Here is a 48,514-nt window from a genome sequence, read left to right as displayed (position 1 = left end):
CGCTCCGGACGGCCGCCGCGACCTTCTGCAACCCCTCGGCGCTGGTGCCCAGCGTCCACTCCGCGATCGGCAGCCGCTCCGCCTCGTAGGTGTCGAGCAGCGCGTCGCCGGCCTCGCCGTTGATCACCGCCGCCAGCTTCCAGCCCAGGTTGTAGGCGTCCTGGATGCCCGTGTTCATGCCGAGACCGCCGGTCGGCGGATGCACGTGCGCCGCGTCACCGGCCAGGAAGACGTTGCCCACACGGAACTTCCGCACCATGCGGACGTTCACGCGGTAGGTCGACAGCCAGGTCGGATTGCTCAGCGTCACGCCCGACCAGCCGGTCATCTCGTCGAACAGGCGCTGGAACACCTCCAGCGACGGCTGCTCGCCGAGCGGCTCGGGCGGCACGATCTGCACCTGCCACTGCGGAACCGTGCGAAACGGGGCCAGCGCGTAGTAGCCGTTCCCAATCCACATGTGCCAGTAGTCGGGGTCCAGGCCGCTGACCTCGACGTCGCCGAGCATCATCAGCTGGTCGCCGTCGGCGGTCACGCCCTCAAACGGCACGCCCAGCAGCTTGCGGACCGTGCTCCGGCCGCCGTCGCAGCCCACCAGGTAGTCGTGGTCGATCCGGCCGTGGTTCGTGGCGCCGTCGAGGTCGAGCAGCTCGGTGTCCAGCTCCACCTTGACGCCGTGCTCGGCCAGCCGGTCCCGCAGCGCCTCCTCGACCTTCCACTGAGGAAGGATCAACGCGCTCCCGGCGGCGTCGCGGGTGTGCTCGCCGTTGACGTACATCCGCATCGTCATGTGTCGGCCGGCGGCCAGGATCTCGTCCCGGATCCCGAGGTCCGCGAACACCTCCAGGGTGCGGTCCTGCACCCCCTTGCCCCGCGAGCCGGCGAAGTAGGCCGGCGCCTTGTCGATCACCCGCACCGGCACGCCGCGCCGGGCCAGGTCCAGAGCCATGGTCAGGCCCGTCGGGCCCGCCCCCACCACCAGCACCGTCATCGTCTTCCCCCTGTCAGTCCGTCCAACAGCAGCGCCACCATCTGGTCGCGCAGTTGCGTCATGTCCCGCTCGGCCAGCACCGCCGGGAACCGCCCGGCCATCGCCGGTGTCCCCATCAGCGTCATGACGGCCGTCGCGTACAGCACCTCGAACGCCACGTCGGCCCGAAAAGTGCCGGCCTCGACGCCACGTTCATGCAGGTCGCGCAGTTCGGCCGGGAGCGCGTCGGCCGGCAGTGGCGGACGGACACCCCAGCCGCCCAGCCCCTCCTGCATGGCCAGCGGGACCAGCAGCGGCCGGCTGTGCACGAGGTCGAACAGCGTGCAGAACGCCAGCCGCACCCCTTCGTACGGCTCCAGCTCGGCGGCCTCGGCCATCGCCTGGCGCCAGGCCTGCCCCATGCCTCCGAACTCACGCTCGACGACCGCCCGGAACAGCCCTTCCTTGCTGCCGAAATGGTGGTAGATCATCCGTTCGTTCACGCCCGAGCGCTCGACGATCTCCCGCACCCGCGTCCCCTTCAGCCCGCTGCGCGCGAACTCCTCGGCGGCGGCCTGCAGCAACGCGTCCCGGCTGTCCATGCAGTAAATGTTTACTGCATGAGGCCGGGGTGTCAAGCAACAGGTTTCTGACAACTGCTCGGTACGGTCGCCGGACATGAAGGCACTCTGGGCGGTCGTGGCTGTTGCGCTGGGGATCACCGCCGCTCCGGCGCAGGCCGAGACCTACGACGTGGGCTCGGTCACGTACAACCTCGGCGACCAGGCGTTCACGCCGCCGGCGTCGATCGGCTACGACGGCCGCAACGAGCTGGACGGGGTGGTGTTCTACCCGCGGGACCTGGCCCACGGCACGCATCCGCTGATCATGATCGAGCACGGGCTGTGGGACACCTGCGCCGTCGGCACGGGAACCCAGGACTGGCCGTGCCCGAGCGGCGTCGGCCAGATCCCGAGCTACCGTGGCTACGACTACCTGGCGAAACAGCTGGCCAGCCAGGGGTTCGTGGTGGTCTCCATCGGCGCGAACGGCATCAACGCCACCTCCTTCGGGCAGGCGCCGACGGTGTACTACACCCGGGCGGCGCTGATCAACGCCCAGCTGGCGATGTGGCAGCAGCTCTCGGCGACGGGCGGTGGACCGCTCAAAGGCCAGTTCACCGACGCCCAGGGCCACAAGTCCACAGTGGACTTCAAGGGACATGTGGACCTGACCGACGTGGGCACGATCGGGCATTCCATGGGCGGCGGCGGTGTCATGCAACAGATCGCCGACATCCGCCACGACGAATGGCCGCCCGGTGTGAACGTCCGGGCGACGTTCGCCTTCGCCCCGACCGACAACTGGAACGGCGAGATCGTGACCAAGGTGCCGTTCGCCACCATGTGGGGCACCTGCGACCAGGTCAACACCGGCTCCTATTTCCAGCAGTCAAAGGGAAAGAACGCCGTCCCGATCTACCGGTACACGCTGACCGGCGGCAACCACGACTTCTACAACACCCAGTGGTCGCCCAGCAGCGGGCAGGTCGCGGGGCACGACGACGCCGTCCCGGGCACCAGGCCCGGCTACTGCCAGGCGTGGATCCCGGGCCAGACAACGCATCCGGACCAGAAGGAGCTGACCGAGCAGCAGCAGCGGACGATCGCCTCGACCTACGTCACGGCCTTCTTCCAACGGCACCTCAAGGGCAACAAGGCCGTCGACCCGCTGCTGGACGGCAAGGTCAACCCCTTCGACGCCGTGAAGACCGACTTCAGTCCGTGAGACGGTCGGCGCGGGCGTTGAGATACCGCTGCTGGGGCAAGCTCATGGCCAGGCGAGCCGCCTCCCGGTACGACGCCCGCGCCGCCGTGCGGGAACCCGCCATCTCCAACAGATGGGCGCGCACGGAATGCAGACGGTGGTCGTCGCCGAGGCGATCATCCAACAGCGCCAAGCCTTTCAGCGGGCCCGTCGACCATCGCGAACGATGAGCGGGCGCGCCAGCGGTTTCACTTTCTTAAGTGATAGCACGTCTGGGCGCCCGCTTAGCACCTCCGACGATTAGAATAACTTCGACCTATATTCCATTCGTAGAGTTGCATAGTAAACGAATGGCCGATCTTCTAACGGAGTTCGGCACTCCCAAAGAATTAGACCCAAGCAAATGCGGTCCACCTTGAAAGGCGAATTTCACGGATCAAGTTCCTGGCCCTTGATACCGCGCAGCTGGACCCTGGCACCCGGACGCGTGACAAATGGCAGCGGCGCTGGGCCTGGTGCCGTAACCCCTTGTTTCCTGAAAGGGAAACTCACGTGTCCACGCGGCAGTGACCAGGTCGATGCCCTCGGCGATGTCCTTGGCATGCCACAGGTTCCGGTCCTGATCGGCCATCGCCACCAGCTCGCCGTAAGGGCCCGTGCGGGCCGGCCGCCGGGCGTCGGTGAGCAGCATCAACGCCAGCAGCCCGGCGACTTCCGCGTCATCGGGCCGCAGCCGGCGCACCATGCGGGCCAGCCGGATCGCCTCCGCCGTCAGCTCGACCCGACCCGGGCCGGCATAACCCTCGTTGAAGATCAGGTACAGCACGTGCAGCACCACCGGCAGCCGGTCGTCGGCCGGCAGGCCGAACGGCACGCCGCTGGCCTTCACGGTCTGCTTGGCCCGGCCGATCCGCCGGGTCATCGTGGCCTCGGGCACCAGGAACGCCCGGGCGATCTCGGCGGTGGTGAGGCCGCCGACCGCCCGCAGCGTCAAGGCGATCTGCGACGACGGCGACAGACTCGGGTGGCAGCACAGGAAAAGCAGCACCAGCGAGTCGTCGGTCGACGGCGCGTGCTGCGAAGGCGGGAGCCAGGCGCTTTCCCGGCGCTGGCGGGCACTTTCGCTGCGCAGCAGGTCGGTCAGCCGCCGGGACGCCACGGTGATCAGCCACGCCTTGGGGTCGTCCGGCACGCCGGCCGGCCACTGCTGGGCGGCGGCGAGCAGCGCTTCCTGCACCGCGTCCTCGGCGATGTCGAAGTGCCCGTAGCGGCGGACGAGGGCAGCGAGGACCTGCGGCGTCAGCTCCCGCAGCAGGTCCCCGTGGCCGGTCACAGCTCGTGGCGGCTTTCGGCGACGGGCCGGATGTCGATCACCACGTCGGCCCCGGCACCGACCGGACCGGGCACGTGGAACAGCCGGGTGGCGATCTCCGTGGCCCGGTCGTAGCTGTCGCACTCGACCACCCAGTAGCCGGCCAGGACCTCCTCGGCCTCGGCGTACGGGCCGTCGGTGACGACCATGGCGCCGTCCTGTTGCCGCAGGCGGCGGGCGTGCACCGGGGCGGTCAGGCCGCGGGTCTCCACCAGCTCGCCGGACTCGGCCAGGTCGTTGTTCAGCTTCTCCATGTACGTGCCCATGGCCTCGAAGTCCTGGGGCGTCCAGCTCGGGCCGCCGTCGGTGGGCCGACCGGCCATCGCGTCGTAGTCGCGCTGCGAGCCGTAGGCCAGGATCAGGTATTTCACGGTGCCGCTCCTCTTGTCGGGACTGTCACCGGGAACGTCGGCGCGGCGCGCCACTTCCGGACATCGTCCCTCGAAAACTGCCCCGATGAGTCCGTCCGACCCACTCACATGCACCCGATCGGGGGCGTCGCCTAGGAGTTTCCCCAGTTCCAGGCGCTTTTAAACGTACGTTCTATACAAGCGTACGGAACGTGTGTATGTTTTGAGCCATGACACACGCCACGCAAACACCCCGCCTCGCCGGACGGCGCGAATGGATCGGCCTCGCCGTCCTGGTGCTCCCGCTGCTCCTGGTGTCCATGGACATGACCGTCCTCTACTTCGCGATCCCGTCGATCTCCTCGGCCCTGGCCCCCAGCGGCACCGAGCAGTTGTGGATCATCGACATGTACGGCTTCGTGCTCGCCGGCCTGCTCATCACGATGGGCAACATCGGCGACCGGATCGGCCGCCGCAAGCTCCTGATCATCGGCTCGGTCATCTTCGGCCTCGCCTCCGTGGCGGCCGCCTTCGCCACCGACCCGACCACCCTGATCGTCGAACGAGCCATCCAGGGCATCGGCGGCGCCACCCTCATGCCGTCCACGCTTGCCTTGGTGCGCAACATGTTCCACGACGAGAAGCAGCGCCGCTCGGCCATCGCCGTGTGGTCGGCCGGCCTGTCCGCCGGCGCCGCGCTGGGCCCGATCGTCTCCGGCCTGCTGCTGAACTGGTTCTCCTGGGGCTCGGTCTTCCTGATCAACGCCCCCTTCGTCGTGCTGCTGCTGATCCTGGTCCCGACGCTGGTCCCCGAGTACCGCCTGCCCAAGGGCCAGGCCGGCAAGTTCGACTTCGCCTCCGGCCTGCTGTCGCTGGCCGGCGTGCTCTCGATCATCTGGGGCCTCAAGGAGACCGCGGTCAACGGCTTCTCCACCCTGCCGGCCGTCGCGATCGTCGTCGGCGCCGTCCTCGGCTACGTGTTCGTCCGCCGTCAGAAGACGCTCCAGCACCCGATGATCGACCCGCAGCTGTTCCGCAACCGCGACTTCGGCGCCTCCATGACCGTCAGCATCGCCTGCGCGTTCTGCCTGATCGGGTTCGGCATCTTCACCACCCAGTACATGATGGAAGTCCTGCGGATGAGCCCCTTCGAGGCGGCGCTGTGGACGATGGCCTCCCCGGTCGTGGTCACGCTGGTCGTGCCGTTCGTGACGATCGTGGCCCGCACCGTCCGCCCCGCCTACATCATCGCCACCGGCTTCCTCATCGCCGCCGTCGGCTTCGTGGTCATGACCCAGCTTTCCGTCGAGCGCAACATGTTCACGCTGATGGGCGGCGCGATCGGCATCGGCCTGGGCATCGCGATCATCCTGACCTGCATCACCGACCTGGTCGTGGCGGCCGCCCCGGCCGAGCGGGCCGGCGCCGCCTCCGCACTGCTGGAGACCGGCCAGGAGCTCGGCGGCGCCCTGGGCATCGCCATCCTCGGCTCCGTCGGCGCCGCGGTCTACGGCAGCTACTTCACCGCCCACACCCCGCAGAACGTTCCGGCCAACGCGGTCGAGGCGTCCAACCAGACCCTGGCCACCGCTTCGACCGTGGCTCACGGCCTGCCCCAGGCCCAGGCCGACTCCCTGCTGGCCGTGGCCCGCGAGGCCTTCACCAGCTCCCTGCACTACTCGGCGATCGCCGGCGGCATCGTGGCGGTCGGCGCGGCGATCTTCACCATCGCCCTGCTGCGCCGGATCAAGCCCACCCCGCCGGCCCCCAAGGACGAGAACAAGACCGAGGACAAGGAGGCCAGGACCGAGGTGTTCGAGGCAGTGACCGTCTGATGACGAAGTGAGGAACCGAATCGACAAGGCGAGCGCAGGCCGGCCGTCCCCGCCCCCCGGACGGACCGGCCTTCCTCGCACCTGACCTTCCGTCGCCGGCGCATCGACACGTTTGCGTGGCGCAACGACAACGACCGCCGGCGACGGATCACCACCCGGCAGAAGGCCCCGCACCCCCTGGTGCGGGGCCTTTTCCTGTCACCAGCCGCGGCGTGACAGCGACCGCCCGAGCGAACCCAGCATGAGGAACACCAGTCCGACGCCGAGCACGATGCCGCCCGGCGAGAGGTCGTCGATCCCCGGGAACTGCGGGCGGCCGAACTCGTCCTCCATCGTCGACATCACGATGACCGCCTTCACCACGAGCAGCCCGAAGCCGCCCGCGAAGGCCACGGCGCCGATCGCCGTCACCACCTTGACCCAGGCCGGCGCGCCGGACAGATTTTCGTGCCGCTCGGCCCCGCGCCAGGTATTGCTCACGTAGTCGCGGCCGACCGCCATGCCGCTGCCGAAGTTCTGCACGTTCGCGTGCGCCTGGACCTGGTTGAGGAACTGCCGCCCGCCCGCTCGGTCGAGGCGGTCGACCAGCGCGGTCAGCTGCTCCGCGAAGCGGGGGTCGACCGTCGCGGTGTTCTCCACCGCCCGGGCCAGCCGCTGCTGGGCCTGCTGGTTCTTCGGATCGGCGCGAAGATCGCTGACGATGCCGCCGAACTTGCGGGCCACGGCGTTGTAGAGGCCGTTCATGGCCGCCTCCGCGCGCCCTTCCATGAAGCGTTTGGCCGCCCCGCCGAGCAGCGCGACCAGATACGCGACCACCACGCCACCCTCGATCATCAGCCGCTCCCTCGACAGTCGGCCCCACTGATCCCTGTCGGCAGCACGGAGCCCGAAGTAACCGTGCTGATCGGGCGATCCGGCGGAATCACCCGAACGGCCGGAGGGGGTCGATCCGGACCGCGTTCGGCCGGGCACGGTCGGCGACCGGTGCCGTGACTGGGGCGTCGCGGACAAATCGGTAAACTCGGCCAGGTGTCCGAGGAGAACCACGACAGTCCGACCATCCGCATCGGCGGCACCGCGAGCTTCGCGCCGGTCGCGGGCAGCCTGGAGCCGGAACCGCCCACCGAGGACGGGCCGGCGCCGCGCAAGGGGCTGCGGCGGGGCCTGATCGCCGCGGGCGGGGTCGTCGGCGTGCTGGTGGTGCTGTACGGCCTGGACCTGTTGCTTTCCTCGGGATCGCTGCCTCGCGGCACCACCGTGGCCGGCGTGGACGTCGGCGGCCTCAGCCGGGCCGACGCGGGAGCAGCGCCTGCACTCGGCGCTGGACGGCCGGATCGCGCAGCCGGTGAAGCTACGGGCCGGCGACGTGGACGCCTCCCTCGACGCCAAGTCGGCCGGCCTCGGCGCGAACTGGTCGGGCACCTTGGACCAGGCCTCGTCCCAGCCGCTGAACCCGTTCGCGCGGCTGACCTCCTTCTTCGGTCAGCACGAGTCGCCATTTGTGTCCACTGTGGACGAGACGGCGCTCGGCAAGGCGCTGGACGGCCTGCGGCCCAAGATCGATCGTGACCCGGTCGAGGGCACCATCCGCTTCGAGGGCACCACGCCCACGGCCGTCAACCCGCAGTCCGGCCGGAAGCTGGACGCCGCCGCGGCCAAGAAGTCCATTGTGGACAACTGGATCGACGGTGCGGCGGTGGCGCTGCCGGTGTCCAGCACCCCGGCCAAGGTCAGCGCCGATGCCGTGCGCGCGGCCGTGGAGAACTATGCCAAGCCGGCGGTGGCCGGGCCCGTCACCGTGAAGGGCGAGGGCAAGGAGGCCACCCTTCAGCCCGCCGCCATCGCCGCCGCGCTGGGCTTCGCGCCCGGTGACGACGGCAAGCTGGCCCCTAAGCTCGACCACGGCAAGGTCGTCGAGGCGCTCAAGCCGCAGCTGGCCAGCACCGAACAGGCCGGCAAGGACGCCGAGGTCGTGATCGAGGGCGACAGGCCCGTTGTGAAGCCATCGGTCGACGGCCGCGGCGTCGACTGGGACAAGAGCCTGGCCGGCCTGGCGGATCTGTTGCCGCACAAGGACAATCGCGTCGTCACCGCGCAGTACGCCAAGCAGCCGGCCAAGCTCACCACCGAGCAGGCCAACCAGCTCGGCATCAAAGAGGTCGTCGGCGAGTTCACCACCGGCGGCTTCGTCGCCGACTCCGGCGTCAACATCCGGGTGGTGGCCGAGAAGGTCAACGGCGCCGTGGTGAAGCCGGGGGAGACCTTCTCCCTCAACGGCTACACCGGTCCGCGCACGGCCCGGCAGGGCTACGTCGAGGCCGGCATCATCGAGAACGGCGCCCCCGGCAAGGCCGTCGGCGGCGGCATCTCGCAGTTCGCCACCACGCTGTACAACGCCTCCTACTTCGCCGGCATGGCCGACGCCGGGCACACCGAGCACAGCTACTACATCAGCCGCTATCCCGCCGCCCGTGAGGCCACCGTCTTCCAGAACCCCGACGGCAGCAGCGTCATCGACCTGAAGTTCTCCAACGACGGGCCCACCGGCCTCGCCATCCAGACCATCTGGACGCCGCAGAACATCACCGTGCGGCTCTGGGGCACCAAGCGCTACCAGGTCGAATCCGTCCCCGGCGAGCGCACCAACTTCGTCGACCCCCAGCCCCGCCCCGGCCCCGCCGCCAACTGCCACGCCTCCGCCGGCGGCCCCGGCTTCACCGCCACCGACACCCGCGTGATCAAGGACCTCGCCGGCCGCGAGGTCTCCCGCCACACCCGCAAGAAGGTCTACGACCCCGCCCCCAAGATCACCTGCGGCTGACCGGGGCTTTCTTTCACTTTTCGGCCGGCCGGTTTATCGCCGAACGGCGACATTCGGCGTAAACCGCCGGTCGAAAAAGGTGATCACTCGGCACTGTTACAGCCCGTGAAATGCCTTCACTCGATCGTGTGACAGTTGATGTGAAATCGTGGCGTCGGCGGGTAGAACGTAGGGCAGTGGTGGCTCCCCGAGATCGGAGAAGGAACCCGATCGGCCGATCGGTGCGCCGCCGACCGCCGTTTTTGGCCCCGAGTTCACGCGGAGCGAGCACTGAGACGCGCTTATCGAACAACATTCGACGTGCTGGCGCACGCCGTGACCCAGTGCAACGCCGATCGAATCAACTCGGCCCTTGTTCTGGTCGGCGATCCGGGCGGCGTGGTCAACTTCCGGGACGGCGCGGTGATCGCGGTGCACAGTCCCGGCGCGCCCGGCGTGGCGATGCTGCACGAGGGCCCGCCGGACCGGGTCGGGGCGGCCATGGCGGACGCGGCCTTCGCGATCGCCGTCGGCGGCATCTCGCACTATCTCATCGACGACACCGCCGACGTGCTGTCGCCCACCTCGGCCGGGATCTCCCCGAGCCGGCTGCTGGGGCAGGTCGCCGTCCGGCTGGCGGTGCTCGCCGCGTCGCCTTGCCCGGTGTCGCCCTACCGGGAGCGGCCGGTGCCGACCGGTCGCGCGGAACCGGCCGCTGAGCTGCGGGAAATCGTCACGCATGCCACCGGCGGCGCACGGCCCGGGACATCGCGTTCGCGATCGGGCGGGGCGTCCACTCGGTCACCGTGGACGTCGCCCGGCTGCTGGGCGAGGACGTGCTGGCCATAACGCCCGCCGACACGTTCACCGGCCGCGTGCACCACCCCGCCGCCGCGCTGCGCCCCCGGCTGTCGCGGCCGGCCGGCGTCGAAGCGGCGGGGCCGCTGCCCGTGCGGCGTCCCGGGCGAGCGGGCCCGGGGCCGTAGCGGTGGGTCGCCTCGCCTGGCGTCGGCCGGCCTTTCTGAAAGGGAAAAGGAAGAACGTGGACTATGACGCGCTCGCCGTCGAGTTGCGCAAGCTCAGGGAAACCGTGGCCGGCGTGACGGACACGGTGATCGCGGCGGTCGACGGAATTCCGATAATCTCCGACGTCGCCGAAAGCGTCGATCCGTTGAACATCTCCGCGCTGGCCGCCGCCAATCTCGGTATCGCCCGCCAGGCCGCCGAGGTGACCGGCCAGGGCGCCCTGCATCAGACCGTGGTGTTCAACAGCGATGGCTACATGGCCGTGTACGCCATCGGCCGCATCGCGCTGCTGGTCGTGCTCGGCGACGGCGGCCTGAATCTCGGCCGCCTGCTTTACGAATCGCGGCCCGTGACCGACCGGATCAGTTCGATTCTCACCCCGTAGCCGTTCCCAGCCAAGGAAGTGTGTCCGATGAACATCGATACCGCACTGAAGGAAGCCATGTCCATCGCCGGCGCCGTCGGCGTCGCGCTGGTCGACTACGAGAGCGGCATGTCGCTGGGCACCAGCGGCGGCGGCGACTGGCTGAACCTGGAGCTGGCCGCCGCCGGCAACACCGAGGTCGTGCGGTCCAAGCTCCGGGTCATGTCCACCCTCGCGCTCAACGACAGCATCGAGGACATCCTGATCACGCTGCACCGCCAGTACCACCTGATCCGGCTGATGAACTCCATGAAGAGCCGCAGCTCGCTGTTCCTGTACCTGGTGCTGGAGCGGGAGTCGGCCAACCTCGCGCTGGCCCGCCACCACCTCAAGCGCATCGAGTCCGACCTCCAGGTGTGAGCCGGGCGGGCTGCGGGTCAGCCGTGGTCGGCCCGCAGCCCGTCCAGGTGCACGGCGAGGAACCGGCGCCAGCCGTCGGGGCGGCACCGGATCACCTCGGCCATCGCCTGGTACAGCGTGACCAGGTCGGCCGGCTCGAAGTCCGGGCGCACTGCCCGGCATGCTCGACCGCGGCCACGGCACCTTCTTGATCGCCGGCGGCCTCAGCGCCGTGCGCCCCATGCCCATGCTCGGCCCCGTCGCCGTGCTCTCCGCCGCCCTGCGCAACTACGCCGTCACCCTCAACGCCACCCTCGCGGACACCGGCGTCTACGCCGGCGCCCGCACCATCGGCGGCCTCATCGAGCGCGGCGACATCCACACCCGCCAGACCTCCGGCGGCCCCGCCCCCTTCGGCACCCTCAACCCCGACCACATCGCCGACGCCGCCTGGGACCTGCACACCAAGCGCGACCGCGCCGAGGAGATCTTCAGCGTCTTCGCTGACCGCCCCGGAAAACACGTAAGGCCCGCCACTAGGTGGCGGGCCTTACGTTCACCCGGTGAAAGGTGCCTGGGTCTGGGGCGGAGCCCCAGAAGACACGACCCGGGAGCTTCGCTCGCGCTGTCCGCGAGCAGAGCTCTCCCGATCGGTGCCCTGGGTAGGATTCGAACCTACGACACACGGTTTAGGAAACCGATGCTCTATCCCCTGAGCTACCAAGGCGCTCTGAGCAGCATACCGGTAGCACGTCCGGCCGCGCGGTGGTGGGTGGATCCGCCGGGCGGAGTAGTAACGGTCACAGTCGGTGCGGGTCGAGCCGGCCGGTAGGCCGACGAACAGGGGAACTTTGCCCCGGCCGGGCCCGTCGTCCCGCATAGTCGCAAGGGCACGACGATGGGAGGAGCGGCTGTTGACCACCGACGCGACCCGGCTGCTGGAGCGGACCCGCCTGGACGCCAGGCGGGCGACGCGGCGGTTCGTGGAGCCGACGGGGTTCCTCGACGCGCTGGCCAAGCTGCTGAGCAGCCGGGCAGTGGTGCTGGCGGGGCCGCCGGGCTCGGGACGGCGCACGGCGGCGACGGTGCTGCTGGACCGGCTGGGCGGCCTGCACCTGGTCGAGATCGCGGTGGACGACGAGGCGACGCTGGCCCGGCACCCGGTGGCGGCGAAAGAGGGCTACCTGCTGGACCTGACCTCGGCCGATGACGCGACGGTGGACCAGGTCAAGGCGGCCCTGGCGGAGTTCACGGCGACGCTGGACCAGGAGGACAGCTCGCTGGTGGTGATCGTCGACGACGATCGGGCGGCGGGCTTCGAGGCGATCAAGCTGCCGGCGCCGGAGCCGGGAGAGGTGCTCAAGGCGCACCTCGCAGGCGCGGAGTTCAACGCTGTTCCCGGCAAGCCCCCGGCCACCTCGGCCGAAGCGGTGCGGCTGGCAGAACTGCTGCTGAGCGTCGAAGATCCACGGCTCGTGGCGGCGGCCTACAACCGGTGGAAAGGTCGGCTGCGCAAGCAGTTCGACCAGCACGAGGAGGTGCCCTGGCGGGCGCTGCTGCTGGCGGCGGCGTTCCTGGAAGGCGCGCACCAGGACGTGGTGGACGCCGCGGCGGAGGCGTTGTTGGCGGAAACCCGTTACGAGGGGCCGAAACCGCATCCGCTGGCCGGCCCGGGTCTTGCCGCTAGGCTGGCCGGCATCGGCGCATTCGCCGGCACGGTCACGTTCTCCACGCCCGGCTACGCCGACGCCGTGATCGACTACGTCTGGTCGGAGTTCCCGACGCTGCGAGAGCCCTTGGTCGACTGGCTGATCGGGTTACCGGCCAACCTCCCGGGCGAGGACTGCGCCCGGCTTGCGGCCAGGGTGATCGGACTCGGGGCGCCAGCGGTGGTCAAAGTCGTCACGGCATGGGCGGAAACCGCTATCCCGCTGGCCCGTGGACTGCTCGCGGCGGCCGTGCTGGACCCGGTGATCGGTCCGGACATGCGCCGGGTGATCAAGGACTGGTCCCGGCGGCGCGACTTACCCAGGGCGCTGAGCGAGGTGGCGATCGCGGTCTGCGGCGGCGAACTCGGCAGCCGGTTCCCACACATCGCGCTGACCCGGCTGGGCAGCTTCGTCACACGGCCGGAGCTGACGGATCAGGTGGCCTCGGCACTGTCCACAATGGCCGGTGAAAGTCAGTTCGCCCAAGTGGTCACGAGATTGGCCCGCTGGCTCAGGGAAACCGACGAGGCGAGACGGGCGCTGGCGGTGCGGGCGCTGCTGGACGAGGCGGCGGCCCAGCCGCAGCACCGGGAAACCCTGCTCAACCTGCTGGTGCAGGCGGCCGGCGGCCGGCCGAGCGAGCTGGGCGCCCTCGACCTGGCGGCCTTCGAGTGGCGCCGCGACGGCGGCTCCCGCGACGTGCACGACCAGTTGCAGACCAAGCTGAACGGGGTGGATCCGCTGCTGCGGTCCGCGATTTCGAGCTGAAACAAGGGGAACGATGCCAACGGATCCGTGGTCGGAGGTCAAGCCGACGGTGCGCGGCAAGATGGGCGGCTGGTGGTCGCGCTTCCTCCGACGCCGCCAACAGGCCGAACACGACTGGATCTACGGCAAGGAGCCGGGCGTCGCGGTCCAGCTGCGGCAGCCGCCGCCCGCGCCCAAGCGGCCGACCGTGGTGTTCACGGCCGTGCTGCCCAGCGCCGTGCCGCACGCGGAGTTCACCGCGACCTGCACCGTGGCGTGGGAGGCCATCGGCGAGACCACCCACTCTAAGCCGGAATCCATTGCCCGCAGCGACATCGAGCGCCGTGCCGCCGCCATCCTGACTGGCGGCCGGGTGACCCAGTGCGAGCAGTTCCAGCACAAGCTGGAGGCCGAGCTCGGATACGTGACCAAGCTGGAGGACGCCCGGATCGCCGTGCAGCTGGTGGAGATCGAGCTGACCTGCGCCGACGAGGCCAAGGCGGCGACGGAGCTGTTCGAGGAGCTGCAACGGCGACGGCTGGTACGCGGCTGGGACCGCGACCTCAAGCTGGACGAGCTGCGCCACCTCAAGGACGACATCCTCAGCGATCCGGCGATGGCCACCGTGTGGTGGCTGCAGAACAACGACAACCAGGTCGACCAGGCCGTCGAGATGTCGGCCAAGCTGCGCAAGCTGGCCGAGATCATGACCGAGAGCGACGAACGGTCCACAACGGACACTGTGGCGTCCCTTGTGGACCGTTTCGTCGATCGCCTGCCGGACGGGGCCCGCTGGCGGCTGCTCAGCAACCTCGCGGACGTCTTCTCCCACTACGGCAGCCCGGATCTGGCCAACGAGCTGCCGCAGCTGGACGGGGGCGGCCGGGACCGCCCCCGCCCGGCTCACAGCGAGTAGATCTGGAATTCGTAGAGCGAGTAGCCGTACTTGGTGCCGCGCTGCACCCCGTTCATCCGCACGTAGCGTGCGTCGGTCGCGGTGAACGCGTCGTTGTCGGAGCCGCCGTCACCGGCGGCCGTCGACCACACCGTGCGCCAGTTCGCGCCGTCCGTGGAGACGTCGATGCTGTATCCCTTGGCGTAGGCCGATTCCCAGGACAGGACGGCCCGTCCGACGGTCTGCACGGAGCCGAGGTCCACGGTGATCGACTGGTTGTCGCTCCAGTCGCTGGCCCACCGGGTGTCCGCCTTGCCGTCCACCGCGAGACTCGGCGGCGAGTCGTAGGCGCCGGTCTCGTGGCTGGTCGAGGTGACGGTCCTGCCCACGGCCAGGTTGGCCACGTTGTCGCCGCGGTGCGCCGGGTACTGCACGACCTGCTGGTAGGTCGGGCGGTTCTGCCAGCTGATCTTGTCGTCGGTGACGCCGCCCAGCGGCCGCTGGATGATCGAGTCGGCGCACCACTGGTCGCCGGCCGCGCAGTCCGCGTCACCCGGGTACACCTGCGCCGCCGTCTGGCCGACCGCCTGCTGCAGGCTGGTCAGCAGCGACTGCCGGCACGAGGCCAGGTTGCCGTTGCCGCAGAACGGCCGGGACAGGCCGCCCTGCACGGTGTCGCCGAGCACCGCGCGCAGGTCCTTGTCCGCGTACGACCACCAGCCATACTGGAACGAGGATCCCTTGTGCGGCTGCGAAGCGTTCGCGTCGCCGTCAACGGAGCCGATGTTCTGGCCGCCCGACGGGGACTCGTTGACCTGGATCGCCCCGGTCATGGTGGTGAACAGGTCGTTGCCCATGGCCGGCTGGAACTCGCCCTGCACCAGCAGCGACCACCAGGCGTCCATGATCCGGATCGCGTCGGCGTTCGCGTAGGCCTTGCTGCCCGGCGTGGTCTCCAGGCGGTGTGAGCCGGCCTGCTGCCAGGTCGTGAGCTGTTTGACCGCTCCTGCCAGCGTCGGATCGGTGATCGGCTGGCTGTTGAGCACCCGCAGCGCCTCGGGCAGCACGTCCTCGGCCCGCAGGTCCGCGTTGGCCGCGTCCTCCATGGCCCCGGCCAGCGACGCCCGCGTCACCTTCTGGCCGCTGGAGACCAGCTTCTTGACCCGGCTGTCCAACAGGTTGACCCGGTGCACCGAGCCGTCACCGTAGGAGGCCTCGCTGAAGTCCTTGGCCTGCTTGTTGTTCCAGCTGACGTAGTAGTCCTGGTCGATCGAGTTCGGGTGCTGCGACGGCGTCGTGTAGCTGGCGACGTTGCTCGTCGGGTTCCAGCCCTGCCACTCGTACTGCTGGTCGGCCCAGATCGGCAGGTTCGGGTTGGTGTTCGCGGCCCGCACCGGGTTGTTGCCCGAGTTGTAGTACGCGATGTCCTTGGAGTCGGCGTAGAACCAGTTGAACGTGTAGTTCACGTCCTGGGCGGCCTTCTGGAAACTGGCCGCGTCGTGCACCGCGGACGGGTCGTTGAACTCCTGGAACCCGATGATCGAGTCCACCTCGTGGCGATAGCTGGACCGCAGGCTTGCGTAGGCCACCGGGACGCCGCCGACCGTGGCCCGCGACTGCACTATGCCGTACTTGGTGCGGAACGAGATCAGCGAGTACGAGCCCTCGGCCGTGCCGTCGGCGATCGTCGGCTTCCACGAGTTGTCCCGCTGCAGCAGCTCCATCGGCGTGCAGACGCCGTGGTACAGGTAGGAAGCGGAGTTCTTGGTCGCCGGCTGGCCGTTCGGCTCGCACAGCCGCAGCGCGTACGTGTCGGTGATGTCCTGCCCGGCCGACGTGGCGCTCCACGAGTAGTCCTGGCCTCGGCCGAGCTCCACGTACAGGCTGACGCCGGCGAACGCGGCGCCGCGGGCGCTGATGCCGGGGCCCTGCAGGTCCTCCAGCATCAGCAGCTGCGGCGCGAAGTAGCCGGTCTGCGGGCCGAACACCGCCACCGGGTTGCCGGTGTCGGTGTACTTGCCGGACACCAGCAGCGCGTTGGACATGCCGTGCTTGGCCGTGATCAGGTCGGGCGGCAGCACACCGTTGTCGAAGATGCCGCGCGCCTTCTCCTCGTCGGGGGTCTTGGCGGCCGGCTGGTTGGCCGCCTTCACCTCCGTCGCCGTCGCGGCCGAGCCGGTCGGGTTGAAGATCAGCTGCTGCGGCGTCACCGAGCCCGGGTCGGGCATCGCGACGCCCTGCGGGTTGGCCGGGTCCTGGCCGTACGGGAAGCTGGCGTCGTGGATGGTGGTGACCGCCTCCGGGTCGTTCTGCTCCCGGAACGCGTTCCACACCTTGTCGCCGTCGGTGACGCCGTACTTGGCGTCGGCGGCCAGCTTCACCAGCGCCGACTGCACCTCACCGCCGCCGCCCGAGCCGAACAGGGCGCCGACCACGCTGCCGATCGCCACCATGTCGGTGAGCTTGAACGGGTCGATGCCGCCGGCGTTGGTGATCGGGTCGATGTGCCCGGTCAGGTCGTACTCGCCGGGGAAGGTCCGGCCGTTGTACGCCTGCGTGATGTAGGAGTTGATGCCGGCCACGTAGTCGGTGGCGTCCTGCAGGGCCTGCGCGCCGCGGGCGCCGTGCGTGGCCGCGGCCGAGGTCAGCTGGTCCTGGAGGTCCTGCTCGGTGTACGGGGCGGCCTGCCAGAACGACTGCTCCAGCCCGCGGTTGCCGACCGCGCCGCCGGCGAACGAGGTCAGCTCGCCCCGGCCGACGTGGCGGAACACGTCCATCAGCCACAGCCGGTCCTGGGCCGCCGCGTAGCCCGCGCCGAACTCAGTGCCCGAGCGCGTGGTGCCGGTGACGTGCGGCACCCCGGTCGCCTTGTCGCGCACGATCGTGACGTCCGCGCGGGGCTTGATCGTCGACTCGACCTGGTTGGCGGGCACGCCGAAGGAGGAGTCGTTGAAGAAGGTGGACAGCTGGCCGTTGCTCAGCCCGGTGTAGCCGTTGACCAGGTTGGCGTACTTGCCGAGCTGGTCGTCGGTGTGCGCCGGGCGGCTGCCGGCAACCTTGTTGGCGAGGATCTGCGCCAGCGTGGCGTTGCCGTTCTCACCCGGCGGCAGGATGTCGTTGCACTGCCCGAGGCAGTAGTCATTGTTGGCCGGGGCGGCGGTGGCCGGCGCCGCGGACAGCAGGGTGGTCGACGTCGCCACGATCAGGGTCGCGGCGAGTGCGAGGCGAGAGCTTCGCGACATGCGCAGGGTCCTCTCCTGGAGGGAACGTGACGCACGTTACTTGTGAGTAGTTCAACGCGAAAGAGCTTCACGTTAGACATTCACTCTGAAGGGTGAGCGGGGTGGCCGGATCCGTGGTGCGGTGGATCGACGAGGAACTCGCCCGTGACCAGGGGCGATGGCGCATGCGGGCCAGCGGCGGGGCCGCCGGTCTTGCCGCGATGCTGCACGGGGCCGGACTGGCCGGCGCGGTGGTCTGGACCGTTGGCGGGTGGCTGTTCGGCGGCCTGGCCCTCGTCGCCGCGCGCAGTCTGCGTACCGCCGGACGGCACAGCCTGCCCTGATCGTGCAAGTCGATTCACAGGTTTGGAAACCGTTGATATTTCGGTCCGGGCGTCAAGTCGCGGGAACTTCTAGGCAAAACCGGGACCACATGATGAGATAACACCGCGGTAACCCGTGGTTGCGTCAAGATGAGTAATGCTTGGCTAATGCGAGCACGCAGCGCCGAATCGGGGAGGCGTCCGTTGATCAAAGTGATGCTGGCTGACGACGAGGATCTCGTCCGATCCGGCCTCAGGATGATTCTCTGCAGCGCCGGCGACATCGAGGTGGTCGCCGAGTGCGACGACGGCCTGCTCGTCGCCGATCTCGCGCGGCAGCACCGGCCGCACGTCGTGCTGCTCGACGTGCGCATGCGCTCGGCCGACGGGCTCGTCGCCCTGCGCCGGCTGCGCACCCTGCCCGACCCGCCCCGGGTCGCCATGCTCACCACGTTCGACGTCGACGAGTACGTCTCCGAGGCCCTGCGCCTCGGCGCCTCCGGCTTCCTGCTCAAGGACACCGAGCCCGAGCAGCTCGTCAAGGCCGTCCGCGACCTCGCCCGTGGTGGAGCCGTGCTCGACCCCGGTGTCGCCGCCCGCGTGCTGGCCGCCGTCGCCGACGGCGAACGCGCCGCCGAGCCCGCCCGCCGCCTGCTCACCTCCCTGTCCGAGCGTGAGCGCGAGGTCCTCCAGCTCATCGGCCAGGGCATGTCCAACGCCGAGATCGGCGGCGCGCTGCATCTGTCCGAGGCCACCGTGAAGGGCTACGTCTCCTCCGTCCTCGGCAAGATCGGCGCCGTCAACCGCGTCCAGGCCGCCCTCGTCGCCTACCGCGGCGGCCTCATCGCCTGACCCCGTTCGTTGTGAATGGGCCTCGGCTGCGCGCCGGGGCCCATTCTTTATGGCTGTTGACAATTCTTTATCACTGTTGATCCCTTGCGCCGATCGGGTTGATCTTCACCGGCGGATCGCAGGTGGTTCCTGCCCCCAGGGAGACCGGGCTCCAGATCAACCATCCGGTCGGCAACGCGGCATCGGTCCGGTCGGGAATGCGGGTCGGCTGAGGCCCGCAGGACCACTCCCGGCAAGGGGCGGGTTGGGCGTGCCATAGGTGCTTCGTGGTGATGTCGCCACACGAACAGCCCCCACCCATCCCGGGGGGCGTCCCCAAGCCCACTCTACCCGCGCCGGTCGCTGGTGGATCTTGGTGGCGAGTCGCCTGTGGACGAACGGCGAATGCGGTGGGAGGTGTGGATAACCGGGGGAAATTTGCGGAGTGCAAGTTGCAAGTGGAGTGTCCGTGCTGGGGGAGCCCGGCGCGAAACGGGTTAACTCTCCGAGAGCTCGCCGAGACGGGCCATGGTCTCGTGGACCTCGACACGGTTGCGGCCCTGGCGTTTGGCGCGGTACAGGGCGATGTCGGCGGCCGCGAAGAGCTGGTCGAGCTGGCGGGGCCGCCGGCGACGCCGATGGAGACGGTGGGGCGGCGGGCGGTGCCGAGCACGATGCGCCAGTCGTGCTGGTCGACGGCGGCGCGGATGCGCTCGGCGACGGCGGGGCCGACGTCGGTGCCGGGGCCGGCGTCGCCAAGCAGGACAACGAACTCGTCGCCGGCCCAGCGGGCGACCAGGTCGGCGGCACGGCACTCACGGCGTAGCAGCCGGGCGATCTCCCGCAGGGCGGCGTCGCCGGCGGCGTGACCGGCGTCGTCGTTGACATCCTTGAACCAGTCGACGTCGACGAGCACGAGCCACGGCACCTTGCCCTGGGAAGCGGTGCCCTCCAACAGCTGCTGGGCGGAGCGCTCCAGACCGAGCCGGTTGGCCAAGCCGGTCAGGGGATCCCGGGCGGCGGCCTCCTGCGCGGCCATGGCGAGCTTCTGCGCCTGCACGGCCAGCCGCCGCTGCTCCAACGCCTGCCCGAGCCCCTCCTGCAAGGTCTCGGTGGCGATCCGGCTGGCGGCCACGCTGCACCGCAGCGCGGCGGCCTCGCCGACCTCGTCCTCCATGGCCGCGCAGACGTCGGCGAGGTCGAGGGAGAACCGCAGCAGCAGGGAGTTGTCGTTGATCTTGTTGGCGGCGCTGACGGCCCGGCTGGCCAGGGTCCGCGCCTGCACGAGCTCGCCGAGACCACTGTGCACGCAGCCGAGAACCCAGTTCCCGACGGCGACCGTCCACAGGTCGTCGATCTCCAGGCCGTGGTCGAGCACCTCGGCGGCATGCCGCGCGGCCAGCTCGAGATCGCCGGTGCCGGCCAGGGAGCGGGAGTACGCGCCGAGCAGCGGCCAGTAGCTCACATCGTCCTTGCCGACGAGCGTGAGCCCCTCGCCCAGATGCTGCCGCGCCTCACCGAAGATCTCGTGTGCGTTGACGGGTTTGCCGTCGATGGCACGGAAGTTGAGCGTGCCGCCGAGCCGCTGCAGGCACTGGGCGAGCGCGGAGGGATCGCCGACCTCACGGGCCACGTGCAGTGCCAGCCGCACCATGTCCAACGCGGCCCGCCGGTGGCCGATGCCCTCCAGCAGGTAGCCGAGCTGCCCGAGCGCACGGCACGCGAGCACGCCGGTGGGCCGCTCGGAGTCCATCTCGGTCCAGCCCTCGGCGGCCAGCTCCAACGCGAGCGGGATGCGGCGCAGCCGCCACGCCATGGTCGCGCGGTGCACGAGCAGATAGGACCGGCCCCACCGGTCCGCGCTGGTCGGACCTCGGGAGACGACCTGCTCGAAGAGGGTGTTCGCCTCGCCGAGGCGGCCAGCGTTGAGCAGCAGGCGCACACGCTGATCCTGCTGCGGGAGCTGTCCCCCTACGAGCGAATCGTCCTGCTCCACTGGGTCCTCGACGTCCCCTGCTTCTTCGATGCGGTTCGGCTCGGGCCAGGCTACCGGCCTGGCCGTTGACCGTACCGCTCATGGTGGACAACGTCATCGAGTGGCAACCGTTCACGCCACCCGTGTCGTTCCAGATCGGGAACTTCGGGCAGGTCGCGCACGCTGCCGAGGCACAGCCAGGCCACCGGGCGCACCCCGGCGGGCACGCCGAGCAACCGGCGCAGGAAGTCCTCACGGTAGAAGCTGACCCAGCCGACGCCGAGCCCCTCGGCGGTCGCGGCCAGCCACAGGTTCTCGATGGCCAGGCACACCGAGTACAGGCCGGCGTCGGCGATGGCGTGCCGCCCGAGCACCGCCGGCGAGCCACGTGAAGGGTCGTAGCAGACGACGACGCCGAGGCTGGACTCCAGCACACCCTCGATCTTGATGCGGTCGAACACGGTGGCGCGCTCGGGATCCAGTGAGGCCTGGAACACACCGCGTTCGGCGAGCACATGATCACGGAACTCGCGGCGGACCCGTTCGTCCGAGACGAGCACGAAGTCCCACGGCTGGGAGAGCCCGACACTCGGCGCCGCGTGGGCGGCCCGAAGAACACGTTCCAGCACGGCGGGCTCGATCGGCTCGCCGGTGAACTCGCGGCGGGTGTCCCGCCTGCGGTAGAGCACGTCATAGAGAGGATGCACATGCGCTTCCTACTTGACGCATACGGCCAAGCAGGAAGCGCGTGTGATGTATCTCAGCGCTGCGAAGGTCCCGGATAGGGCAACAAGGCCATTTCACGCGCGTTCTTGATCGCGGTGGCGACCTCGCGCTGCTCCTGCGGGGTCAGCCCGGTCACGCGGCGCGAACGGATCTTGCCGCGGTCGGAGATGAACTTGCGCAGCAGCGTCACGTCCTTCCAGTCCACTCGGGTCACACCCTCCCGGCGCAGCAGGTTCACCTTGCGCTTGGGCGGGCGCCGATCGGTCTTCGCCATGGGTCCCTCACCAACTCGACTTGCTGACGCCAGGCAGCTCGCCCCGGTGCGCCGCCTCACGCAGCCGCAGCCGGGACAGACCGAACTTGCGGAAGAAGCCGCGCGGCCGGCCGTCCACCGCGTCCCGGTTGCGCAGCCGGGTCGGGCTGGCGTCGCGGGGCAGCTTCTGCAGACCGAGCGCGGCGCCCTCGCGTTCCTCCGGCGTCGCCGTCGGGGAGGAGGCGACGAGCTTGAGCTGAGCCCGCCGCTGCGCGTAGCGGGCGACGGTCTCCTGACGACGCTCGTTCTTGGCGATCTTGGACTTCTTCGCCATTCAGCGCTCCTCGCGGAAGTCGACGTGCTTGCGGGCCACCGGGTCGAACTTGCGCAGCACCATGCGGTCGGGGTCGTTGCGGCGGTTCTTGCGCGTCACGTAGGTGAAGCCGGTGCCCGCCGTGGAACGCAGCTTCACGATCGGTCGAACCTCGTTGCGAGCCATTACGACTCCTTCCGGGCTAGAACACCCATTTCGGCCAGGACCGCGTCGATCCCCTTGCGGTCGATGGTCTTGATCGCCTTGGCGGACAGTCGCAGCGTCACCCAGCGTCGCTGTGACGGCACCCAGTGGCGGCGGCGCTGGAGGTTGGGCTCCCACCGGCGGGAGGTCCGCCGGTGCGAGTGCGACACCTGCTTGCCGTAGCCCGGGCGGGCCCCGGTCACCTGGCAGCGCTTGGCCATGCTGCTCCTCCTTGTAACGACATTCGTTTTCAAAAATTCCCTCGGCAGGGTAGCCTGGCCGCTACCGAAGATGGAAATCGTTCTCAACTGGAGGGCTCGTGTCCGTCCCGATCGTGCTGGTCGGGGGCCTGGCGGTGGTGGCAGCCGAACGTGTGGCCGACGGACTGGCCGGCGACGGCACGGCCGTCGTGCACCACGACCTGTGCCGCGTGACCGAGGGTGTGGTGCGGCGACGGCTGCGGCACCGCGGCGAGGACACCTGGACCGTGCTCGAACTGGGGCACGGCTGCGTGTCCTGCACGGTCCGCGAGGACCTGTTGCCGCTGGTCGAGCGGTTGTCCGAGCGGGACGACGTGAGCCGGATCGTGCTGCACCTCGACCCGCGCATGGAGCCGGAGCCGATCTGCTGGGCGCTGGACCGGTCACGAGTGCAGGCCGTGGTCACCGCCGTCAACCACGAGCAGTGGCTCGAAGACGCCACCGGTGACGACTCGATGCACGAACGCGGCCTCGGTGGCAGCGCCGACGACGAGCGCACCGTCGCCCAGGTCGCCGTCGGTCAGGCCGAGTTCGCCGACGTGCTCGTGCTCACCGGCCCGGCCGGCCGACTCGACGCCGTGTTCCGCCGGCTGGCACCGACCGCGCTGCGTGTGCCGCTGGGCAGCACGGACTGGCTCGGGAAGCTGCCGGCCAACGCCCGCCGTGGCCGTCCCGACAGCGCACACGGGCCGCTGCTGCGCGGCGAACCGCCGCTGCACCGGGAGGACGGCTTCGAGCTGCTGCTGTTCAGCGAGCGCCGACCGTTCCATCCGGAACGCTTCCACGCCGCAATCAATGTGCTCCTTGACGGCGAGTTGATGTGACACCTCCGTGTCTCATTCCTATTTAACCCCGTATTACGGCTCCTCGCAACTCTGCGGTGGAGTTCAGATATTTGCCGTAGGCTATGTAGTGAAGCCCCATACGGTCATCGTCCACGTTCCGATTATACCGACCACATCTTAGTGACCGAACTTTGGCCATCTAAATATACTCCCCGCAAACCAACACGAAGAGAAAGGTGTCAGAACAGGTATAGTTATTCCTCGCATGCGACTATCTACGTGAACTTGCTTTGAGGGACAGTCCCTTAATCGAAAGGTGCCGATCCAGCCGCGCGGCGTTGTGCGCACCAAAGGCCGCTTCTGGCTCGCCAGCCGGCCGGACACCGCGCTGTGGCTGGAGTCGGCCGGCGGCGGCCTTCAGATCGGGCATGCCGGTCCGTGGCTGGCCGCCATCGACGACTGGGACGGCGTGGACGCCGACCGCCGCGCCATGGCCGCCTTGAACTGGGATCCGTACTACGGCGACCGTGGGCAGGAGTTCGTCGTGCTCACCGACGGCGCCGACCACGCCGAGATCACCGCCGCGTTGCACGAGGCCCTCGTCACCGATGCCGAGCTGGCGGCCGGACTGTCCGCTTGGGACGGATACCACGACCCGTACCTGTTCACCGACCGTGAGGACGAACTGCGATGAAAAAGGGCATCCACCCCGACTACCACCCCGTGGTGTTCCAGGACTCCTCGACCGGGACGTCGTTCCTGACCCGGTCGACCGCCACCTCGGACCGCACCGTCGAATGGCATGACGGCAACACCTATCCGCTGCTCGTGGTCGACATCACCGCCGACTCTCACCCCTTCTGGACCGGCGCCCAGCGCCTCGTCGACACCGCCGGCCGCGTCGAGAAGTTCAACCGCCGCTACGGAAAGAGGACCCGCTGATGGCCGTCCCCAAGCGCAAGACCTCGCGCGGCAACACCCGGCACCGCCGTGCCCAGTGGAAGGCCACCGCCCCCCGAGCGACGTCGTTGGCCACCACGGCCGAGCTGCGCGCTCGGCTGGCTGCGGTATAGCACCTGTTTTGTCACATGCGCTTCCCATTTGCGCCCTGGACGCAAGTGGGAAGCGCATGTGACAGAAAAGAGGGGGCTGAGGGGGGCTCGGGGCTAGGCTGGGAGCCTCCGACGCGACCAGGGGCGGTGCTCCGCGGGCGGCGCGGCACGAAGGCGGAAAGCCCTCAGCGCACCGAGGTTTTCTGGGTGGAGCCGTCGGGGGACTGGCGCCACTGGCCGAAGGGGCGGTCGATGGTCCACTCCCCGGAGGGATCCCGCTCCAGCACGCGGAACTCGCAGTGACCGGGGTTGGACAGGGACTCGAACAGCTCGATGCTCCACGAGAACAGCCGCCGGCACAGCAGGCGCATGGCCAGGCCGTGGGAGACGACGAGCACGGTGTGGGGGTGGTTGGCCTGCTGGAGCATGCGCAGCTCCAGCTCGGCCAGGAAGCTGGCGACGCGGTCGTCGACGTCGGCGCCGGACTCGCCGTGGGGCAGCCGGTAGAAGAAATGCCCGAACTCGTGCCGCAGGCGCTTCTGCACCTCCTGCTCGACGGGGTCCTGGAGGTTGCCCCAGTCCTGCTCCCGCAGCCGGGGCTCGGCGACCATGCTCTCGGTCAGGTCCCGCACGCCGAGCAGTTCGAAGGTCTGCCGGGTCCGCAGGTAGGGGCTGACGTAGGCGGCGACGGGCCCGGGCGCCAGCAGGGCCCTGATGGCCGGCGCGGTGTCGGCGGCCTGCCGCTCGCCGGTGAGGGTGAGCGGCAGCGCGTGGTCGGGGATCCGGCAGTACGCCAGCTCGTCGACGTTGCCGAGGCTCTCCCCGTGCCGTACCAGGATGATCCGCATGCTTCCCATTCTCCGGTCGGCTCCAACCGGAGCATCCGCCTCTACGGATAGTAAAACCCCGTACGCTGCGCAACCGTGGTCATTGAGCTGATCGGTCTAGTCGCGTTCGCGGCGTCCGGCGCGCTCGCGGCGGTGCGGGCCCGGCTGGACGTGTTCGGCGTGGTCGTCATGGGTCTGACGACGGCGCTGGGCGGCGGCATCATTCGGGACGTGCTGCTGGGCATCCACCCGCCGACCACGCTGCGTGGCTGGCCCTATCTGCTCACGGCGGCGGTGACGGGAATCGCGGTGTTCTTCTTCCATCCGCAGGTTGCCCGTCTGCGCAGGGCGGTGCTGCTGGCGGACGCGGTCGGCCTCGGCGTGTTCGTCACCGCCGGCACGACAACGGCCATGCAGCACGGGGTTCCGGCCTACACGGCCTGCCTGATCGGCATGACGGTGGGCATCGGCGGCGGCGCGATCCGGGACGTGCTGCTGCGGGAGATCCCGATGGTGCTGCGCAAGGAGATCTACGCGGTGGCGGCGTTGGCCGGCGCGGTGGTGGTGCCGATCGCGGCCTATCTCAGGATTCCGGACCTGTGGGGCACAGTGATCGGCTCGGCGCTGGTGGTGGCGATCAGGCTGATCGCGCTGTGGCGGCACTGGAATGCGCCAGTGCCGCGTGCGGGCGAAAACGCTGCGAGCTGAGGCGTTCCACCCACGGCAGCTCGTCGAGCTCGGACCACGTGTCACGGCTCGTCCAGGCCACCACGCCGACGCCGTCGGTGCTGGCGTGCAGGTAGGTCCCGGGCGTGACGTGAGCACGCATCAGGTCGACCAGCCGCCGCTGCCGGGCCACCTTGCTGACGCCGAAGGACACGATGACGATCTCCGACGAGCAGCCCGGGGTCGCGTCCACCAGCCGGTAGCCGAGCTGGTGGCTGCTCCACTGCTCGTAGTGCATGACCAGCCGGCCGTCCTCGCCGAGCAGCACGCTGCGGGTCAGGCAGTCCGACGGCCACGGCCGCGACCGCCAGGTCTTCACGGCCGCGTCGGCCGCACGGAGCTGGTCGTCGGTGCGCCAGGTGCGGATGACGATGCCCGCGACGTCCGGGCGGGCGAGGTCGGGCAGTTCCATACGGTGATGGTGGAACCTCGGGTTAGATAGAGGTCAAGCGGTCACGGAGGGTGGTCGGGCGAGCACGTCACCCGGTCGGTGAAATTGTGCCTGTCCTTGGCTCCCTCTCAGGCACCTCTCAGGACCGCAGGTAACACTTCCTTTATGCGCATCCTCGTAGTGGACGACGACCGGGCCGTGCGCGAGTCGCTCCGTCGCTCGCTGCAGTTCAACGGCTACCAGGTCGAGTTGGCCGGCGACGGCCAGCAGGCGCTGGAGGCCGTCACCGCGCAGCGTCCCGACGCGATGGTCCTCGACGTCATGATGCCGAGGCTGGACGGGCTGGAGGTGTGCCGGCGGCTGCGCGGCACCGGCGATGACCTGCCGATCCTGGTGCTCACGGCCCGTGACGCCGTGTCGGACCGGGTGGCCGGCCTCGACGCGGGGGCCGACGACTACCTGCCCAAGCCGTTCGCGCTGGAGGAGCTGCTGGCCCGGCTGCGGGCGCTGCTGCGCCGCGCGGTGGCCGACGACGCGGCGGCCAACGCCCCGTCGGCGACGATGCGCTTCGCCGATCTGGAGCTGGACCCGGGGACCAGGGAGGTGCGCCGCGGGGAGCGGTCGATCAGCCTCACCCGCACCGAGTTCAGCCTGCTCGAACTGTTCCTCGCCCACCCCAAGCAGGTCCTCACCCGGGGCCGGATCCTGGAGGACGTATGGGGCTACGACTTCCCGACCTCCGGGAACGCCCTGGAGGTCTACGTCGGCTACTTGCGGCGAAAGACCGAGGCCGACGGCGAGCCGCGGCTGCTGCACACGGTGCGCGGAGTTGGCTACGTGCTCAGGGAGACCCCTCCGTGACGATGCCCCACGTCGAGGGCAGACGGAACGTCTCGCTGCGCTCGCGGGTGATCCTGCTCACGGCCATCTGTGTCGCCGGCGCGGTGGCGCTGGCCTCGGTCGGCGCGTTCATGGTCGTCAGCAGCAATCTCTACAGCCAGGTCGAGCTGTCCATCCAGTCCACGGCCAACAACGCGCTGGACACGATCCACCGCTACCAGGGCAGCGACACCACCCTGGTGCCGGTCGGCTCGAAGGACCTGATCGTCGCCGAGTTCACGATCACCGGCCAGGTGCGCACCAACAACGACACCCTGCCGCTGCCCAAGCTGACCACCAACGAGCAGTCCTATCTGAAGCAGGACGGCTGCACCTCGGTCCGCAAGGACGTGGCGACCGACAACCAGGTCATGGTCTGCAACGTGGCGCCGGGCGTGGCGCTGCTGGTGGCCCAGTCGCTCAAGCCGACCGAGCAGCTGCTGCAGAAGTTGGCGCTGGTGCTGGTGTTCGTGGGCATCGGCGGAGTGCTCGTCGCGGCGCTGGCGGGAACCGCTGTGGCGCAAGGTGGTCTGCGGCCGGTGACCCGGCTGCGGCAGGCGACCGATCACGTCACGGCCACGGGCGACCTGCGTCCGATCCCGGTCACCGGCGACGACGAGCTGGCCATGCTCACGACCAGTTTCAACACGATGCTGGGCGCGCTGGCCGAATCGCAGGAACGGCAGCGCCGGCTGGTCGGCGACGCCGGCCACGAGCTGCGCACGCCGCTGACCTCGTTGCGCACCAACCTGGAACTGCTGTTGGCGTCGGAGAAACCCGGCGCGCCGAATCTGTCGGCCGAGGACCGGCGCGAGATCTACGACGACGTGCAGGCCCAGATCGCCGAGATGACCACGCTCATCGGCGACCTGGTCGAGCTGGCCCGCGAGGACGGCCCGCAGGCCGTGCACGAGCCGGTGGACATGGTGGAGCTGGTCGAGCGGGCGCTGGACCGGGCCCGTCGGCGGGCCGCGGGCCAGCAGTTCCTGGTGAGCGTGCAGCCGTGGTACCTGCTCGGCGAGGCGCACGCCCTGGAACGGGCCGTGCTCAACCTCCTCGACAACGCGGTCAAGTTCACGCCCGCGGACGGCATAGTCCGGCTGGAGATGAAGCCCGTCGGCGACGGCACGATGCTGATCGAGGTGGCCGACAGCGGTCCGGGCATCGCCGAGGCGGACCTGCCGCACGTGTTCGAGCGGTTCTACCGGTCGAGCGAGGCCCGCACCCTGCCGGGTTCGGGGCTGGGTCTGGCCATCGTGGCCCAGGCCGCGGAACGCCACGGCGGCAAGGCCTACGCCGGCCAGGCGCCGGAGGGCGGCGCGCTGATGACGATCAGGCTTCCTGGTCGGCCGAGCGCCGGCTGACTCCTGTACGGCGGCCGTCCACGATCTGCGCGACGGCCGCCAGGATCAGGTCGGCCAACGTATCTACACCTTTCGCCTGAGGCCGATTGGACCGAGGTACCCACTTGAATGCAACGCCGCACAGTACACTATCCTGGGCGTCTCGTTAACAGCAAGGGTCCTAGGAATGTGCGTCGTGTCTCAAGGCGACCACCGTGATGACGGCCGACTTGTTCAGCGCAAACCCGATGGACAGTCCGAGAATGAGCTCACGGGCGCCCAGCCCGGCCGGCAGCACGAACGCGACGATGCCGGCCACCGAGGCCAGCACGAAGGCGCTCACCGCAACGGAAGCGCTCGCCCGGTCGACGGTTGCGAACGCCGAGACCAGCACGGCGAAGTGCACGCCGGTGATCAACCAGCCCAACGCCATCCACGCCGCCGCCCGCACGACAATGCCGCGGGACGGCAGCGCCGGCGGCTCGCCCGTACGCCTGAGTAGCCGGTAGCCGAATCCGACCAAGCTGGTCAGCAACCGCGGCGCGAGCACCGGTACCAGGCATAGAGCCAGCAACGGCACCAGCAGCCACCACAGCCCGTTGTCCTGAGCCAGCGACGGCACGGCGATCAGCCCCACGATCAGTCCCGCCACCGTGGAAAGGGCGACGCTGCCGAGGAAAGCGGCGGCCAGCCGGCCGGGCGGCTCACGCAGCCTGCGCGCGAGATCCGCGTGGGCCAGCGCCGGCCACAGCCCGCCCGGCAGGTACTTGCCGAGCCCGGCCACGAAGTAGACCCGAGACGCCGTGACTGCCGGCAGCCTGGTGCCCAGGCCGGCCAGCAGCACCCGCCAACCCAGCATGCCGGCGAAGGACCCGGCGAGCGCCAGCACGACCGTCAGCGCACACCGGCCCGGCCCGGTCCGGTCGATGTTGCCGAGCAGATCGTCCCGCGTGGACCACAGCTGGTAGCCGACGAAGCCCAGCACCACGGCATAGCCGACGAGACGTCCGATCCGCAGCATGATCACATCACCCGGCTCCCGACCACGATATCGGTTCGCGGCACCTTGACCTGGGCCTGGCGATCGTCGCTCAGGCGGCGGAGCGGCACGGCGGCAAAGCCTACGCCGGTCGGGCGGCCTGATGACGATCGGGCTTCGTGGCCGGCTGAGCGTCGGCATGATCCCGTGGGTCAGGGCGAGGTCGCGCCGGTCTCCGGCGCGACCTCGGCTCCGCGCGCAACGCGCGGCACAAGCACCAGCTCAGCCCTTGTTGGCGCCGAGCGTGAGGCCGCTCACGAACTGCTTCTGCAGCGCCAGGTAGATGGTCAGGGTGGGGATCGCGGTCAGCAGCGCGCCGGCCGCGATCAGGTTCTGGTTGCTGAAGTACTGGCCCTGCAGACTGGAGATCGCCGACGTGATCGGCCGGTCCGAGCCGGTCTCGAACAGCACCAGGCCCCAGAAGAAGTCGTTGTAGATCCAGATGGTCAGCAGCGTGGCCAGCGCGGCGAAGGCGGGCCGGCACAGCGGCAGGATGATCTGCCAGAACTGCCGGAACACCGACGCCCCGTCGACGAGCGCGGCCTCGGTCAGCTCGTGCGGGATCGTCTTCATGTAGTTGCTGAGCACGAACGTGCAGAAGCCGCTCTGGAACGCGACGTGGATCAGGATCACGCCGAGGTAGGAGTTGTACATCAGCCCGGAGCCGTTGGACAGCCAGTCCGGCAGCGGGATGAGCAGGTACATCCGGAACAGCGGCGTGATGATCACCTGCGGCGGCAACAGGTTGCCCGCCGTGAACAGCATCAGCAGCGCCAGGTTGATCTTGAAGTTGAAGCGGGACACGAAAAACGCCACCGAGGCGGAGCACAGCAGCGTCACCAGCACGGCCGGCACGGTGATGATCACCGAGTTGAGGAAGTAGTGCGGCAGCCCCGCCTGCTCCCAGGCGTTCTCGTAGTTCTCGAACGTCAGCGCGCTGGCGATCGAGAAGTAGCCGTGCTGCGAGGTGTCCGCGAAGGTGCGCAGCGACGTGTAGACGGCCCAGAGGAACGGCACCAGCCACACCAGCGCGGTCACGGTCAGGAACCCGTGCAGCACAAGGCGAGCCGGCCGGACCGGCTTGCGCCGTTGCACGGGCACCGGCCGCGACGTCGCCGCGGCCGGGACTTCTGCGACGGCCGTCATGGCTGCTGCTCCTTGCGGAAGGTCTGGAACACGTACGACAGGATCGGCACCAGCGAGATCACCAGCAGCACCGCCGCGAGCGCCGAGCCGTAGCCGATCAGGCTGGACTCGCCGAGAATGTTGTTGGCGATCAGGATGGACAGCAGCTCAAGGCCCGGTTTCGTGCCGTTGCTGCCGGCGACCACGTACACCAGGTCGAACGCGCGCAGCGACTCGATGATCGTCACCACCAGGATGATGATGTTGATCGGCTTGAGCGCCGGGAACGTGACCCTGGTGAACGCCTGCCACTCGGTCGCGCCGTCCAGCGCCGCCGCCTCGCGCAGCGACGGGTCGAAGCCCTTCAGCCCGGCCAGGTACAGGATCATGATGTACGCGGCCTGCTTCCAGCTGGCCGCGATCAGCACCGCCCACAGGTTCAGGTGCGAGTCGCCGAGCCACTCGATGTAGGACGCGCCGGGCTTGTTGGTGCCCAGAATGCTGTTCACCAGGCCGTTGTCCGGGTCGTAGATCGTCTCCCAGATGAACCCGGTCACCGCGGCGGAGATCACCACCGGCAGGAAGATCGCGGTCTGGTAGAAGCGGGTGAACCGGATGCTCTTGTCCAGCTGGTAGGCCAGGAACACGCCGAACGGCGTCGGCAGCAGCACGAAGAACACCAGCCAGATCACGTTGTGCTGGACCGCCGGCCAGAAGGTCGGCGACACGGTGAACATGGTGATGTAGTTCTGCACGCCGATCCACTGGATCGTGGCCAGCCCGCCGATGCCGTCCCAGCGCGCGAACGACAACACCAGCGACACGAGGGTCGGCACCCACACCAGCACGATGTGCAACAGGGTGGGGATGCCGACCATCAGGCCGAGCACGATTTTGTCCCTACCGGTGAGCCGGCGCACGCGGCGGGAGCTGGACACGCCAGCTCCCGCCACGTTCTCGGCCGCGTCGGTGATGACGGTCATGGCCTACCTCAGGACTGGAAGTACTGCGACTTCTGCGACTGGATCTGGGTCAGCAGCGAATCGGAGGTGTTGGGGCTCTGCACGAACTGCGCGAACGCGGGCTCGACCACGTTCTGGATGAAGCCCGGGTCGCTGTCCCGGTCGCCGAACTGCGACAGCTGCTTGGCGTCGGCGACGAACTTGACCGCCTTCTGCTGCAACGGCCCGTACTTGCTGGTGTCGGCCTTCTCGTTGACGGCCAGGTTCGAGGCGTCGATGGACAGGTAGGTGTCCTCCGCCTCCGCGCTGCCCAGGTAGGTCAGCAGCTTCTTGGCGCCGTCCGGGTTCTTCGGGTTCTTCGACAGCAGGAAGCCGTCCATCGGCGCCTCGACGGCGTCGGTGCCGTACTGCGAGTTGATCTCCGGGAAGGCGAAGAAGTCCAGGTCGTCGTACGCGGCCTTGTCGGTGAAGGACTGGCCGACGAACATGCCGATCACCATCATTCCGCCGGTCTTGTTCACCAGCGCGGCCGACGCGTCCTCCCACTTCTTGCTGGAGGCGCCCGCCTGGTAGTACGGCAGCATGCGCTTCCAGGAGTCCATGGCGCTCTTGACCTTGGGGTCGGTCCAGGACTCCTTGCCGTGCATCAGGTCCATGTGGAACTGGTAACCGTTGGTGCGCATGTTCAGGTAGTCGAACGTGCCCAGCAGCATCCAGCTCTCGCCGCCGCCGAAGCCCTGCACGAACGGCGACAGCCCGTCGCCCTGCATCTTCTTGGCCAGGTTGATGAAGTCGTCGAACGTCTTCGGGACCGTGTAGCCCTTCTCCTGGAACAGGCTCTTCCGGTAGAACACGCCCCACGGGTAGTTGTAGATCGGCACGAAGTAGTAGTGCCCGTCCGTGGGGTTCTTCGACAGGTCCTTGACCGCCTGCGGGAAGTTGGCGCCGATCTTGTCCCACACGTCGTCGATCGGGCTCAGCAGCTTCTTGTTGGCGAAGAACTGCATCCGGTAGCCGGCGAACCAGGTGAGCACGTCGTCCGGGGTGCCCTGCAGGTAGCTGTTGATGTTCTGCTGGAACGCCTGGTGGTCCTGCACGTTCGCCTTGGCGGTGAGACCGCCGGACTGCTTGGCGAAGGCGTCCAGGACCGCCTGGTAGGCCTGCTTCGGCTTGGCGTCGGAGCCGTTGGAGCCGAACGAGACCGTGTTGGGGTCCGACGCGGACGAGCCGCCGGAGCCGCAGGCCACGAGGCCGGGTGCGGCCGCGAGACCGGCGCCGGCGAGCAGCACCTTGAGCACCGACCGCCGGTCGAGTGTGGGCAGTTGGCCTGGTCTTGGGCGCGCCATCGGGCCCCTCCCGTGTTGAGTGTGAACCAACGGAGTCAAACAAAGTTGCGCACAATGTTGTACCCGTCACAACAGATGTCAAGACCCAGTTTCGCCTGGTTGCTCCCTGTAGACCAGTCGGAACAGTCTGCTCAGGGGTTATTGGCTGGTGACGAGGGTAACAGTTATCAAGTCGTAGCCTGTTTGAGTGTGTTGACGTTTGGTGGGTGTGTAGTCCACGCTTCTGCCGTGACCGGATGGCCGACCGGACTGGCGAGCCCGAGCTGGGGCGGTGACTACAACCCCGAGCAGTGGCCCGAGCACGTCTGGAAGCAGGACGTGGAGCTCATGCGGCGGGCCGGGGTGAACCTGGTCAGCGTCGGCATCTTCGCCTGGGCCCGACTCGAGGTCGCCGACAACCGGTTCGACTTCGGCTGGCTGGACCAGGTCCTCGACCTGCTGCACGACGGCGGCATCCGGGTGTGCCTGGCCAACGCCACCGCGTCGCCGCCACCCTGGCTGACCGGCGCGAACCCGGACCTGCTGCCGGTGCGGGCCGACGGCGTGCGGCTGTCGCACGGGTCCCGGCAGGAGTACTGCCCGACCTCGCCGGTGTACCGCGACCGGGCGATCGCGCTGACCGAGAAGATCGCGCTCCGTTACGGCGAGCACCCGGCGCTGGCGGCCTGGCACGTCAACAACGAGTACGGCTGCCACGTGAGCCGCTGCTACTGCGACCGCTGCGCCGGCGTGTTCCGGGACTGGCTGCGCGCCCGCTACGACCTCGACGGCCTGAACCGGGCCTGGGGCACCGATTTCTGGAGCCAGCACTACTCGTCGTGGGACCAGGTGCTGCCGCCGCGGGTGACGCCGACGTTGCCGAATCCGGGCCAGGTGTTGGACTTTGCTCGGTTCTGCTCCGACGCGCTGTTGGATCTGTTCTGCGCCGAGCGGGACGTGCTCTCCGAGCTCACGCCGGACGTGCCGGTGACCACCAACTTCATGGCCAACTGGACCTTCAAGGCGCTCAACTACTGGCACTGGGCGGCCGAGGTCGACTTCGTCTCCAACGACCACTACACCCGGGCCGACGACCCCGAGCGGCACATCGAGCTGGCCCTGTCGGCCGACCTCGTGCGGGGCCTGTCCCGCGGCGAGCCGTGGCTGCTGATGGAGCAGTCCACCTCGGCCGTGAACTGGCAGCCGCGCAACTTCGCCAAGCTGGCCGGGGAGATGCGCCGCAACTCGTACTCGCACCTGGCCCGCGGGGCCGACGGCACGCTGTTCTTCCAGTGGCGGCAGTCCCGGGCCGGTGCCGAGCGCTTCCACTCCGCGATGCTGCCGCACGCCGGCGAGGACACGAAGGTGTTCCGCGAGGTCACCCAGGTGGGCGAGGAGTACGGCCGGCTGGCCGAGCTGGTCGGGTCCACTGTGGACGCGCAGGTGGCGCTGGTCTACGACTTCGAGTCGGCCTGGGCGGCCGAGCAGCCGGCCCATCCCGTCGCGTTCGACTACTACGCCACCGTGCTTGGCCTGTACAAGGCGCTGTGGCAGCTCGGCGTCACGGTGGACGTGGTGCCGCCGTCGGCCGACCTGACCGGCTACCGGCTGGTCGTGGTGCCGGCGCTGTACCAGGTCACCGACGACGAGGCCCGCTGGCTGGAGGACTACGTGCGCGCCGGCGGCCACGCCCTGGTGACGTGGTTCTCCGGCATCGCCGACGAGAACTCGCGCGTCCGACTGGGTGGTTATCCGGGCGCGTTCCGTGACCTGCTCGGCGTAAGGGTGGAGGAGTTCTTCCCGCTGGCCGAGGGCGACACCGCGAAGCTGACCGGTGGTCTGTCGGCTTCGTACTGGTCGGAACTGCTGCACGCCAACGGTTGTGAGGTCGTGTCTTCCTATGTGGACGGTCCTCTGGACGGTGTGCCGGCAGTGACCCGCAACGTTTTCGGCGAGGGTGTGGCGTGGTACCTGGCGACGACTCTCGACGCCGACAGCGCGGTCACGGTGCTGTCCGACGTGCTGGCAGGGGCCGGTGTCACGCCGATCGTGTCCGCCCCGCCGGGGGTTGAAGTCGTGCGGCGGCGCGGGGAACGGATATCCTGGCTGGTGGCGATCAACCACACCGGCGCGGACGTGGTCCTGCCGGTGGAAGGCGTGGAACTGATCTCCGGTGTCGACACGGCCGGCGGTCTGCCGGTCCCGGCGGGCGGGGTCGCCGTGGTCCGGGAGGTGTGACGACGTGCTCGCACGGCAGCGGCAGGCGGTGATCCTGGAGGAGATCCGGCGGATCGGCGCCGTCAAGGTCAGCGACCTGGTGGTCCGGCTCGGGGTCTCGGACATGACCGTCCGGCGCGACCTCGACGTGCTGGCCGGCCGGGGACTGCTGGAAAAGGTTTACGGCGGCGCCACCACGGTCGGCGGCCGCAGCACCGACGAGCCCGGCTTCGAGGCCAAGTCGGTCCGGCAGCTGCCGGAGAAGGAGGCCATCGCGCGGCTGGCCGCCGACCTGGTCCGCCCCGGCACGGCCATCGGCCTGTCCGCCGGCACCACCACGTGGACCATGGCCCGCTTCCTCGACGACGTGCCCGACCTGACCGTGGTCACCAACTCCATCCGCGTCGCCGACGTGCTCCAGCAGCGCGGACGCACCGACCGGACCGTGGTGCTCACCGGCGGCGTGCGCACGCCCTCGGACGCGCTGGTCGGCCCGGTCGCCGTGCAGGCCCTGCGCTCGCTGCACCTGGACGTGGTCTTCCTCGGCGTGCACGGCATGGCCCCGCGCGCCGGCTTCACCACCCCGAACCTGAACGAGAGCGAGACCAACCGCGCGCTGGTGGACGCCGCCGGCCGGGTGGTCGTCGTCGCCGACAGCACCAAGTGGGGCACCGTCGGCATCTCCACCATCGCCGACCTCGACGAGGCCGACGTGTTAGTGAGCGACAGCGGTCTTTCCGAACAGGCTCGGCAGGTGTTGGGCGAGAGCGTTGGCGAGCTCCGACTGGCCGAGCAGGCGAAGCAGCCAGACGAACAGGGAGTCGGTGCGTGACCGAGGCATCCACCAGCAGCATCCGGCGCACGTCAAGGAGGTTGGCGGACGGCCGCGAGATCATCTACTTCGACGACACGCCGGGTGTGCCCGAGCGGGTCGCCGCCGACACCCGTGACCTGCCCGAGCAGGCGCCGCACAGCGAGGTCCGGCGTGACCCGCTGACCGGCGAGTGGGTCGGCATCGCGGCGCACCGGCAGACCCGCACCTACAAGCCGCCGGCCGACCTGTGCCCGCTGTGCCCCAGCTCGCCGGGCCGGCCGACCGAGGTGCCCGAGTCCAGCTACGACGTGGTGGTGTTCGAGAACCGCTTCCCGTCGTTCGCCGAGTCGGTGCCCGAGGTTCCGTCCACTGTGGACGGCATGCCGATGGTGGCGCGGGCCGCCGGCCGCGGCCGCTGCGAGGTCGTCTGCTTCACCTCCGACCACAACAGCTCCTTCGGCGCGCTCACCCCGCGCCGGGTGCGCACCGTGGTCGACGTGTGGGCCGACCGCACCGAGGCGTTCGCCAAGCTGCCCGGCGTGGAGCAGGTCTTCCCGTTCGAGAACCGCGGCGAGGAGATCGGCGTCACCCTGAGCCACCCGCACGGGCAGATCTACGGCTACCCGTTCGTCACGCCCAAGACCTCCCGCATGCTGGAGGTCGCCGGCGAATACCTTGCCGCTCACGGCACTCACGTGCTCGGCGACGTGCTGGCGGCCGAGCGGGCCGCCGGCGCCCGTGTCGTCGCGTCGTCCGATCACTGGACGGCCTTCGTGCCGTCGGCGGCGCGCTGGCCGGTCGAGGTGCACGTCGTGCCGCACCGCCAGGTGCCCGATCTGCCGGCCTTGTCCGATGTGGAACGGGACGACTTCGCCGTGGTGTACCTGGAGGTGCTGCGGCGGCTGGACGGCCTCTACGACAAGCCGCTGCCCTACATCGCCGCCTGGCACCAGGCGCCGGTGCGCACCGGCCGTGACCTGGCCTGGCTGCACCTCGAGGTGTTCTCGGTCCTGCGCACCGCGGACAAGCTCAAGTACCTGGCCGGATCCGAGTCGGGCATGGCCGTGTGGATCAACGACACCACGCCGGAACAGGTGGCTGAGAGGCTCCGGGCGATCTGAGTCGATTTCCGTCGGCGCCGATTCCTCACAACTCCCCAAGGCTCATCTCAGGCGGTTCTCAGGGTCACCCGGCACAGTTACTGCCATGACGGAGAACATCCCGGGTGCCGCTGGGCCCACGCCCGAGCGGCCCGAGCAGCCCGCCGAGCCGGCGGCCCAGCACGAGGCGAGCCCGCAGGCTCAGCCTTATCCGAGCACCCCGGGAACGCCCGAGTGGAGCCCGTGGGCGCCACAGGGCCAGGAGCGACCCGCGCAGGAGCAGGGCCTGCCGGGTCAGGAACCGCCGGCTGGGCAGCCGTGGCAGCAGGGTGCCACTCAGCAGCCCGTCGGCGGCCCCCAACAGACGGCCGCGTTCGCGCAGCCGGGGTACGCGCAGATGCCGTCCGGGGCCAACCCGTACGTGCTGACGGCCGAGCAGCCGCACGGGGTGTACACCACCCCGCGCAAGCCCGGCCGCACCAAGCTGGTGGTGGGTGTGGCCGTGCTGGCGCTGCTGGTCGGGGGCGGCGCCGGCGCGCTCGGCGGCTACCTGACCGCCTCCAGCGGTGCCGGCAGCTACAACTCCGTGTTCGCGCCGCCGGCCGCCAACGCGTCCAACGTGACGCCGGGCTCGGTGACGGACGTGGCCAACAAGGTGCTGCCGACCGTCGTCGAGATCAAGACGCAGGAGGGCGAGGGCTCCGGCTTCATCGTCTCCTCCGACGGCCAGATCATCACCAACAACCACGTCATCGCCTCGGCCGCCGGCGGCGGCCAGATCGAGGTCGACTTCCAGAACGGCAAGACGGCGACCGCCAAGATCATCGGCCGGGACCCCACGACCGACGTGGCCGTGATCAAGGCCCAGAACGTCTCCGGGCTGCCCACCGCGCAGCTCGGCACGTCCAACGGCCTGCAGATCGGCTCGCAGGTGGTGGCCATCGGCTCGCCGTTCGACCTGGCCGGCACCGTGACCACCGGCATCGTGTCCTCGCTGCACCGGCCGGTCAACGTCGGCGACGAGCTCAACCAGGGCCAGGGCCAAGGGCAGGGTCAGGGGCAGGGCGGCGGCGGCTTCGGCGGCGGCGGTGGCTTCCCGGGCTTCGGCGGCGGGCAGCAGCAACAGCAGCAGACGCCGCAGGTCCGGCAGGACACCGTGCTGGACGCCATCCAGACCGACGCCGCGATCAACCCCGGCAACTCCGGCGGCCCGCTGGTGAACATGCAGGGCCAGGTCATCGGCATGAACTCGGCCATCTCCAGCCCCAACTCCAGCGCGCAGAGCCAGGGCGGCTCGGTCGGCATCGGCTTCGCCATCCCGATCGACCAGGCCAAGCGGACCGCGCAGCAGATCATGCAGACCGGCAAGGCCACCCAGGCCCAGCTCGGCGTCAGCGTCACCGACCCGACCAACGGCCAGGGCGGCGCGGTCATCGGCGACGTCACCGGCGGCGGCGCCGCGGAGAAGGCCGGCCTGAAGAAGAACGACGTGGTCACCAAGATCAACGACCGCGTGATCACCGACTCCGACAGCCTCGTCGCCGCCGTGCACGCCGCGGCCCCCGGCGAGACCATCACCATCACGCTGTCCGGCGGCAACACCCTCAAGGCCACGTTGACCGGCAAGACCATCGACGTGCAGAACTAGATCCCAGACCTGGACGGGCCGGTCCCCGATCGGGGTGGGACCCGCCCGTCCGGACCGCTCCCGACCCACCGCCCTCGGGTCGGGCCAACGGGACCAGACGCCACGCCGGCACCCCCTCACCGGCTCCCGCGTCTGGTCCCGTTCTATGCGCCGGCTTTGTCAGGAAGGGCCCCTTCCTGACGTTCAACGTCAGGATCCGTCCCTCGATCTTGCCGCCGCCGGGCCGCCCTCGCCCTCAGCAGCCCGGCGATCACCACCACCGCCCACAGCACCACCAGCGTGATCAGCGTGTCCATCACGTAGTCCCGGTCGTGCAGACCGGGCTTCGGCGGAAAACCGTAGGGACGCCAGGCCTCCGTGATCGCCAGATAGACGATGAGCGCCGTCGCCCCGATGCCGAAGTGCAACGGCCACCGCCATGCCGTCCCCGCCAGCCGCGCCACTCCCAGGCTCAGCACGCCCACCACGGGCAGCACAATGGCGTCGTCGAGGAGCGGCGGCCCGATGAACCACTGGTAGATGTCCTTGGTCATCGGGTAGGCCATCCACAGTCCCCAGACCAGCGCGGCCAGCCCGAGCAGACCCAAGACCCCCCTTGTGGTCTTCACGCGATCACTTCCAATTTCCTGACCCACTTGGTCTGCAACACTCCCGGCCGGCTCGGCGCGATGATCCGGCACGGGTAGCCGTGATCCAGGTCGAGCACCTGCCCCTCCAACCGCAAAGCCAGCAGCGTCAACGGATCCGCCGTGTGGGTGCCGGGCAGCGTGGTCGAGTTGTACAGGCCACCCTTCTCCAGCGAGCTGACCCGCAGCGACGCCCCCTGTGGCGCGCCGACCGCGGCCAGCAGGTCCATCACCGGCACGCCGGTCCACGTGGCGGTCTGGCTCCAACCCTCGACGCAGGCGATCGGCAGCTCGGCGGTGGTCTGCCGCATCGTCTGAAGCTGTTCGCGGGAGAAGGTCGTGGTGCCGTTGGGCCCGACGACCTCCAGCCGCCAGCTCGAATCCACGGTCTGCACGTTGGCTTCCTTGGCCGTCCGGTTCACCGGCAGACCCTGCAGCCCGTCGTTCGACCGTTCCGACAGCGCGGAAACGTTGCGCAGGAAGGGAATCGTGCTGCCGCCGAACACCAGCACGGCGACGCCGCTGGTCAGGCCGGTCGTGCGGAGGAACGCCCGCCGGCTCACGTCGATCTCGCGGCGCTTCTCCTTCGTCAGCGATTCCCGGATCAGCGGCAGTTTCACCGCGACGTGCACCACCAGCGACCCGAACGCGATCCACGCCACCGCGTAGTGCGCCGTGGTGAAGAAGAAGCTCCACGGGTAGTTCTGCGCCGCGTTGAACGTGCCCGACGCCAGCTCGAAGAACGCCGCCCCGGCCAGCACCAGGATGGAGATCCGCTCCAGGGCGTGCAGCACCGACTTGACCGCCGGCCGTTCGAACAGCTTCGGGTACACCGTCCACAGCTTGGCGATCAGCAGCGGAATCGCCGCCACGCCGGAGATCACGTGCGCGCCCTGCGTGATCCGGTACAGGTTGATCGGCCGGCTCGGCCAGTAGAACCAGGCGGCCGGATGCTGGATGAAGTGGCTGATCACCCCGGTGACGAAACAGATCGTGAACGCGATCCCCAGCCACGTCCCCACCCGCGAGGTGACCTTCGGGTCGTGCACAAGGCTCTTGAACCTGAGCAGCCCGAACGCCTTGTCCTGCAACCGGTCCGCGCGGTCCTTGAGTTTCCCCAATCGAGTTCCCGGTCGAAACACCCGCTCCCGTAGGGCGGTCACGCGATCCTGGAGGCGCGGGCGGGCCCTCACCCGCAAGGCCACCGCACCCCGCGACCCGTCGTCCGGCGAGGGGTCTTTCCTGCCCCGCAGCAACTTCGTCAGGCCCGTTGGAGCTCGGCGAACCACCGTCCGCCCCTTTCTTCCAACCATCGAATGTCCATGCCGGCGTCGGTCGCCGTGCGCTCCAAGCCGTCGGGCCCGAGCCGGGCCCAGTCGAACCAACCGCCGCTGCTGTCCACACTGGACAGGCGGACCTGCTGCCGGCGCAGGCCGGTTCCGGGCGGGTCGAGCTCCGTCAGCACGCTGCCGCCCGGCCGGAGCAGCTCGCGGGCCCGGCGCAGCAGGGCGACGGGATCGCCGCCGATGCCGATGTTGCCGTCGGCCAACAGGACATGCCGCCAACGGCCCTCGCCGGGGATGCGGTCGAACACGTCCCGGCACAGCCCGGGCGCCCCGGGCCTGGGTGAGGTCGACGGCCACCGGCGAGACGTCCACGCCCAGCGCGATGATACGCCACCCCCCACTTACTCAAGTAAAAATAAAAACGGCGAAGAATCTTTCCAACAAAAAAAGCAACTTCGTCAGGCCCGTTGGAGCTCGAAAAAAAGGAGGGGGGGCCCCTTTCTCCAAATACAAATAAAAGTGTCCGGGCCGGCGTACTGTTTTTAGTTTTTAAAAAGCCGTCGGGGGGGGGAAAAAAAAACAGTCGAACCAACCGCCGCTGCTGTCCCCACTGGAAAAAAATTTTTTTTAAACCGGCGCCGGCCGGTTCCGGGCGGGTCGAGCTCCGTCAGCACGCTGCCCCCCGGCCGGAGCAGCTCGCGGGCCCGGCGCAGCAGGGCGACGGGATCCGCCGCCGATGCCGATGTTGCCGTCGGCCAACAGGACATGCCGCCAACGGCCCTCGCCGGGGATGCGGTCGAACACGTCCCGGCACAGCGCCGGGGCGCCCCGGGCCTGGGTGAGGTCGACGGCCACCGGCGAGACGTCCACGCCCAGCGCGATGACACCGCGCCGGGTCAGGGCCTCCACCAGCCGGCCCGGCCCGCAACCGACGTCGAGCGTCGGGCCCAGGCACGCCGCCAGCAGTAACTCGTCCGAGCTGTCCAACTCCTGCCATCTGGTCACCGGCAACATCACTCGCTCCCCGTTCGCACACTCCAGCCAGCAGTGCTCGCCGAGCAGCCCGGGATCGAACTCGGTCGTGGTCACGAGATGGGCTGCCCCGCCGTGCTGATCGCGGCGACCGCGGCCGCGAACCTGCTGCCCGGCACCAGAGCTGCCACCCGCCGGGCGTCGTCGACCGTGTCCACATCGGACAGCACGGGTAGCGGCGAGACGTTCAGGTCGAGGTCGTGCAAGGCGTCCAGCGTGCAGCTTCCGGTGTCCGGCTGCGACATCGGAACGTGGCGAAGCGCCATGGCGTGCAACGGATCCCGCAGACCGAGCGCCCACCAGCCGCCGTCCTCGGCCAGCCCGAGGGCGGCGTCGCCGGTGCAGGTGGCGGCGATCGCCGAACCGAGCAGCCACGGCGTCACCTGCGGCGTGTCCATCCCGATCTGCACCACCGGCAGCTCGGCGACGTCAGCGTGGGCGTTCACCAGCCGCTCGGCGAAGTCGTTGCCACGCTGGGGAATCACGTCGAACCAGCGCAGCACCCGCCGCAGCTCGGCCGCCCGCGCCGCCTGTTCGAGGTCGCCGGTCATCGCGACAACCCGGCGGACGCGCGGCACCGACAACACCGCGTCGAGCGTGTCCAGCAACGACGCGGCGGCCACCTCGGCCGCCTGGTCCGGCGTCGCCGCCGGCATCAGGCGAGTCTTGGCCAGACCCGGCACCGGGGCCTTGGCCACCACCAGCACACAAGCGCGATCGGTCATCGGAGCACCCCAGCCATGTCGTGCACGGCCCGCAGAGTTCCGCGCACCGAACCGGAAACCTTGGATTTCGTGCCGGCGGTGCGCGGCCGGTAGGCCACGTCGGACTCGACGACCCGCCACTTCGCCTCGGCGGCACGGATGAGCAGTTCGAGCGGATAGCCGAAGGCCCGGTCCTCGACGTTCAACGCCAGCAGCTGCTCGCGGCGCACGGCACGCATCGGCGCGATGTCCCGCACCGGCAGGCCCCTCTTCCGCATCAGCGCGGCGAGAATCCGGTTGCCCAGCCGGGCATGCCACGGCCAGCTGCCCCGCCCCTGCGGAATGCGCCGTCCCACGGCCATGTCCGCGTTGCCGGCCCGCACCTTGTGCACGAGTTCCGGCAGCTGCTGGGGATCCAGGGAGCCATCGGCGTCGAGAAAGCAGACGATATCGGCGGTCGCGTGCTCAAGGCCGGTGTGCACGGCGGCGCCGTAACCACGCCGGGACTCGCGCACCACAGTGGCGCCGTGCGCCGCCGCGACCTCGGGCGAGCCGTCCGACGAACCGTTGTCGACGACGATCGCGCGGTATCCGGGCGGCAGCGCGTTCAGCACGGCCGGCAGCGCCAATGCCTCGTCAAGACACGGCAGCACCACATCGACGGTATCCACCCAGTCGAAGTTAGGTCCGTGACCGATCGGGCAGAACCCCTTGTGTGATTACCGAAAGCTGACGGATCGCCAAGTCTTACGGAGTTCTTTCGAACGGGCATTTCGGCGCGCGCGAGGAGCTACGGTGTCTGGCGTGGCCCAACGCATCGGTTTGCGCCTTGATCTTGTCGTGGGCGGCGCGGCGCTGGTGTTCGTGGGCATCGCCACGGCGGTCGGGCTCGTCGTGCCGAACATCTTCTCGGCGGCGCCGCCGCTGTTCGCGCAATGGCTGCCCCACATCGGCATCGGCACCCCGCTGGCGATCATCGTCGCCGTCGCGGTGATCGCCTGGCGACCGCCGCTGCGCTTCGCCTACCCGCTCGCGGTCGCCTGGACCTTCTCGCTGGCGTTGGTCGACGGCTGGCAGCGCGGCATCGCCGACCGGCTCACCTCCCAGGACGAGTACCTGCACGAGGTGCCGGGCGTGCATGACATCGGGGCGATGCTCCGGTCGTTCAGCGGACGGATCCTCGACTTCCAACCCGAGTCGTGGACCACTCACGTCGCCGGGCACCCGCCGGGCGCGCTGCTGATCTTCGTGTGGCTGGACCGGCTCGGCCTGGGCGGCGGGGCGTGGGCCGGCGTCGCCGTGATCCTCATCGGCAGCCTCACCGCCGTCGCCGTGCCATGGACGATTCGCTCCCTCGGCCACGGTGAACCGCTGCGTTTCCTCGGCCGCGAGGCCTCGTTCGACCAGCACGAGCTGGCCGCCGCGGTCGTGCCCTTCTCCATCCTGCTGCCGGGCGCGGTGTGGGTCGGCGTCTCGGCCGACGGCCTGTTCGCCGGCGTCACCGCCCTGGCCGTCGCGTTGCTGGTGCAGCGGCACTGGACCGCCTGGGTCGGCGGCGGGCTGCTGCTCGGCTACTCCGTTTTCCTGTCGTACGGACTGCTGCTGTTCGGGCTCGTAGCCCTGGCGGCAGTGGTCATGACCCGGCGCTGGGCCGCACTGATCGTCGCCTTGGTTGCGGCTCTCGCAGTCATGGCCGCCTTCGTGGCGGCCGGATTCTGGTGGTTCGACGGCTACCACCTGGTGGTCGAGCGCTACTACCAGGGCATCGGGGCCTTGCGGCCGTACTCCTACTGGGTATGGGCCGACCTGGCCGCATTGGTGCTGGCGGCGGGCCCGGCCGCCATCGCCGGCTTGCGCCGGCTGCCGGGATCGCCGCTGCTGGTGCTCACCGGCGCCGCCGTGCTGGCCATCCTGCTGGCCGACGTCACCGGGTTGAGCAAGGCGGAAGTGGAACGCATCTGGCTACCGTTCACGGTGTGGCTGGTGCCGGCGGCGGCGCTGCTGCCGGCGTCGACCCGCCGGTGGTGGCTGGCGGGGCAGGCGCTGACCGCGCTGGCGGTCAACCATCTGGTGCTGACGAACTGGTGAGGACATGACGGGACTGGTCCTGGTCGTCGACGACGACGAGACGGTGCGTGACGTGGTGCGCCGCTACCTGGAGCGCGACGGGCACGAGGTCGTGGTCGCGGGGGACGGGGAGAGCGCTCTCCAACTGGTGGCCAAGCGATTGCCGGACCTCATCGTGCTGGACCTGATGCTGCCGGGCATCGACGGCCTGGAGGTGTGCCGGCGGCTGCGGCAGCGGCATTCGGTGCCGATCGTCATGCTCACCGCCCTCGGCGAGGAGGAGGATCGCGTCGTCGGCCTCCAGCTCGGCGCCGACGACTACGTGACCAAGCCGTTCAGCCCGCGCGAGCTGGCCCTGCGGGTCGGCTCCGTGCTGCGGCGGGCCAAGGGTGTGTCGGCCGGGCCGGCGATGGGCGTGATCGAGGACGGCGGCCTGCGGCTGGACACGGTCGCCCGCAGCGCCACCCTGAACGGCTCCCCGCTGGCCCTGACCACCCGGGAGTTCGACCTCCTGGTGTTCTTCATGGCCAGCCCGGGCCAGGCCTTCAGCCGGCCCCAGCTGCTGGAACGGGTGTGGGGCTGGGACTTCGGCGACCAGTCAACCGTGACCGTCCACGTGCGACGGCTGCGCGAGAAGATCGAGGAGGACCCGGCCAACCCCAAGCGCATCGTCACGGTGTGGGGCGTCGGCTACCGCTTCGACGGGATGAGGTAGCCCATGCTGGTCGAGCTCGTGCACATCGCCCCCTACGCGATCGCCTTCACGCTGCCGATCGCGCTGCTGGGCCTGGTCCTGCTCCAGTGGCTCGGAGAGCGCTCTCTGGCCACCTCCATGACCGTTCTCGTGCTGGTGCCCCTGGCCGCCACCGCCGTCGGCGTGCTCGGGGTCAGCGGTTTCATGTTCACGCCCATGCTCAACACCACGCTGCTGGTGTTCCTGTGGGTCGCGATCGTCACCGTGCCCGCCGCTTTACTGCTCGGGCGGGGCATCGCCAGGCGGACCGTGTGGGAGCGCGAGGCCCGGTCCCGTGAGCGGGCGGCCGAGGCGTCCCGGCGGGAGCTGGTCGCGTGGATCAGCCACGACCTGCGCACCCCGCTGGCCGGCATCCGCGCCATGGCCGACGCCCTGTCCGACGGCGTGGTGTCCTCGCCCGAGGACGTCGCCGGCTACGCCTCCCGCATCAGCACCGAGACCCAGCGCCTGTCCGGCATGGTCGACGACCTCTTCGAGCTCTCCAAGATCACCGCCGGCGCCCTGCGGCTCACCATGTCCGCGGTGCCGCTCGGCGATGTGATCAGCGAGGCCGTCGCCGCCGAAGGCCCCGTCGCCGCGCGCAAGGGCGTGCACCTGGAGGCCAACGCCGAGTCGTGGCCCGTCGTGCTGGGCAGCGACCCCGAGCTGGCCCGGGTGATCCGCAACCTGCTCTCCAACGCCATCCGCCACACTCCCGCCGATGGCACCGTCGCCGTGCATGTCGACGCCGAGGAGGGCCACGCAGTGGTCCGCGTCGACGACGCCTGCGGCGGCATCCCCGACCACGAGCTCGACCGCGTCTTCGACGTCGCCTTCCGCGGCAGCGCCGCCCGCACCCCCTCCGGGGACGGCGGTGCGGGCCTCGGGCTCGCCATCGCCCGTGGGCTCGTCGAGGCCCACCGTGGCGAGATCGCCGCCCAGAACCACGGCCCCGGCTGCCGCTTCGAGGTCAAGCTGCCCATCGCCGTCTAACGTGATCGGCATGGGGGACCTGCCTTTCGGGCCTATCGCCGCCGAGTACGACCGCCATCGGCCCGCGCCGCCCGAGGGCCTGATCGACGATCTCGAACGCCTCGGCGGCGAGGTGCTGGACGTCGGCTGCGGCACCGGGAAGGCGACGGTGGCTCTGGCCGAACGGGGCCTGACCGTGCTCGGCCTGGAACCCGACGAGCGGATGGCGGCCGTCGCGCGCGGCCACGGCGTCGAGGTGGAGGTCGGGGCCTTCGAGACCTGGGACGCCGGTGACCGGCGGTTCGACCTGCTGACCTTTGCCGACTCCTGGCACTTCGTGGACCCGGCCGTCGCAGTCCCGCGGGCCGCCGAGCTGCTCCGTCCTGGCGGCAAGGTCGCCCGGTTCTGGAACAGCTACGTCTTGGAGCCCGAGGCGATCGACGCCCTCGACCGCGTCTACCGCCGGCTGGCCCCTGAGAATCCGCAGACCTGGCGGCAGGCCGCCGCGTGGACTCCGGTCCGTCCCGACGACGACCCACTCGTGCGGGGCGGCTTCATGCCGTTGCGCACGCGCACCTACCGGTCGTCCGCCCTGCGGACCGCCGACGAGTGGGTGGCCATCGCGGCCACGACCAGCGGCCACCTGCGTCTCGGCGACCGCCTGGCGCCGCTGATGTCCGAGGCGCACGCGGCCATCGAGGCCCTCGGCGGCGCAGTGCGCGTGCACCGCACGACGGTCCTCGTGCTGGCCCGGCTGAGCTAACTCCGCACCGGGTCGCGCAGGGGAGCGGTGGCGAAGTCGGCCACGCCGTCGGCGAACGCCACCTGGGCCTTGAAGCCGAGACGCTCCACCGCCTTCGCTGGATCGGCGACGACATGCCGCACGTCAGCCGGCCGTGCACCGCCGACGATCAGTGGCGCCGGGCCGTCGCAGGCGGCGGCCAGCTCGGTGGCGAGGTCGCCCACGGTGTGCGGGTCGCCGGAGCACACGTTGACGGCCTCCAGCACGCCGTCCGGGGCCGGCTGCTCGACGGCGAGGGCGTTGATCAGCGCCACATCGGTGACATGCACGAAGTCCCGCATCTGCCGGCCGTCCTCCAGCACGGTCGGTGCCTGCCCGTTGCGCAGCGCGGACCGGAACAGCGAGGCCACGCCGGCGTACGGGGTGTCGCGCGGCATCCGCGGCCCGTAGACGTTGTGGTAGCGCAGCGCCCACACGTTGCCGCCGGTCTGGCGGGCCCACGCGGCGGCGAGATGCTCCTGCGCCAGCTTCGTGGCGGCGTACGTGCTGCGCGGGTCCAGCGGTGCCTCCTCGGGCACCTTGCGCCAATCCAGCAGGGCATCGCAGCACGGGCAGCGCGGGTCGTAGTTGCCGGCATCCACATCGGACTGCCGCCGCGGCAACGGCCGCACGACGCCGTGCTCGGGGCAGGCGTACCGGCCTTCGCCGTACACGACCATCGACGACGCCAGCACCAGTCGACGCAGGCCCGCGCGGTGCATGGCGGCGAGCAGCACGGCGGTGCCGTAGTCGTTGTGGGAGGCGTACTCCGGGGCGTCCGACGGATCGATGCCGTGGCCGACTACCGCCGCCTGGTGGCACACCACGTCCACGCCGGACAGCATGCTGTCCAGAAGCTCGGCGTTCCGCACGTCGCCCAGCACGATCTCGTGCCGTTTCGTCCACAGCGGCGGCTCGGCCGTGCCGTGGGCCTTGGGCAGCAGCGCGTCGAGCAGCACGACGTCGTGCCCGCGATCGGCCAGTTCGTCCGCGACGTGGGAACCGATGAAGCCGGCCCCGCCGGTGATGAGGACTCGCACGTCCCCGACGTTATGGGCACGGACGCCGCCGCGGTCGTCCGCGACCCGGTACGTCACAGAACCGTCAGATCCACTCGACCGCTAGGTTGGTGCCATGGAACGCAGTGCGCAGCGTCTCGGCCGTGCCCTCGTCGTGATCGTCAACGACGCGGTGGTGCACGGCGAGCACGAGGACACCATCGGGCCGCTGGTGACCGAGCTGTTGGAGGAGGCCGGCTTCATCGTCGACGGCGTCGTCGCGGTGTCCGGCGATGTGGTGGCCATCCGCAACGCCCTCAACACCGCCGTCATCGGCGGCGTCGACCTGGTCGTCACGGTCGGCGGCACCGGTGTGTCGCCGCGCGACCAGACGCCCGACGCCACCCAGGGTGTGCTGGACCGCCCCATCTCGGGCATCGCCGAGGCCCTGCGCTCGTCCGGCCTCGCCGCCGGCGCCGTGGACGCCGGCATCTCCCGCGGCCTGGTCGGCGTCTCCGGCAGCACCCTCGTCGTCAACCTGGCCGGCTCCCGCGGCGCCGTCCGCGACGGCATGGCCACCCTGTCCGCGCTGGTGCCGCACGTCATCGAGCAGCTCTCCAGTCTCGACGACTGACCCGACCGGGTCCGCCGTCCGGCGGGCCCGTCACGTCAACCCACGGGCCACGGACGCGCCTCATCGACGCGGGCGTCGGTGGCCCGCCGCGCTTCACCGGCCGGTCGG

The 48,514-nt window shown here is 69.7% G+C and carries 50 protein-coding genes, 1 tRNA gene and 4 pseudogenes; 27 read left to right on the top strand and 28 right to left on the bottom strand.

All coding sequences use genetic code 11. From position 1 onward, the window contains the following. Positions 1 to 991: FAD-dependent monooxygenase (locus KUTG_RS23085; RefSeq protein WP_157495598.1), on the bottom strand; the 991-nt coding region annotated here is incomplete at its 3' end. Then, positions 988 to 1,572: a TetR/AcrR family transcriptional regulator gene (locus tag KUTG_RS53765; RefSeq protein ID WP_052395280.1), complete on the bottom strand. Its 585-nt coding sequence runs from the start codon at positions 1,570 to 1,572 to the stop codon at positions 988 to 990. The genes KUTG_RS23085 and KUTG_RS53765, both read right to left, overlap by 4 nt. Positions 1,573 to 1,648: 76 nt before the next feature. Here KUTG_RS53765 and KUTG_RS23075 point away from each other — a divergent pair, with 76 nt between their 5' ends. Next, positions 1,649 to 2,758: an alpha/beta hydrolase gene (locus tag KUTG_RS23075; protein WP_043719470.1), complete on the top strand. Its 1,110-nt coding sequence runs from the start codon at positions 1,649 to 1,651 to the stop codon at positions 2,756 to 2,758. On the opposite strand, the gene KUTG_RS55410 is transcribed toward KUTG_RS23075, so the two are convergent. The 3 genes and pseudogenes from KUTG_RS55410 to KUTG_RS23060 all read right to left on the bottom strand — a co-directional run bounded on the left by KUTG_RS55410 (position 2,748) and on the right by KUTG_RS23060 (position 4,480). Next, positions 2,748 to 2,930, bottom strand: a complete 183-nt coding sequence (locus KUTG_RS55410; protein WP_043719468.1) for a hypothetical protein — start codon at positions 2,928 to 2,930, stop codon at positions 2,748 to 2,750. The two genes, KUTG_RS23075 and KUTG_RS55410, sit on opposite strands and share 11 nt — an antisense overlap. Positions 2,931 to 3,287: 357 nt before the next feature. Beyond that, a pseudogene (locus KUTG_RS55405) lies at positions 3,288 to 4,070 on the bottom strand (RNA polymerase sigma factor); the annotation flags it as partial. Continuing rightward, positions 4,067 to 4,480, bottom strand: a complete 414-nt coding sequence (locus tag KUTG_RS23060; protein WP_043730334.1) for a YciI family protein — start codon at positions 4,478 to 4,480, stop codon at positions 4,067 to 4,069. The gene KUTG_RS23060 and the pseudogene KUTG_RS55405, both read right to left, overlap by 4 nt. 209 nt (positions 4,481 to 4,689) lie before the next feature. Here KUTG_RS23060 and KUTG_RS23055 point away from each other — a divergent pair, with 209 nt between their 5' ends. Further along, positions 4,690 to 6,294, top strand: a complete 1,605-nt coding sequence (locus tag KUTG_RS23055) for an MFS transporter (protein ID WP_052395278.1) — start codon at positions 4,690 to 4,692, stop codon at positions 6,292 to 6,294. A gap of 198 nt (positions 6,295 to 6,492) precedes the next feature. Here the strand turns inward: KUTG_RS23055 and KUTG_RS23050 are convergent, their stop codons facing one another. Continuing rightward, on the bottom strand, positions 6,493 to 7,128 hold the full coding sequence (locus KUTG_RS23050; RefSeq protein WP_043719466.1) for a hypothetical protein: 636 nt from the start codon (positions 7,126 to 7,128) through the stop codon (positions 6,493 to 6,495). A 231-nt stretch (positions 7,129 to 7,359) separates the two neighbouring features. Here KUTG_RS23050 and KUTG_RS23045 point away from each other — a divergent pair. The 5 genes and pseudogenes from KUTG_RS23045 to KUTG_RS23025 all read left to right on the top strand — a co-directional run bounded on the left by KUTG_RS23045 (position 7,360) and on the right by KUTG_RS23025 (position 10,904). Then, positions 7,360 to 9,115: pseudogene (locus KUTG_RS23045) on the top strand (VanW family protein). A 300-nt stretch (positions 9,116 to 9,415) separates the two neighbouring features. Next, entirely contained in the window at positions 9,416 to 9,943 is a 528-nt protein-coding gene (locus tag KUTG_RS23040) for a hypothetical protein (RefSeq protein WP_043719462.1), read from the top strand. Further along, entirely contained in the window at positions 9,901 to 10,080 is a 180-nt protein-coding gene (locus tag KUTG_RS23035; protein ID WP_043719460.1) for a hypothetical protein, read from the top strand. Before KUTG_RS23040 ends, KUTG_RS23035 begins: the two co-directional genes overlap by 43 nt. A 2-nt stretch (positions 10,081 to 10,082) precedes the next feature. After that, entirely contained in the window at positions 10,083 to 10,505 is a 423-nt protein-coding gene (locus KUTG_RS23030; protein ID WP_232240905.1) for a roadblock/LC7 domain-containing protein, read from the top strand. A gap of 27 nt (positions 10,506 to 10,532) precedes the next feature. Then, positions 10,533 to 10,904, top strand: a complete 372-nt coding sequence (locus KUTG_RS23025) for a hypothetical protein (protein WP_043719457.1) — start codon at positions 10,533 to 10,535, stop codon at positions 10,902 to 10,904. Between the two features lie 17 nt (positions 10,905 to 10,921). Here the strand turns inward: KUTG_RS23025 and KUTG_RS65310 are convergent, their stop codons facing one another. Continuing rightward, the gene (locus tag KUTG_RS65310) at positions 10,922 to 11,056 is read right to left on the bottom strand and encodes a hypothetical protein (RefSeq protein WP_255360905.1); all 135 of its coding nucleotides are present in this window, start codon (positions 11,054 to 11,056) and stop codon (positions 10,922 to 10,924) included. A 481-nt stretch (positions 11,057 to 11,537) separates the two neighbouring features. Further along, a tRNA-Arg gene (locus KUTG_RS23015) sits at positions 11,538 to 11,610 on the bottom strand. A 187-nt stretch (positions 11,611 to 11,797) separates the two neighbouring features. Between KUTG_RS23015 and KUTG_RS23010 the strand changes: the two genes are divergently transcribed. Continuing rightward, entirely contained in the window at positions 11,798 to 13,360 is a 1,563-nt protein-coding gene (locus KUTG_RS23010; protein ID WP_043719454.1) for a hypothetical protein, read from the top strand. A gap of 13 nt (positions 13,361 to 13,373) precedes the next feature. Continuing rightward, complete coding sequence (locus KUTG_RS23005; protein WP_043719453.1) at positions 13,374 to 14,255, top strand: hypothetical protein; 882 nt, start codon at positions 13,374 to 13,376, stop codon at positions 14,253 to 14,255. Here KUTG_RS23005 and KUTG_RS23000 read toward each other — a convergent pair. After that, the gene (locus KUTG_RS23000; protein ID WP_157494714.1) at positions 14,243 to 17,476 is read right to left on the bottom strand and encodes a penicillin acylase family protein; all 3,234 of its coding nucleotides are present in this window, start codon (positions 17,474 to 17,476) and stop codon (positions 14,243 to 14,245) included. The genes KUTG_RS23005 and KUTG_RS23000 overlap by 13 nt on opposite strands. 92 nt (positions 17,477 to 17,568) lie before the next feature. On the opposite strand from KUTG_RS23000, the gene KUTG_RS22995 reads away from it, so the two are divergent. Then, the gene (locus tag KUTG_RS22995) at positions 17,569 to 17,799 is read left to right on the top strand and encodes a hypothetical protein (RefSeq protein WP_232240904.1); all 231 of its coding nucleotides are present in this window, start codon (positions 17,569 to 17,571) and stop codon (positions 17,797 to 17,799) included. A gap of 183 nt (positions 17,800 to 17,982) precedes the next feature. After that, positions 17,983 to 18,630, top strand: a complete 648-nt coding sequence (locus KUTG_RS22990; protein WP_043719448.1) for a response regulator — start codon at positions 17,983 to 17,985, stop codon at positions 18,628 to 18,630. Between the two features lie 70 nt (positions 18,631 to 18,700). Here the strand turns inward: KUTG_RS22990 and KUTG_RS22985 are convergent, their stop codons facing one another. From KUTG_RS22985 to rpmB, 6 genes are all read right to left on the bottom strand, one after another. Continuing rightward, the gene (locus KUTG_RS22985) at positions 18,701 to 20,551 is read right to left on the bottom strand and encodes a GGDEF domain-containing protein (protein WP_232240903.1); all 1,851 of its coding nucleotides are present in this window, start codon (positions 20,549 to 20,551) and stop codon (positions 18,701 to 18,703) included. Positions 20,552 to 20,655: 104 nt separating this feature from the next. Continuing rightward, complete coding sequence (bluB, locus tag KUTG_RS22980) at positions 20,656 to 21,291, bottom strand: 5,6-dimethylbenzimidazole synthase (RefSeq protein ID WP_043719446.1); 636 nt, start codon at positions 21,289 to 21,291, stop codon at positions 20,656 to 20,658. 53 nt (positions 21,292 to 21,344) lie between these two features. Next, positions 21,345 to 21,584, bottom strand: coding sequence for a 30S ribosomal protein S18 (rpsR, locus tag KUTG_RS22975; RefSeq protein WP_043719443.1), 240 nt, complete (start codon positions 21,582 to 21,584; stop codon positions 21,345 to 21,347). Positions 21,585 to 21,591: 7 nt separating this feature from the next. Next, positions 21,592 to 21,897, bottom strand: coding sequence for a 30S ribosomal protein S14 (gene rpsN, locus KUTG_RS22970; protein WP_043719441.1), 306 nt, complete (start codon positions 21,895 to 21,897; stop codon positions 21,592 to 21,594). Then, on the bottom strand, positions 21,898 to 22,062 hold the full coding sequence (gene rpmG / locus KUTG_RS22965; RefSeq protein ID WP_043719439.1) for a 50S ribosomal protein L33: 165 nt from the start codon (positions 22,060 to 22,062) through the stop codon (positions 21,898 to 21,900). Further along, the gene (gene rpmB / locus KUTG_RS22960; RefSeq protein ID WP_043719437.1) at positions 22,062 to 22,301 is read right to left on the bottom strand and encodes a 50S ribosomal protein L28; all 240 of its coding nucleotides are present in this window, start codon (positions 22,299 to 22,301) and stop codon (positions 22,062 to 22,064) included. The genes rpmG and rpmB overlap by 1 nt, the downstream gene beginning before the upstream one ends. A 98-nt stretch (positions 22,302 to 22,399) precedes the next feature. Here rpmB and KUTG_RS22955 point away from each other — a divergent pair, with 98 nt between their 5' ends. From KUTG_RS22955 to rpmF, 4 genes and pseudogenes are all read left to right on the top strand, one after another. Continuing rightward, positions 22,400 to 23,164, top strand: coding sequence for a GTP-binding protein (locus tag KUTG_RS22955; protein ID WP_052395276.1), 765 nt, complete (start codon positions 22,400 to 22,402; stop codon positions 23,162 to 23,164). A gap of 295 nt (positions 23,165 to 23,459) precedes the next feature. Further along, positions 23,460 to 23,786 (top strand): annotated as a pseudogene (locus KUTG_RS22950) (GTP-binding protein); the annotation flags it as partial. Positions 23,787 to 23,815: 29 nt separating this feature from the next. Further along, entirely contained in the window at positions 23,816 to 24,067 is a 252-nt protein-coding gene (locus KUTG_RS22945) for a type B 50S ribosomal protein L31 (RefSeq protein WP_043719432.1), read from the top strand. Next, entirely contained in the window at positions 24,067 to 24,198 is a 132-nt protein-coding gene (gene rpmF, locus KUTG_RS65305) for a 50S ribosomal protein L32 (protein ID WP_063753553.1), read from the top strand. The genes KUTG_RS22945 and rpmF overlap by 1 nt, the downstream gene beginning before the upstream one ends. Before the next feature lie 164 nt (positions 24,199 to 24,362). Here rpmF and KUTG_RS22935 read toward each other — a convergent pair whose 3' ends face one another. Further along, positions 24,363 to 25,025, bottom strand: coding sequence for a histidine phosphatase family protein (locus tag KUTG_RS22935; protein ID WP_043719430.1), 663 nt, complete (start codon positions 25,023 to 25,025; stop codon positions 24,363 to 24,365). 75 nt (positions 25,026 to 25,100) lie between these two features. On the opposite strand from KUTG_RS22935, the gene KUTG_RS22930 reads away from it, so the two are divergent. Next, positions 25,101 to 25,712 (top strand): trimeric intracellular cation channel family protein, encoded by a 612-nt coding sequence (locus KUTG_RS22930; RefSeq protein WP_043719429.1) that lies wholly within the window; start codon positions 25,101 to 25,103, stop codon positions 25,710 to 25,712. Here KUTG_RS22930 and KUTG_RS22925 read toward each other — a convergent pair. Next, positions 25,642 to 26,142, bottom strand: a complete 501-nt coding sequence (locus KUTG_RS22925; RefSeq protein WP_043719425.1) for a hypothetical protein — start codon at positions 26,140 to 26,142, stop codon at positions 25,642 to 25,644. The genes KUTG_RS22930 and KUTG_RS22925 overlap by 71 nt on opposite strands. 144 nt (positions 26,143 to 26,286) lie before the next feature. On the opposite strand from KUTG_RS22925, the gene KUTG_RS22920 reads away from it, so the two are divergent. Together KUTG_RS22920 and KUTG_RS22915 are read left to right on the top strand one after the other, a co-directional pair. Beyond that, positions 26,287 to 26,982 (top strand): response regulator transcription factor, encoded by a 696-nt coding sequence (locus KUTG_RS22920; protein ID WP_043719423.1) that lies wholly within the window; start codon positions 26,287 to 26,289, stop codon positions 26,980 to 26,982. Between the two features lie 2 nt (positions 26,983 to 26,984). Beyond that, positions 26,985 to 28,364 (top strand): sensor histidine kinase, encoded by a 1,380-nt coding sequence (locus tag KUTG_RS22915; protein ID WP_043719421.1) that lies wholly within the window; start codon positions 26,985 to 26,987, stop codon positions 28,362 to 28,364. Positions 28,365 to 28,524: 160 nt separating this feature from the next. Here the strand turns inward: KUTG_RS22915 and KUTG_RS22910 are convergent, their stop codons facing one another. The 4 genes from KUTG_RS22910 to KUTG_RS22895 form a co-directional block, all read right to left on the bottom strand. Further along, the gene (locus KUTG_RS22910; protein ID WP_198047281.1) at positions 28,525 to 29,364 is read right to left on the bottom strand and encodes a lysylphosphatidylglycerol synthase domain-containing protein; all 840 of its coding nucleotides are present in this window, start codon (positions 29,362 to 29,364) and stop codon (positions 28,525 to 28,527) included. 240 nt (positions 29,365 to 29,604) lie between these two features. Further along, positions 29,605 to 30,528 (bottom strand): carbohydrate ABC transporter permease, encoded by a 924-nt coding sequence (locus KUTG_RS22905; protein ID WP_052395274.1) that lies wholly within the window; start codon positions 30,526 to 30,528, stop codon positions 29,605 to 29,607. Continuing rightward, entirely contained in the window at positions 30,525 to 31,490 is a 966-nt protein-coding gene (locus tag KUTG_RS22900) for a carbohydrate ABC transporter permease (protein WP_084579686.1), read from the bottom strand. The genes KUTG_RS22905 and KUTG_RS22900 overlap by 4 nt, the downstream gene beginning before the upstream one ends. An 8-nt stretch (positions 31,491 to 31,498) precedes the next feature. Next, entirely contained in the window at positions 31,499 to 32,815 is a 1,317-nt protein-coding gene (locus tag KUTG_RS22895) for an ABC transporter substrate-binding protein (RefSeq protein WP_043719418.1), read from the bottom strand. Positions 32,816 to 33,043: 228 nt separating this feature from the next. On the opposite strand from KUTG_RS22895, the gene KUTG_RS22890 reads away from it, so the two are divergent. The 4 genes from KUTG_RS22890 (at position 33,044) to KUTG_RS22875 (ending at position 38,573) form a co-directional block, all read left to right on the top strand. Then, positions 33,044 to 35,032 carry a beta-galactosidase gene (locus tag KUTG_RS22890; protein WP_232240902.1) on the top strand — a complete coding sequence of 663 codons (1,989 nt, stop codon included), beginning with the start codon at positions 33,044 to 33,046 and terminating at the stop codon, positions 35,030 to 35,032. 4 nt (positions 35,033 to 35,036) lie between these two features. Continuing rightward, a complete protein-coding gene (locus tag KUTG_RS22885) occupies positions 35,037 to 35,843 on the top strand; it encodes a DeoR/GlpR family DNA-binding transcription regulator (RefSeq protein WP_043719415.1) in 807 nt (268 codons plus the stop codon). 20 nt (positions 35,844 to 35,863) lie between these two features. After that, positions 35,864 to 36,946 carry a galactose-1-phosphate uridylyltransferase gene (galT, locus tag KUTG_RS22880; protein ID WP_043730317.1) on the top strand — a complete coding sequence of 361 codons (1,083 nt, stop codon included), beginning with the start codon at positions 35,864 to 35,866 and terminating at the stop codon, positions 36,944 to 36,946. A gap of 85 nt (positions 36,947 to 37,031) precedes the next feature. After that, a complete protein-coding gene (locus KUTG_RS22875) occupies positions 37,032 to 38,573 on the top strand; it encodes a S1C family serine protease (protein WP_084579682.1) in 1,542 nt (513 codons plus the stop codon). A gap of 143 nt (positions 38,574 to 38,716) precedes the next feature. Here the strand turns inward: KUTG_RS22875 and KUTG_RS22870 are convergent, their stop codons facing one another. The 6 genes and pseudogenes from KUTG_RS22870 to KUTG_RS22845 form a co-directional block, all read right to left on the bottom strand. Continuing rightward, complete coding sequence (locus tag KUTG_RS22870; RefSeq protein ID WP_157494713.1) at positions 38,717 to 39,181, bottom strand: hypothetical protein; 465 nt, start codon at positions 39,179 to 39,181, stop codon at positions 38,717 to 38,719. Then, complete coding sequence (locus KUTG_RS22865) at positions 39,178 to 40,320, bottom strand: molybdopterin-dependent oxidoreductase (RefSeq protein ID WP_369794499.1); 1,143 nt, start codon at positions 40,318 to 40,320, stop codon at positions 39,178 to 39,180. The genes KUTG_RS22870 and KUTG_RS22865 overlap by 4 nt, the downstream gene beginning before the upstream one ends. 140 nt (positions 40,321 to 40,460) lie before the next feature. Then, on the bottom strand, positions 40,461 to 40,793 hold the full coding sequence (locus KUTG_RS61585; protein WP_052395271.1) for a hypothetical protein: 333 nt from the start codon (positions 40,791 to 40,793) through the stop codon (positions 40,461 to 40,463). 324 nt (positions 40,794 to 41,117) lie between these two features. Continuing rightward, positions 41,118 to 41,574: pseudogene (locus KUTG_RS22855) on the bottom strand (class I SAM-dependent methyltransferase); the annotation flags it as partial. Continuing rightward, positions 41,571 to 42,242 carry a TIGR04282 family arsenosugar biosynthesis glycosyltransferase gene (locus tag KUTG_RS22850; protein ID WP_043719412.1) on the bottom strand — a complete coding sequence of 224 codons (672 nt, stop codon included), beginning with the start codon at positions 42,240 to 42,242 and terminating at the stop codon, positions 41,571 to 41,573. The pseudogene KUTG_RS22855 and the gene KUTG_RS22850, both read right to left, overlap by 4 nt. Then, entirely contained in the window at positions 42,239 to 42,892 is a 654-nt protein-coding gene (locus KUTG_RS22845) for a glycosyltransferase family 2 protein (protein ID WP_043719410.1), read from the bottom strand. Before KUTG_RS22845 ends, KUTG_RS22850 begins: the two co-directional genes overlap by 4 nt. Before the next feature lie 133 nt (positions 42,893 to 43,025). Between KUTG_RS22845 and KUTG_RS22840 the strand changes: the two genes are divergently transcribed. Genes KUTG_RS22840 through KUTG_RS22825 form a run of 4 tightly spaced genes read left to right on the top strand, consistent with a single transcriptional unit; the run spans position 43,026 to position 46,756 of the window. After that, the gene (locus tag KUTG_RS22840; RefSeq protein ID WP_232240901.1) at positions 43,026 to 44,309 is read left to right on the top strand and encodes a hypothetical protein; all 1,284 of its coding nucleotides are present in this window, start codon (positions 43,026 to 43,028) and stop codon (positions 44,307 to 44,309) included. Between the two features lie 4 nt (positions 44,310 to 44,313). Then, positions 44,314 to 45,003: a response regulator transcription factor gene (locus KUTG_RS22835; protein WP_043719406.1), complete on the top strand. Its 690-nt coding sequence runs from the start codon at positions 44,314 to 44,316 to the stop codon at positions 45,001 to 45,003. A 3-nt stretch (positions 45,004 to 45,006) separates the two neighbouring features. Continuing rightward, on the top strand, positions 45,007 to 46,014 hold the full coding sequence (locus KUTG_RS22830) for a sensor histidine kinase (RefSeq protein ID WP_043719405.1): 1,008 nt from the start codon (positions 45,007 to 45,009) through the stop codon (positions 46,012 to 46,014). A gap of 10 nt (positions 46,015 to 46,024) precedes the next feature. Further along, a complete protein-coding gene (locus KUTG_RS22825) occupies positions 46,025 to 46,756 on the top strand; it encodes a class I SAM-dependent methyltransferase (RefSeq protein ID WP_043730309.1) in 732 nt (243 codons plus the stop codon). Here KUTG_RS22825 and KUTG_RS22820 read toward each other — a convergent pair. After that, positions 46,753 to 47,814 (bottom strand): NAD-dependent epimerase/dehydratase family protein, encoded by a 1,062-nt coding sequence (locus KUTG_RS22820; RefSeq protein ID WP_043730307.1) that lies wholly within the window; start codon positions 47,812 to 47,814, stop codon positions 46,753 to 46,755. The genes KUTG_RS22825 and KUTG_RS22820 overlap by 4 nt on opposite strands. A gap of 94 nt (positions 47,815 to 47,908) precedes the next feature. On the opposite strand from KUTG_RS22820, the gene KUTG_RS22815 reads away from it, so the two are divergent. Next, positions 47,909 to 48,406, top strand: a complete 498-nt coding sequence (locus tag KUTG_RS22815; protein WP_043719403.1) for a MogA/MoaB family molybdenum cofactor biosynthesis protein — start codon at positions 47,909 to 47,911, stop codon at positions 48,404 to 48,406. Positions 48,407 to 48,514: the final 108 nt, after the last annotated feature.

Source organism: Kutzneria sp. 744, from assembly GCF_000568255.1.
Lineage (GTDB): Bacteria > Actinomycetota > Actinomycetes > Mycobacteriales > Pseudonocardiaceae > Kutzneria.
This window is presented reverse-complemented; position numbering and strand designations above follow the sequence as displayed.

What these genes read in the sequence shown, in the direction of transcription:
- KUTG_RS53765 (WP_052395280.1), bottom strand. Translation starts at nt 1,572, where the DNA reads ATGGACAGCCGGGACGCGTTGCTGCAGGCCGCCGCCGAGGAGTTCGCG.
- KUTG_RS23075 (WP_043719470.1), top strand. Translation starts at nt 1,649, where the DNA reads ATGAAGGCACTCTGGGCGGTCGTGGCTGTTGCGCTGGGGATCACCGCC.
- KUTG_RS23055 (WP_052395278.1), top strand. Translation starts at nt 4,690, where the DNA reads ATGACACACGCCACGCAAACACCCCGCCTCGCCGGACGGCGCGAATGG.
- KUTG_RS23050 (WP_043719466.1), bottom strand. Translation starts at nt 7,128, where the DNA reads ATGATCGAGGGTGGCGTGGTGGTCGCGTATCTGGTCGCGCTGCTCGGC.
- KUTG_RS23025 (WP_043719457.1), top strand. Translation starts at nt 10,533, where the DNA reads ATGAACATCGATACCGCACTGAAGGAAGCCATGTCCATCGCCGGCGCC.
- KUTG_RS23005 (WP_043719453.1), top strand. Translation starts at nt 13,374, where the DNA reads ATGCCAACGGATCCGTGGTCGGAGGTCAAGCCGACGGTGCGCGGCAAG.
- KUTG_RS23000 (WP_157494714.1), bottom strand. Translation starts at nt 17,476, where the DNA reads ATGTCGCGAAGCTCTCGCCTCGCACTCGCCGCGACCCTGATCGTGGCG.
- rpsR (WP_043719443.1), bottom strand. Translation starts at nt 21,584, where the DNA reads ATGGCGAAGACCGATCGGCGCCCGCCCAAGCGCAAGGTGAACCTGCTG.
- rpsN (WP_043719441.1), bottom strand. Translation starts at nt 21,897, where the DNA reads ATGGCGAAGAAGTCCAAGATCGCCAAGAACGAGCGTCGTCAGGAGACC.
- rpmG (WP_043719439.1), bottom strand. Translation starts at nt 22,062, where the DNA reads ATGGCTCGCAACGAGGTTCGACCGATCGTGAAGCTGCGTTCCACGGCG.
- rpmB (WP_043719437.1), bottom strand. Translation starts at nt 22,301, where the DNA reads ATGGCCAAGCGCTGCCAGGTGACCGGGGCCCGCCCGGGCTACGGCAAG.
- KUTG_RS22945 (WP_043719432.1), top strand. Translation starts at nt 23,816, where the DNA reads ATGAAAAAGGGCATCCACCCCGACTACCACCCCGTGGTGTTCCAGGAC.
- rpmF (WP_063753553.1), top strand. Translation starts at nt 24,067, where the DNA reads ATGGCCGTCCCCAAGCGCAAGACCTCGCGCGGCAACACCCGGCACCGC.
- KUTG_RS22935 (WP_043719430.1), bottom strand. Translation starts at nt 25,025, where the DNA reads ATGCGGATCATCCTGGTACGGCACGGGGAGAGCCTCGGCAACGTCGAC.
- KUTG_RS22925 (WP_043719425.1), bottom strand. Translation starts at nt 26,142, where the DNA reads ATGGAACTGCCCGACCTCGCCCGCCCGGACGTCGCGGGCATCGTCATC.
- KUTG_RS22920 (WP_043719423.1), top strand. Translation starts at nt 26,287, where the DNA reads ATGCGCATCCTCGTAGTGGACGACGACCGGGCCGTGCGCGAGTCGCTC.
- KUTG_RS22915 (WP_043719421.1), top strand. Translation starts at nt 26,985, where the DNA reads ATGCCCCACGTCGAGGGCAGACGGAACGTCTCGCTGCGCTCGCGGGTG.
- KUTG_RS22910 (WP_198047281.1), bottom strand. Translation starts at nt 29,364, where the DNA reads ATGCTGCGGATCGGACGTCTCGTCGGCTATGCCGTGGTGCTGGGCTTC.
- KUTG_RS22905 (WP_052395274.1), bottom strand. Translation starts at nt 30,528, where the DNA reads ATGACGGCCGTCGCAGAAGTCCCGGCCGCGGCGACGTCGCGGCCGGTG.
- KUTG_RS22900 (WP_084579686.1), bottom strand. Translation starts at nt 31,490, where the DNA reads ATGACCGTCATCACCGACGCGGCCGAGAACGTGGCGGGAGCTGGCGTG.
- KUTG_RS22895 (WP_043719418.1), bottom strand. Translation starts at nt 32,815, where the DNA reads ATGGCGCGCCCAAGACCAGGCCAACTGCCCACACTCGACCGGCGGTCG.
- KUTG_RS22875 (WP_084579682.1), top strand. Translation starts at nt 37,032, where the DNA reads ATGACGGAGAACATCCCGGGTGCCGCTGGGCCCACGCCCGAGCGGCCC.
- KUTG_RS22850 (WP_043719412.1), bottom strand. Translation starts at nt 42,242, where the DNA reads ATGACCGATCGCGCTTGTGTGCTGGTGGTGGCCAAGGCCCCGGTGCCG.
- KUTG_RS22835 (WP_043719406.1), top strand. Translation starts at nt 44,314, where the DNA reads ATGACGGGACTGGTCCTGGTCGTCGACGACGACGAGACGGTGCGTGAC.
- KUTG_RS22830 (WP_043719405.1), top strand. Translation starts at nt 45,007, where the DNA reads ATGCTGGTCGAGCTCGTGCACATCGCCCCCTACGCGATCGCCTTCACG.
- KUTG_RS22825 (WP_043730309.1), top strand. Translation starts at nt 46,025, where the DNA reads ATGGGGGACCTGCCTTTCGGGCCTATCGCCGCCGAGTACGACCGCCAT.
- KUTG_RS22815 (WP_043719403.1), top strand. Translation starts at nt 47,909, where the DNA reads ATGGAACGCAGTGCGCAGCGTCTCGGCCGTGCCCTCGTCGTGATCGTC.